This is a genomic window from Bacillus sp. YC2, from assembly GCF_019891195.1.
Taxonomy (GTDB): Bacteria; Bacillota; Bacilli; order Bacillales; family Bacillaceae; genus Bacillus.
Genome location: NZ_JAHXDO010000017.1, coordinates 1 through 55,008, shown reverse-complemented (window position 1 = coordinate 55,008; position 55,008 = coordinate 1). Strand labels below are relative to the sequence as shown.

Annotated in this window: 58 protein-coding genes, 2 tRNA genes and 1 pseudogene; 60 read left to right on the top strand and 1 reads right to left on the bottom strand. The window is 44.4% G+C overall.

Translation table 11 applies throughout. The features are described from left to right. Positions 1 to 189: 189 nt before the first annotated feature. From KY305_RS18765 to rsmI, 13 genes and pseudogenes are all read left to right on the top strand, one after another. The gene (locus tag KY305_RS18765) at positions 190 to 384 is read left to right on the top strand and encodes a sigma factor G inhibitor Gin (protein ID WP_061521534.1); all 195 of its coding nucleotides are present in this window, start codon (positions 190 to 192) and stop codon (positions 382 to 384) included. Positions 385 to 533: 149 nt separating this feature from the next. Beyond that, positions 534 to 1,148: a 5-bromo-4-chloroindolyl phosphate hydrolysis family protein gene (locus KY305_RS18760; RefSeq protein WP_223063776.1), complete on the top strand. Its 615-nt coding sequence runs from the start codon at positions 534 to 536 to the stop codon at positions 1,146 to 1,148. Positions 1,149 to 1,163: 15 nt separating this feature from the next. Then, entirely contained in the window at positions 1,164 to 2,279 is a 1,116-nt protein-coding gene (locus KY305_RS18755) for a toxic anion resistance protein (RefSeq protein ID WP_223063775.1), read from the top strand. A gap of 75 nt (positions 2,280 to 2,354) precedes the next feature. Beyond that, the gene (locus KY305_RS18750) at positions 2,355 to 3,788 is read left to right on the top strand and encodes an aminotransferase class I/II-fold pyridoxal phosphate-dependent enzyme (RefSeq protein ID WP_223063774.1); all 1,434 of its coding nucleotides are present in this window, start codon (positions 2,355 to 2,357) and stop codon (positions 3,786 to 3,788) included. Further along, positions 3,785 to 4,423, top strand: a complete 639-nt coding sequence (gene tmk / locus KY305_RS18745) for a dTMP kinase (RefSeq protein ID WP_223063773.1) — start codon at positions 3,785 to 3,787, stop codon at positions 4,421 to 4,423. Before KY305_RS18750 ends, tmk begins: the two co-directional genes overlap by 4 nt. A 72-nt stretch (positions 4,424 to 4,495) precedes the next feature. Then, complete coding sequence (gene darA / locus KY305_RS18740; RefSeq protein ID WP_061521539.1) at positions 4,496 to 4,825, top strand: cyclic di-AMP receptor DarA; 330 nt, start codon at positions 4,496 to 4,498, stop codon at positions 4,823 to 4,825. Between the two features lie 12 nt (positions 4,826 to 4,837). Next, positions 4,838 to 5,278 (top strand): YaaR family protein, encoded by a 441-nt coding sequence (locus tag KY305_RS18735; protein ID WP_223063772.1) that lies wholly within the window; start codon positions 4,838 to 4,840, stop codon positions 5,276 to 5,278. 11 nt (positions 5,279 to 5,289) lie between these two features. Further along, on the top strand, positions 5,290 to 6,279 hold the full coding sequence (holB, locus tag KY305_RS18730; RefSeq protein ID WP_223063771.1) for a DNA polymerase III subunit delta': 990 nt from the start codon (positions 5,290 to 5,292) through the stop codon (positions 6,277 to 6,279). Between the two features lie 2 nt (positions 6,280 to 6,281). Continuing rightward, the gene (gene ricT, locus KY305_RS18725) at positions 6,282 to 7,109 is read left to right on the top strand and encodes a competence/sporulation regulator complex protein RicT (protein WP_013350747.1); all 828 of its coding nucleotides are present in this window, start codon (positions 6,282 to 6,284) and stop codon (positions 7,107 to 7,109) included. 14 nt (positions 7,110 to 7,123) lie between these two features. Further along, positions 7,124 to 7,483 (top strand): DNA replication initiation control protein YabA, encoded by a 360-nt coding sequence (yabA, locus tag KY305_RS18720; protein ID WP_214804045.1) that lies wholly within the window; start codon positions 7,124 to 7,126, stop codon positions 7,481 to 7,483. Positions 7,484 to 7,542: 59 nt separating this feature from the next. Next, the gene (locus tag KY305_RS18715; RefSeq protein ID WP_061521544.1) at positions 7,543 to 8,286 is read left to right on the top strand and encodes a tRNA1(Val) (adenine(37)-N6)-methyltransferase; all 744 of its coding nucleotides are present in this window, start codon (positions 7,543 to 7,545) and stop codon (positions 8,284 to 8,286) included. Continuing rightward, positions 8,273 to 8,573, top strand: a pseudogene (locus tag KY305_RS18710) (GIY-YIG nuclease family protein). Before KY305_RS18715 ends, KY305_RS18710 begins: the two are co-directional and overlap by 14 nt. Continuing rightward, positions 8,548 to 9,426: a 16S rRNA (cytidine(1402)-2'-O)-methyltransferase gene (rsmI, locus tag KY305_RS18705; RefSeq protein WP_223063770.1), complete on the top strand. Its 879-nt coding sequence runs from the start codon at positions 8,548 to 8,550 to the stop codon at positions 9,424 to 9,426. Before KY305_RS18710 ends, rsmI begins: the two are co-directional and overlap by 26 nt. A gap of 52 nt (positions 9,427 to 9,478) precedes the next feature. On the opposite strand, the gene abrB is transcribed toward rsmI, so the two are convergent. Then, positions 9,479 to 9,769: a transition state genes transcriptional regulator AbrB gene (gene abrB / locus KY305_RS18700; RefSeq protein WP_169510469.1), complete on the bottom strand. Its 291-nt coding sequence runs from the start codon at positions 9,767 to 9,769 to the stop codon at positions 9,479 to 9,481. Between the two features lie 482 nt (positions 9,770 to 10,251). Between abrB and metG the strand changes: the two genes are divergently transcribed. The 47 genes from metG to lysS all read left to right on the top strand — a co-directional run bounded on the left by metG (position 10,252) and on the right by lysS (position 54,718). Beyond that, a complete protein-coding gene (gene metG / locus KY305_RS18695; protein WP_223063769.1) occupies positions 10,252 to 12,243 on the top strand; it encodes a methionine--tRNA ligase in 1,992 nt (663 codons plus the stop codon). Positions 12,244 to 12,318: 75 nt separating this feature from the next. Then, on the top strand, positions 12,319 to 13,086 hold the full coding sequence (locus tag KY305_RS18690) for a TatD family hydrolase (protein WP_223063768.1): 768 nt from the start codon (positions 12,319 to 12,321) through the stop codon (positions 13,084 to 13,086). Between the two features lie 134 nt (positions 13,087 to 13,220). Then, positions 13,221 to 14,546, top strand: a complete 1,326-nt coding sequence (locus KY305_RS18685; RefSeq protein ID WP_223063767.1) for a resuscitation-promoting factor — start codon at positions 13,221 to 13,223, stop codon at positions 14,544 to 14,546. 135 nt (positions 14,547 to 14,681) lie between these two features. Then, positions 14,682 to 15,245, top strand: coding sequence for a ribonuclease M5 (gene rnmV / locus KY305_RS18680; RefSeq protein ID WP_214804051.1), 564 nt, complete (start codon positions 14,682 to 14,684; stop codon positions 15,243 to 15,245). Then, positions 15,235 to 16,116, top strand: a complete 882-nt coding sequence (rsmA, locus tag KY305_RS18675) for a 16S rRNA (adenine(1518)-N(6)/adenine(1519)-N(6))-dimethyltransferase RsmA (RefSeq protein WP_223063766.1) — start codon at positions 15,235 to 15,237, stop codon at positions 16,114 to 16,116. The genes rnmV and rsmA overlap by 11 nt, the downstream gene beginning before the upstream one ends. Positions 16,117 to 16,289: 173 nt before the next feature. Next, a complete protein-coding gene (gene yabG, locus KY305_RS18670) occupies positions 16,290 to 17,162 on the top strand; it encodes a sporulation peptidase YabG (RefSeq protein WP_223063765.1) in 873 nt (290 codons plus the stop codon). 212 nt (positions 17,163 to 17,374) lie between these two features. Continuing rightward, on the top strand, positions 17,375 to 17,635 hold the full coding sequence (veg, locus tag KY305_RS18665) for a biofilm formation stimulator Veg (protein WP_024123616.1): 261 nt from the start codon (positions 17,375 to 17,377) through the stop codon (positions 17,633 to 17,635). Between the two features lie 163 nt (positions 17,636 to 17,798). Further along, positions 17,799 to 17,987: a small, acid-soluble spore protein, alpha/beta type gene (locus KY305_RS18660; RefSeq protein WP_011996172.1), complete on the top strand. Its 189-nt coding sequence runs from the start codon at positions 17,799 to 17,801 to the stop codon at positions 17,985 to 17,987. A 144-nt stretch (positions 17,988 to 18,131) separates the two neighbouring features. After that, positions 18,132 to 19,001, top strand: a complete 870-nt coding sequence (gene ispE, locus KY305_RS18655; RefSeq protein WP_223063777.1) for a 4-(cytidine 5'-diphospho)-2-C-methyl-D-erythritol kinase — start codon at positions 18,132 to 18,134, stop codon at positions 18,999 to 19,001. Positions 19,002 to 19,057: 56 nt separating this feature from the next. Continuing rightward, positions 19,058 to 19,915 (top strand): pur operon repressor, encoded by an 858-nt coding sequence (gene purR / locus KY305_RS18650; protein ID WP_223063764.1) that lies wholly within the window; start codon positions 19,058 to 19,060, stop codon positions 19,913 to 19,915. Further along, positions 19,912 to 20,289: a 2-iminobutanoate/2-iminopropanoate deaminase gene (gene ridA, locus KY305_RS18645; RefSeq protein WP_223063763.1), complete on the top strand. Its 378-nt coding sequence runs from the start codon at positions 19,912 to 19,914 to the stop codon at positions 20,287 to 20,289. The genes purR and ridA overlap by 4 nt, the downstream gene beginning before the upstream one ends. A 197-nt stretch (positions 20,290 to 20,486) precedes the next feature. After that, positions 20,487 to 20,780, top strand: a complete 294-nt coding sequence (gene spoVG, locus KY305_RS18640) for a septation regulator SpoVG (RefSeq protein WP_004264660.1) — start codon at positions 20,487 to 20,489, stop codon at positions 20,778 to 20,780. Between the two features lie 190 nt (positions 20,781 to 20,970). Further along, on the top strand, positions 20,971 to 22,341 hold the full coding sequence (gene glmU / locus KY305_RS18635) for a bifunctional UDP-N-acetylglucosamine diphosphorylase/glucosamine-1-phosphate N-acetyltransferase GlmU (RefSeq protein WP_223063762.1): 1,371 nt from the start codon (positions 20,971 to 20,973) through the stop codon (positions 22,339 to 22,341). 21 nt (positions 22,342 to 22,362) lie between these two features. Further along, complete coding sequence (locus tag KY305_RS18630; protein ID WP_061521556.1) at positions 22,363 to 23,316, top strand: ribose-phosphate diphosphokinase; 954 nt, start codon at positions 22,363 to 22,365, stop codon at positions 23,314 to 23,316. Positions 23,317 to 23,400: 84 nt separating this feature from the next. Next, complete coding sequence (locus tag KY305_RS18625; protein WP_223063761.1) at positions 23,401 to 24,009, top strand: 50S ribosomal protein L25/general stress protein Ctc; 609 nt, start codon at positions 23,401 to 23,403, stop codon at positions 24,007 to 24,009. An 86-nt stretch (positions 24,010 to 24,095) separates the two neighbouring features. Next, positions 24,096 to 24,662 carry an aminoacyl-tRNA hydrolase gene (pth, locus tag KY305_RS18620; protein ID WP_061521558.1) on the top strand — a complete coding sequence of 189 codons (567 nt, stop codon included), beginning with the start codon at positions 24,096 to 24,098 and terminating at the stop codon, positions 24,660 to 24,662. A gap of 60 nt (positions 24,663 to 24,722) precedes the next feature. Then, positions 24,723 to 24,953, top strand: a complete 231-nt coding sequence (gene fin, locus KY305_RS18615) for an anti-sigma-F factor Fin (RefSeq protein WP_214804059.1) — start codon at positions 24,723 to 24,725, stop codon at positions 24,951 to 24,953. Positions 24,954 to 25,023: 70 nt separating this feature from the next. Continuing rightward, positions 25,024 to 28,557, top strand: coding sequence for a transcription-repair coupling factor (mfd, locus tag KY305_RS18610; protein ID WP_223063760.1), 3,534 nt, complete (start codon positions 25,024 to 25,026; stop codon positions 28,555 to 28,557). Positions 28,558 to 28,693: 136 nt separating this feature from the next. After that, positions 28,694 to 29,230, top strand: coding sequence for a stage V sporulation protein T (gene spoVT, locus KY305_RS18605; RefSeq protein WP_223063759.1), 537 nt, complete (start codon positions 28,694 to 28,696; stop codon positions 29,228 to 29,230). A gap of 162 nt (positions 29,231 to 29,392) precedes the next feature. Next, positions 29,393 to 30,973, top strand: a complete 1,581-nt coding sequence (locus KY305_RS18600) for a putative polysaccharide biosynthesis protein (RefSeq protein WP_223063758.1) — start codon at positions 29,393 to 29,395, stop codon at positions 30,971 to 30,973. Next, on the top strand, positions 30,963 to 32,438 hold the full coding sequence (gene yabN, locus KY305_RS18595; RefSeq protein WP_223063757.1) for a bifunctional methyltransferase/pyrophosphohydrolase YabN: 1,476 nt from the start codon (positions 30,963 to 30,965) through the stop codon (positions 32,436 to 32,438). The genes KY305_RS18600 and yabN overlap by 11 nt, the downstream gene beginning before the upstream one ends. A 1-nt stretch (position 32,439) precedes the next feature. Further along, positions 32,440 to 32,700 (top strand): RNA-binding S4 domain-containing protein, encoded by a 261-nt coding sequence (locus tag KY305_RS18590; RefSeq protein ID WP_061521564.1) that lies wholly within the window; start codon positions 32,440 to 32,442, stop codon positions 32,698 to 32,700. Between the two features lie 78 nt (positions 32,701 to 32,778). Further along, positions 32,779 to 33,081, top strand: coding sequence for a sporulation protein YabP (gene yabP, locus KY305_RS18585; protein WP_004264638.1), 303 nt, complete (start codon positions 32,779 to 32,781; stop codon positions 33,079 to 33,081). Continuing rightward, the gene (gene yabQ, locus KY305_RS18580) at positions 33,078 to 33,713 is read left to right on the top strand and encodes a spore cortex biosynthesis protein YabQ (RefSeq protein WP_223063756.1); all 636 of its coding nucleotides are present in this window, start codon (positions 33,078 to 33,080) and stop codon (positions 33,711 to 33,713) included. The genes yabP and yabQ overlap by 4 nt, the downstream gene beginning before the upstream one ends. Before the next feature lie 17 nt (positions 33,714 to 33,730). Further along, on the top strand, positions 33,731 to 34,108 hold the full coding sequence (gene divIC / locus KY305_RS18575; RefSeq protein ID WP_223063755.1) for a cell division protein DivIC: 378 nt from the start codon (positions 33,731 to 33,733) through the stop codon (positions 34,106 to 34,108). An 80-nt stretch (positions 34,109 to 34,188) separates the two neighbouring features. Next, the gene (locus tag KY305_RS18570) at positions 34,189 to 34,575 is read left to right on the top strand and encodes a S1 domain-containing RNA-binding protein (RefSeq protein ID WP_004264630.1); all 387 of its coding nucleotides are present in this window, start codon (positions 34,189 to 34,191) and stop codon (positions 34,573 to 34,575) included. Between the two features lie 160 nt (positions 34,576 to 34,735). Continuing rightward, positions 34,736 to 34,812, top strand: a tRNA-Met gene (locus KY305_RS18565). A 9-nt stretch (positions 34,813 to 34,821) separates the two neighbouring features. Further along, positions 34,822 to 34,893: transfer RNA gene (locus tag KY305_RS18560), tRNA-Glu, on the top strand. 209 nt (positions 34,894 to 35,102) lie between these two features. After that, a complete protein-coding gene (gene spoIIE / locus KY305_RS18555; protein WP_223063754.1) occupies positions 35,103 to 37,592 on the top strand; it encodes a stage II sporulation protein E in 2,490 nt (829 codons plus the stop codon). A gap of 67 nt (positions 37,593 to 37,659) precedes the next feature. Beyond that, complete coding sequence (locus KY305_RS18550; protein WP_061521568.1) at positions 37,660 to 38,397, top strand: vWA domain-containing protein; 738 nt, start codon at positions 37,660 to 37,662, stop codon at positions 38,395 to 38,397. Next, positions 38,363 to 39,364, top strand: coding sequence for a protein kinase domain-containing protein (locus KY305_RS18545; RefSeq protein WP_223063753.1), 1,002 nt, complete (start codon positions 38,363 to 38,365; stop codon positions 39,362 to 39,364). The genes KY305_RS18550 and KY305_RS18545 overlap by 35 nt, the downstream gene beginning before the upstream one ends. 104 nt (positions 39,365 to 39,468) lie before the next feature. Further along, positions 39,469 to 40,887: a tRNA lysidine(34) synthetase TilS gene (gene tilS / locus KY305_RS18540; protein WP_223063752.1), complete on the top strand. Its 1,419-nt coding sequence runs from the start codon at positions 39,469 to 39,471 to the stop codon at positions 40,885 to 40,887. Then, a complete protein-coding gene (hpt, locus tag KY305_RS18535) occupies positions 40,884 to 41,423 on the top strand; it encodes a hypoxanthine phosphoribosyltransferase (RefSeq protein WP_223063751.1) in 540 nt (179 codons plus the stop codon). The genes tilS and hpt overlap by 4 nt, the downstream gene beginning before the upstream one ends. 97 nt (positions 41,424 to 41,520) lie before the next feature. Then, positions 41,521 to 43,440, top strand: a complete 1,920-nt coding sequence (ftsH, locus tag KY305_RS18530; protein ID WP_223063750.1) for an ATP-dependent zinc metalloprotease FtsH — start codon at positions 41,521 to 41,523, stop codon at positions 43,438 to 43,440. 148 nt (positions 43,441 to 43,588) lie between these two features. After that, complete coding sequence (locus KY305_RS18525; RefSeq protein WP_223063749.1) at positions 43,589 to 44,365, top strand: type III pantothenate kinase; 777 nt, start codon at positions 43,589 to 43,591, stop codon at positions 44,363 to 44,365. Between the two features lie 9 nt (positions 44,366 to 44,374). After that, entirely contained in the window at positions 44,375 to 45,250 is an 876-nt protein-coding gene (gene hslO, locus KY305_RS18520; protein WP_223063748.1) for an Hsp33 family molecular chaperone HslO, read from the top strand. 45 nt (positions 45,251 to 45,295) lie between these two features. Beyond that, positions 45,296 to 46,186 (top strand): peptidyl-prolyl cis-trans isomerase, encoded by an 891-nt coding sequence (locus tag KY305_RS18515; RefSeq protein ID WP_223063747.1) that lies wholly within the window; start codon positions 45,296 to 45,298, stop codon positions 46,184 to 46,186. A 75-nt stretch (positions 46,187 to 46,261) separates the two neighbouring features. Further along, complete coding sequence (gene cysK, locus KY305_RS18510; protein WP_223063746.1) at positions 46,262 to 47,188, top strand: cysteine synthase A; 927 nt, start codon at positions 46,262 to 46,264, stop codon at positions 47,186 to 47,188. Between the two features lie 168 nt (positions 47,189 to 47,356). Beyond that, positions 47,357 to 48,772, top strand: a complete 1,416-nt coding sequence (gene pabB / locus KY305_RS18505) for an aminodeoxychorismate synthase, component I (RefSeq protein ID WP_214804074.1) — start codon at positions 47,357 to 47,359, stop codon at positions 48,770 to 48,772. Positions 48,773 to 48,783: 11 nt separating this feature from the next. Beyond that, complete coding sequence (gene pabA / locus KY305_RS18500; RefSeq protein ID WP_214804075.1) at positions 48,784 to 49,371, top strand: aminodeoxychorismate/anthranilate synthase component II; 588 nt, start codon at positions 48,784 to 48,786, stop codon at positions 49,369 to 49,371. Next, positions 49,368 to 50,216: an aminodeoxychorismate lyase gene (gene pabC, locus KY305_RS18495; protein ID WP_223063745.1), complete on the top strand. Its 849-nt coding sequence runs from the start codon at positions 49,368 to 49,370 to the stop codon at positions 50,214 to 50,216. Before pabA ends, pabC begins: the two co-directional genes overlap by 4 nt. Before the next feature lie 16 nt (positions 50,217 to 50,232). Then, complete coding sequence (gene folP / locus KY305_RS18490) at positions 50,233 to 51,090, top strand: dihydropteroate synthase (RefSeq protein WP_214804077.1); 858 nt, start codon at positions 50,233 to 50,235, stop codon at positions 51,088 to 51,090. Continuing rightward, positions 51,083 to 51,445, top strand: a complete 363-nt coding sequence (gene folB / locus KY305_RS18485; protein WP_214804078.1) for a dihydroneopterin aldolase — start codon at positions 51,083 to 51,085, stop codon at positions 51,443 to 51,445. The genes folP and folB overlap by 8 nt, the downstream gene beginning before the upstream one ends. Beyond that, positions 51,442 to 51,945 (top strand): 2-amino-4-hydroxy-6-hydroxymethyldihydropteridine diphosphokinase, encoded by a 504-nt coding sequence (folK, locus tag KY305_RS18480; protein ID WP_223063744.1) that lies wholly within the window; start codon positions 51,442 to 51,444, stop codon positions 51,943 to 51,945. The genes folB and folK overlap by 4 nt, the downstream gene beginning before the upstream one ends. Next, positions 51,897 to 52,106, top strand: a complete 210-nt coding sequence (locus KY305_RS18475; RefSeq protein ID WP_223063743.1) for a helix-turn-helix domain-containing protein — start codon at positions 51,897 to 51,899, stop codon at positions 52,104 to 52,106. Before folK ends, KY305_RS18475 begins: the two co-directional genes overlap by 49 nt. Positions 52,107 to 52,127: 21 nt before the next feature. After that, positions 52,128 to 53,129, top strand: coding sequence for a tRNA dihydrouridine synthase DusB (gene dusB, locus KY305_RS18470; protein WP_223063742.1), 1,002 nt, complete (start codon positions 52,128 to 52,130; stop codon positions 53,127 to 53,129). An 89-nt stretch (positions 53,130 to 53,218) separates the two neighbouring features. Next, positions 53,219 to 54,718, top strand: a complete 1,500-nt coding sequence (gene lysS / locus KY305_RS18465) for a lysine--tRNA ligase (RefSeq protein WP_223063741.1) — start codon at positions 53,219 to 53,221, stop codon at positions 54,716 to 54,718. Positions 54,719 to 55,008 lie beyond the last annotated feature (290 nt).

Sequence of the window (55,008 nt, the reverse complement as noted above, 5' to 3'; positions counted from 1 at the left end):
AGAGTAGGACGCCGCCAAGCAATCTTTGACCCAGCTCAGAATGAGCTGGGTTTTTATTTTTCGATCAAAAAACAATACAAACACCGAAATGCCGCATACCCCATATACTAATTGCAAACTTCAAAAAGGTCTAAATTGTGTATACAACCATCAGCTTAGGGGAAGGCTATTCATACGGAGGTGGGCATGATGAATGAGACGTCCAGCCATGGAGAAACATGTATTGTGTGTGAAACCAAAAAAAGCAGAGGCATCCATATTTATACGAAATTTATATGTTTAGAGTGTGAGAAAAAAGTAGTTTCCACTTCAACCTCTGACCCGGATTATGAATTTTACGTCAGGAAACTGAAAAGCCTTCATACACCGACTTTATATTCCTAACCCTGAAAAGGGTCTTTTTTTTTGCATAAATTTAAAGGGTTTCTTTCACTTTTTATAAGAGAACTGATACGATAAGAAGAGGAACTTGTTTAGAAATGGAATGTAATAGATAATACTGATAGAAGTGAATAAATAGGAGTCGATCATGTATGAAACCGTTTATTCAATTTATAAAATGGACCCTGGGCGGCAGCGCTGCGTTTGTTATCGCTGGGACATCAAGCTTTTTCATATGGCATCAGCCTTTTCTGCATTCGTTTTTATACGGAACGGCTGGCGGGGCGATCGTTTGTGCAGGCGGTCTGTGGAATACAAAGCGCCTCTTTTTAAGAAAACATCAGCTGACTAGAAAAGAATATGCTTTCATCAAGGAAAATCTTGAAGAAGCAAAAGATAAAATCGTTCGTTTGCGTAAAGCATTATTTCGGTCTAAGAGTATTCAAATGCTGAAGCAAAATGCCGAGATACTGAGGATTGTCAGGCGGATATATATACTTACCAAACAAGAACCGAAGCGTTTTTATCAGGCAGAACGTTTCTATTATCAGACGCTCGATTCTATGGTTGAATTAACAGAAAAGTACGGCTTGCTATCAACACAGCCTAGGAAAAATAAAGATTTGTCCATGTCCTTGAGCGAAACGAGAATCACCCTTGCAGAGCTGACCAAACGGCTGGAAGAGGACCTTCATGAAATCATGAAAGAAGACATAGATGAATTACACTTTGAATTAGATATAGCAAAGCATTCGCTGAGAAAATAAGAAAGGGGGAAGAAAATGGTCAAAGACCGTTCAGATGAAGTCAACGGTGAGAATGGTCAGACGAATATTAGGCTTGCAGATACAATGCATGATGGGAACAGAGAAGCAGCACTTCAGCTGGCAGAGAAATTAGATCCCAAGAATATGCAAAGCATTGTTTTATTTGGCTCACAAGCACAATCAAATCTCCTTGATTTTTCTCACACTATGATAGAGCATGTGCAAAGAAAGGATATCGGAGAGATTGGCCGCATATTAGGCGATCTGATGAAAAAGCTTGATCAAGTAAACCCTGACGACCTGCAAGAGAAGAAAAAAGGGTTTCTCGCCCGTATGTTCGGCAGGGTATCAAGCTCTGTGCAGGAAGTGCTTTCAAAATACCAAAAGACAAGTGTGCAGATTGACCGAATCAGCAAAAAACTGGAGCACTCTAAAAACACGCTGATGAGTGATAATAAGCTGTTAGAACAGCTGTATGAGCAAAATAAAGAATACTTTTCCGCACTAAATATGTATATAGCTGCGGGAGAGTTGAAATTAGAAGAGCTAAAAACAAAGGTGATTCCTGAATTAACAAGAAAAACGGAATCAAACGAACACAATCAAATGGCTGTGCAGGAAGTAAATGATCTTATTCAATTTACTGAGCGGTTAGATAAGAGAATTCATGATCTGCTGCTGAGCAGGCAGATTACGATTCAGAGCGCGCCGCAGATCCGTTTGATTCAAAACACCAATCAAGCGCTGGCAGAGAAAATTCAATCCTCAATCGTAACGGCTATTCCGCTATGGAAAAACCAAGTCGCCATCGCATTAACGCTTTTGAAGCAGCGCAGTGCGGCAGATGCACAGAAGAAGGTTTCAGATACAACGAATGAATTGCTGCTGAAAAACGCCGAGCTTCTCAAGACCAATACGATTGAAACAGCAAGAGCCAATGAACGCGGCCTCGTGGAGGTAGACACACTCAAAAAGGTGCAGGAAAGCTTAATCAGTACACTGGAAGAAACGATATCCATTCAGGAAGAAGGAAGAATCAAACGCAGGCGGGCTGAGGAAGAGCTGGTAATCATGGAAGGCGATTTAAAGGAAAAATTGCTGAATATGAAATCCAGCCGGGACAACAGCTAGCTGGCAAAAGTCTTAGCTTTAAGTTGTATCACAGGCACGATATAATAAGTATGATAGTCAAAGGATTTGTTTGAAATGGACACACCTTTATATACAGCGCTGATTGAGCATGCGCACAGAAATACGTATTCTTTTCATGTTCCGGGACATCACAATGGAGATGTCTTTTTTGATGAAGCTAAATCTGTTTATCAATCTCTTTTATCGATAGATATGACTGAGATCACGGGGCTTGATGATCTTCACCATCCGACTGGAGTGATAAAGGAAGCACAGGATTTGGTGAGCCGGCTTTATGGCTCACAGGAAAGTTTCTTTCTCGTCAATGGGTCGACAGCAGGCAATTTAGCTATGATTTTAGCGGTTTGTGAGCCGGGGGAGCCTATCCTGATCCAGCGGAATTGTCATAAGTCCGTATTTCATGCGGTGACAATGGCTGGGGCTAAGCCGGTATATATAGCGCCGGAGGTTGATGAGGGCATGCACGTGCCGGCTCATGTGCCTCTTTCAGTAATTGAAGAAGCGTTAGCGGACTACCCGAATGCGAAAGGGCTTGTTCTTACCAATCCCACTTATTATGGGCATTCTGCTGATCTGACGGCAGCAATCAAAAAAGCCCATTCATATGGGATTCCTGTTCTTGTGGATGAGGCGCATGGCGCTCACTTTGTGTTAGGTGAACCGTTTCCGCCATCGTCATTGGCAATGGGAGCTGATGCCGTCGTTCAGTCCGCTCACAAAACTCTTCCGGCCATGACGATGGGGTCTTACTTTCATTTGAACAGCGGCCGGATTGACAGAGACAGACTGGTATATTATTTAAGCAGTTTGCAAAGCAGCAGCCCCTCATATCCGATTATGGCGACTTTAGATACGGCCCGCGCTTATGTGCAGGACATCGCTGAGAACGGGACACTGCCTGTTTATTTACAGCACATTAACCAAATTAAACAAACGTTTGCTTCAATTCCTTATATTGAAGTGATCCATCCATCAGGAAATGGGCTGCGGCCGGACCCTTTAAAACTGACGCTTCGCTCGAAGCTCGGACATTCGGGCTATTCGTTACAAAGGATATTGGAAAGCTCCGGGGTTTTTGTTGAACTGGCTGACGAATATCAGGTGTTGCTCGTATTACCGCTGGGCGGCCGGCGAAAGATAGAGCCGGAAACCGTAAGAAACATACATCAAAAGCTGGAGAATACACCGCCTGATAAACGGCAGGAAGCCGTTAAATGGACATTTCCATCCATCACTACACTCGATTATCCAAAAAGCGAGATCAGCCGATTCAAAAAAGAATTTGTTGAAATGGATAAAGCAGCCGGACGCTTACATGCAGCGGATATCATTCCATATCCGCCGGGGATTCCGCTTATCATGGACGGAGAAAGAATAACAGAAGAAAGCATACAGAAGCTATCTCGTTTAATCGGCATGAATGCGCATATTCAAGGCCGGTCAAAGGAGAAACAATTACTTGTTTATATAGAAGAGGAGAAATCATGAGCGGTTTATTTATTACATTCGAAGGACCTGAAGGAGCGGGAAAAACGACAGTGCTTCAGGCAATAAAAGAACTCCTATCAACAAAGGGGCTGCCCGTAACGGCGACAAGAGAACCGGGCGGTATCGAAATTGCCGAACAAATCCGGGAAGTCATTTTAAATAAAAACAATACGTTAATGGATTCTAAGACGGAGGCTTTGCTCTATGCGGCTGCCAGAAGACAGCACTTAGTCGAAAAAGTTCAGCCTGCTTTGGAAGAGGGCCGTATTGTTCTGTGCGATCGCTTCATAGACAGCTCGCTGGCTTATCAAGGCTATGCCAGAGGGCTTGGCATTGAAGAGGTCCTTTCCATCAATCAATTTGCAATCGGCGATACCATGCCGGACATCACCATCTATTTTTCCATTGAGCCGGAGGAAGGACTGAAACGAATTAAGGCAAATCAGTCACGGGAAAAGAACCGTCTTGACCTTGAGGCTTTACACTTTCACACTCAAGTAAGAGAAGGATACCAAAAGGTGATGGAGCGTTTTCCGGAAAGATTCCATTCAATTGATGCTTCTCAGACAAAGGATCGCGTCATCCAGGACGTACTGAATGTGATAAATGAAGCACTGAAAAAAATTCAGTTGTGACCTGATTCTCATTAGTTGATATAATAAATGTAACTACACAATGTTGTTTCCAACCTAAAGGGGGCCTTTAAGATGAAATTAATAGTGGCAGTGGTACAGGATCAGGACAGCAACAGACTTTTGAAAGTATTAACGGACCACAACTTCAGGGTGACGAAGCTTGCAACGACAGGCGGCTTTCTTAAATCAGGCAATACAACGTTTATGATCGGGGTAGAAGATATCCGTGTCAATAAAGCGCTTAGCCTCATTAAAGAGAATGGCTGTAAACGCGACCAGATGATTGCCCCGGTATCCCCGATGGGCGGGAATGCAGATTCCTACGTCCCTTATCCTGTCGAAGTGGAAGTCGGCGGAGCGACGGTATTTGTCCTTCCGGTCGATGAATTTCATCAATTTTAAGGATATGAAGCTGTGAAAATAAATTCTGACTTACGTACATTTATAGAAAAAAAGCAGCAGCCTGCCTTCAAATCTGCAGAGCTGTCCGGAACGTTCAAAAGCTCAATGGACAGCCAAAACAGCAAGCTGAAATTTGACCAGCTGAGCAGGTTCTTAACGGATATAGAAACATTCGGTAAAAGATTGACGAAGTCGAGGAACTTCAAAGACTTAGCGAAATTTAAAGGATTGGTAAAACGCTTTGTAAAAGAGGCCGTTGACAGCGGTTTATCGCACGAAACGGAAAAAAGCTTTGACCTTTACGGAAACAGCAGAACGCTGGGGCTTGTGAAAGAAATAGATGAAAAACTGCTTCAGCTGACTGAAGAGATGTTAGATCAGGGAAAACCGGCAATTGATTTGCTGGATCGAATTGGAGAAATAAAAGGTTTATTGATTAACCTTTACACATAGAGAGTGATACAATGGAAATATCATGGAAGGAAATGACCGAGCAGCAGCCAAGAGTAATGAGGCTTTTGCACAATAGCATTGAAAAGAAAAGGCTTTCTCATGCTTATCTGTTTGAAGGAAAAAAAGGAACGGGCAAACTGGATGCCGCATTGCTTCTAGCAAAAAGCTTTTTTTGCCTTGAAGGCGGGACTGAGCCTTGCGGGGAGTGCCGGAACTGTAAGCGTATTGATTCCGGAAACCATCCAGATCTGCATCTGGTTCAGCCCGACGGGTTATCCATCAAAAAGGCCCAAATCCAATCGCTGCAGGAGGAGTTCTCTAAAACAGGACTGGAATCGCACAAAAAACTGTACATTGTATCCCATGCGGATCAAATGACAACAAACGCAGCCAACAGTCTGTTGAAATTTTTAGAGGAGCCGAATCAAGACACCATCGCCATTCTTATCACCGAGCAGCTGCACAGAATGCTGGATACGATCGTTTCGAGATGCCAGGTTCTTCCGTTTCAGCCGCTGCAGCCGAAAGCGATAGAAGAAAGACTCGCTCAGCAGGAAGTAGCGCCTCATATGGCAAGACTTTTAGCGAATATGACGAATAATATAGCAGAAGCAGTCGAATTAAGTCGAAATGATGAGTTTGCAGAGTCCAGAGCGAAAGTGATAAAATTGTATGAAGTCTTACATCAGCGGAAAGGACATGCCTTTTTCTTCATTCAGGATCAGTGGGTGCCCTTTTTCAAAGAAAAAACCCATCAAGAAATGGGTCTTGATATGCTCTTATTGATTTACCGTGATGTACTATCCATCCAAATTGGAAATGAAGATAAACTGATTTATCAAGACTTATTCCAATCAATAAAACAGCATGCGCTGCAATCTACACAACAAAGCGTTACGAACCAAATTCTCGCTGTTTTAGAAGCAAAAAAACGGCTTCATTCCAATGTGAATGTGCAGGGATTAATGGAGCACTTGGTGTTAACGTTGCAGGAGGGATAAGCTTGTACAACGTAATTGGCGTCCGCTTTAAAAAAGCGGGGAAAATTTATTATTTTGATCCGAACGGATTTGATATAGAACAAGACAGCTGTGTCATTGTCGAAACCGTCCGAGGTGTCGAGTATGGACAGGTTGTCATCGCAAATAAACAAGTGGACGAGCATGATGTTGTGCTCCCGCTTCGGAAAGTCATACGCGTCGCAGATGAGCGCGATCTTCTCATTGTAGAAGAAAACAAACAAGAGGCGTTATCCGCTTTTGAAATCTGCCAGAAGAAAGTGGCCGACCACGGCTTAGATATGAAATTGGTTGATGTAGAGTTCACATTTGACCGCAATAAAGTGATTTTTTACTTTACGGCTGATGGCCGGGTCGATTTCAGGGAACTCGTAAAAGACTTGGCATCTATCTTTAAAACAAGAATAGAATTGCGCCAGATCGGGGTAAGAGATGAGGCGAAAATGCTCGGCGGCATCGGTCCGTGCGGGAGAATGCTTTGCTGCTCTACGTTCCTCGGTGATTTTGAACCGGTATCCATCAAGATGGCAAAGGATCAAAACTTATCACTGAACCCAACGAAAATTTCCGGTCTCTGCGGACGTCTGATGTGCTGTTTAAAATACGAGAATGACGAGTATGAGACAGCAAAAGAACAGCTGCCGGATTTAGGCGAAATGATTACGACGGCAAACGGCCCTGCAAAGGTTGTCGGTCTTAATATTCTGGAACGGGTGCTTCAGGTGGAACTGAAGAACCGTGAAAAAGTGATAGAATATACTTGGGAAGAGCTCTTGGAAGAGGGCGTCGTATCCGCACAAACCACAGATTAACGAGGTGTGGAACCTTGGATAAAAAAGAGTTATTTGATACAGTCATTAACCTGGAGGAACAAATCGGTTCGCTGTACCGTCAGCTGGGTGACTTAAAGCAGCATATCGGCGAAATGATTGAAGAGAATCACCATTTGCAGCTTGAGAACAAACATTTGCGCAAACGGCTTGACGACACGACAGAGCAAATAGAGAAATTCAAAGCCGATCAGAAAGAAACAAAAACACAGAAGACAGAGCAAACGGATATAGGAGAAGGGTACGATAATCTGGCCCGGCTGTATCAAGAAGGCTTTCATATTTGCAACGTCCACTATGGAAGCGTCCGCAAGGGAGATTGTCTTTTTTGTCTGTCATTCTTAAATAAAAAATAAGGAAAAGGCTTCCGCTGATGTCGGAAGCCTTTTTCAAAGAGTGCCGAAAGGATAAGATTATGGTTTCATTACGTGATGATGAAAGATTGGATTATTTATTAGCTGAGGATATGAAAATTGTGCAAAGCCCGACTGTATTTGCTTTTTCATTAGATGCCGTGCTGTTATCGAAATTTGCATACGTTCCGATACAAAAAGGAAAAATGGTTGATCTATGTACGGGGAACGGCATTGTGCCGCTTTTGCTCAGTACGAGATCAAAGGCAGATATCATCGGGGTGGAAATTCAGGAGCGTCTGTATGATATGGCACTCCGAAGTGTGGAATACAACGGGTTGGAAAATCAGATCAGCCTTATTCATGATGATCTGAAAAATATGCCGGAAAGACTCGGGCATAATAAATATGATGTAGTCACTTGCAATCCGCCCTATTTTAAAACACCGAAACAGGCTGAGCAAAACTTGAACGAACATCTTAGAATCGCAAGGCATGAAATTCATTGTACGCTCGAAGATGTGATTTCTGTCAGCAGCAAGCTCTTGAAGCAGGGCGGCAAAGCGGCTCTTGTTCATCGGCCTGGAAGGTTATTAGAAATTTTCGAACTGATGAAAGCTTATCAAATTGAACCGAAGCGGGTCCAGTTTATTTATCCGAAACAAGGAAAAGAAGCGAATACCATTTTGGTAGAAGGCATTAAAGGCGGGCGTCCCGATCTGAAAATTCTTCCTCCGCTGTTTGTGTATGATGAAAATAATGAATATACGAAAGAGATCCGCACGATTTTGTATGGAGACAAATAATCATTTCTTTTATGTGCTGCTGTGTAATGACAACAGTCTGTATGCCGGCTATACAAATGACTTGCAAAAACGCCTGAAAACGCACAACGACGGGAAGGGCGCAAAGTACACGAGAGCAAGAAGGCCGGTGACATTATTCCATTCGGAATCATTTGAAACAAAACGGGAAGCGATGCAGGCGGAGTATCGCTTTAAGAGACTGACCCGAAAGAAAAAAGAACAATATATAGAAGAAAAACAAAAGCAGCAAGGAGGCTGTATATGTTACGACGCCAGATGAGTTTTAACGGAAAGTCTGATATGGGGATTCTTTACCTTGTTCCTACACCGATAGGAAACTTGGAAGACATGACATTTCGTGCGGTGGACACTCTGAAATCGGTCGATGTCATTGCTGCCGAAGATACGAGACAGACGAAAAAACTGTGCCATGTCTATGAGATAGAGACTTCTCTCGTCAGTTATCACGAACATAATAAAGAAAGCAGCGGCCATAAAATCATGGAATGGCTGAAATCCGGTAAGAATGTCGCGCTTGTCAGCGATGCGGGAATGCCCACAATATCTGACCCGGGGGCTGAGATCGTAAGAGATTTTACCCGGATCGGCGGATATGTCGTTCCGCTTCCGGGAGCCAATGCAGCGTTAACTGCGCTCACAGCATCGGGCATCCTGCCGCAGCCTTTTTTCTTTTACGGATTCTTAAACAGACAGAAAAAAGAAAAGAAGAAAGAGCTCGAAATCCTTAAAAAGCGGCAGGAAACGATGATTTTCTATGAAGCGCCGCATAGATTGAAAGAAACATTAACTGCGATGCATGCCGTTCTGGGAAATAGAGAAATCGCCGTAACAAGGGAATTAACGAAAAAATACGAGGAATTTATAAGAGGAACGATCGCAGAGGTCATTGAATGGGCGAATGAAGACCAAATTCGCGGCGAATTCTGTCTCGTTGTCGAAGGCAATCAAGCGGCTGAACCGGATGAGGAAGAGAAGCCGTGGTGGGAGGATCTTTCTGAAAAGGAACATGTGGAACATTACATGAATGAAGGAGCTTCTTCTAAAGAGGCCATTAAACAAACCGCAGTTGATCGGAACGTGCCGAAGCGGGAGATCTATGATGCATATCACATTAAATAACGAAAAAAACCGTTCTTGTGTCGTAACAAGAACGGTTTTTGTAAGAAAGAGCTTATTTTTGGTTTTGAAGCTGGTTTTGAATTTCAGAGATGATTTGCTCAGCGCCTTCTTTGCTAAGCACCAACTTACCGCCGGCAAGTTTAAGGTTATCATCAGAAACTTCACCAGTTACTTGGCAAGTCATGTTTGGTTTATATTTTTTAAGGATGATTTTTTCATCATCAACATAAATTTCAAGAGCGTCTTTTTCTGCGATGCCAAGTGTACGGCGAAGTTCGATAGGAATAACTACGCGTCCAAGTTCATCAACTTTACGTACGATACCAGTAGATTTCATTAACAGTCTCCTCCCGAGAGATAATTATTTGTAAATTATAATTTTCTTCGTCATTATTCGACAAATTCCTTACATTCCTAGCATAACAAGGTTTCCAATAATCGTCAATCATTTTGTTTGCTATTGTTTGTAAGAATTAGTTCTTATAGTAAGTAAAGCCTTGGAAATCTTGAAATAACGGGCTTTTTAACCGCTTTAACCAACCTATTATCCTACTAAAAATCCTTTTAAATCAAGACTTTCGAACCAAGGTGTTTTATCTTAGTAGATTATATACGACAAAATTCGACATGTTAAGACTTTTTTTAATTTCAATAAAAATTTTTAATTTTATTTATTCTTTTAAGTCCCGCACGTATATATCCTTGATCTTAAAGGCTAAGATGGTATCATAGATAGAGGACAAATTTCAATATCGTATATTAAATAAAAACCGCTCTCGTCCTTTGGGCGTGAGCTTTTCGACATTCTGATTGGGAGGTTGCAACATGCCGCAAGAAAATAATACTTTTTATATTACGACTCCGATTTATTATCCGAGCGGAAAATTACATATCGGACATGCGTATACCACTGTAGCCGGTGATGCAATGGCGCGATACAAGCGTTTGAAGGGCTTCGATGTGCGCTATTTAACCGGAACGGATGAACACGGGCAAAAAATTCAGCAGAAAGCAGAGGAGGAGAACATCACTCCTCAGGCATATGTAGACCGTGCGGCTGCTGAGATACAAAAACTATGGAAGCAGCTCGACATTTCTCACGATGATTTTATCCGGACAACGGAAAGCCGGCATAAAGAGATTATTGAAAAAGTGTTTCAACAGCTTCTTGATAATGGCGATATTTACCTGGATGAATATGAGGGTTGGTACAGTATCCCGGATGAAACGTTTTATACAGAAACACAGCTTGTAGATGTGGAACGGAATGACAAGGGAGAGGTCATCGGCGGCAAAAGCCCGGACAGCGGCCACCCTGTAGAATTAATCAAAGAGGAATCATATTTCTTCCGCATGGGCAAATATGCAGATCGTCTGCTTAAGTTTTATGAGGAGAATCCTTCCTTTATCCAGCCGGAATCACGTAAAAATGAAATGATTAACAACTTCATTAAGCCGGGTCTTGAGGATTTAGCCGTTTCCAGAACAACGTTTGACTGGGGCGTAAAAGTTCCTGGAAATCCGAAGCATGTCGTATATGTATGGATTGACGCGCTGTTCAACTATATTACAGCGCTCGGATACGATACGGAAAATGATGAGCTGTACAAAAAATACTGGCCGGCTGACGTTCATCTTGTTGGTAAGGAAATTGTCCGCTTCCATACAATTTACTGGCCGATTATGCTGATGGCATTGGATCTGCCGCTGCCTAAGCAAGTTTTCGCGCACGGCTGGCTGCTGATGAAAGACGGTAAAATGTCGAAATCAAAAGGTAATGTCGTTGATCCCGTGACGTTAATTGAACGATACGGCTTAGATGAGCTGCGCTATTACCTTCTTCGCGAAGTGCCGTTCGGTTCAGACGGCGTCTTTACACCGGAAGGCTTCGTAGAGCGGATCAATTATGACTTGGCAAATGACTTAGGAAACCTCTTAAATCGTACAGTCGCAATGATTAATAAATATTTTGACGGCCAGATCGGATCTTATGATGGAAACGTCACCGATTTCGACCGCGAGCTTTCTACAGTAGCAGAAGAAACAGTGAAATCTTATGAAAGTGCAATGGAAAACATGGAGTTTTCAGTAGCATTGTCAACATTATGGCAGTTAATCAGCCGGACCAATAAATACATTGATGAAACAGCTCCGTGGGTTCTTGCAAAAGATCCTGAAAAAGAAAGAGAATTGCAATCCGTGATGTACCACTTAGCTGAGTCATTGCGTATTTCAGCAGTGCTGCTTCAGCCTTTCTTGACAAAAACGCCTGAAAAAATGTTTGCCCAGCTCGGTGTAGAAGATCAGTCTCTTAAAGCATGGGAGAGCATTACAGCATTTGGCCAATTAAAGAATACGAAAGTGCAAAAAGGTGAGCCGTTATTCCCTCGTCTTGAAGCAGAAGAAGAAGTGGCATATATCAAACAAAAAATGCAAGGGACCGCTCCTGTGAAAGAAGAAAAGGCAGAAGAGCCGCAGGAGGTTGACCGTCTTCCTGAAATAACAATTGATCAATTTATGGACACAGAGCTTCGAGTGGCAGAAGTCTTGTCCGCAGAACCGGTGAAAAAAGCAGATCGGTTGCTGAAATTGCAAATTGATCTCGGTTTTGAAAAGCGCCAGGTTGTATCTGGAATCGCAAAGCATTATACACCGGAGCAGCTTGTCGGAATGAAGATCATTTGTGTAACTAATTTAAAACCGGTAAAACTGAGAGGCGAGCTTTCTCAAGGAATGATACTTGCTGGTGAATCGGATGGTGTTCTCAAAGTCGTATCGGTTGACCAGTCATTACCGAAAGGCACTAGAATTAAATAAACAGGTACAAAAGGTGTTTCACGTGTAACATTTCGTCGAACACCTTTTGTTTTTCAACAAGAAAGGAGTTTTTTGATGCTATTTGATACTCATGCACACTTAAACGCCGAGCAATTCGACACAGATCTGGAAGAGGTAATCGAACGTGCAAAGTCTGAACAGGTTGAACGGATAGTAGTAGTCGGATTCGACAGACCGACAATCACTCGGGCAATGGAACTGATTGAGGAATACGACTTTATTTATGCCGCTGTCGGCTGGCACCCTGTAGATGCTATTGATATGACAGATGAAGATTTATCTTGGATAAAAGAACTGTCTTCTCATGAAAAAGTGGTGGCAATCGGAGAAATGGGACTCGATTATCACTGGGATAAATCACCGAAAGATATTCAAAAAGAAGTGTTCAGAAAGCAAATTGCCCTTGCGAAGGAAGTGGATCTTCCCATCATCATTCATAACCGCGATGCGACTGAGGACGTCGTAACGATTCTGAAGGAGGAAGGTGCTGAACAGGTCGGCGGAATTATGCACTGCTTTACGGGAAGTGCAGAAGTTGCACAGCAATGTATGGATATGAATTTCTATATTTCATTCGGCGGTCCGGTTACCTTTAAAAACGCGAAAAAGCCGAAAGAGGTGGCAAAAGAAATTCCGAATGATCGTTTGCTGATTGAAACGGATTGTCCTTTCTTAACGCCGCATCCTTTCCGAGGCAAACGAAATGAGCCGAGCTATGTGAAATATGTCGCTGAACAGCTCGCGGAATTAAAAGGGATGACGTATGAAGAAATTGCTTCCATTACAACGGAAAATGCAAAAAGACTTTTCCGCATGAACTGACAGGATGTGCTGTCGTAATCTGTAAAGGCTTGTCCGATTCAGAGGATATGTAAAACGGTTCTACAAGCTTCTTTCTCCTCATAGGATAGGTTGTCGATATGTCTCTCTTTCTTTTTTTGCTGCGTTTTTGCATAATGAGGAATACGCTGAAGGTTTTTGATCTTCAAGATGGGAGGGTTGACAGCATTTTCGATACTCTATATAATCTCTCCGAGGAGAAGGAGGCGTTTTTCATCACACAAAAAATGAAAAAACTGTTTTCCGTAAAGTTTGGTAAAAGTAAGGTTATTCTCATTGCTGCTTTTCTGCTGTTGACAGGAACCGGGACTGCATACGGAGCTCATGAGCTCTCAAAACAATCAGTCTCAATTTCGATTAACGGGAAGAAACAACATATACGCACACATGCGAGAACCGTCGGGGAACTACTGGAAACTTTGGATATAAAGACAAGAGATGAAGATCAGGTCACCCCGTCTAAGCAAACGAAACTGACAGACAACATGAATGTCGTGTATGAAGCTGCAAAACAGATCCGGCTTACAAGAGGCGGAGAGGAAAAGACTTTATGGTCAACGGCAAAAACAGTCGGCGCATTTTTAGACGAACAACATACACCTGTGAATCAACACGATAGAATAGATCCGGCAGCATATACAGCAGTCGAAAACGGCATGAAAGTCACGATAGATCCGGCATTTCAAGTCACTGTAAATGATGCGGGCAAGAAGAAGAAAATATGGACGACTTCGACTACGGTCGCTGACTTTTTAAAACAGCATAAGATGAACACGAAAGACGAAGATAAAGTAAAGCCGGCATTAGATCAAAAATTGACGAAAGAAAAGGCTGGCATACAGATTACTCGTATCGAAAAAGTCACCGATGTAGTTGAGGAAAAACTAGCGTATCATGTGAAAGAAAAAGAAGATGCGTCTCTCGAGAGAGGGAAAGAAAAGATCGTTCAAAAAGGAAAAGAAGGCAAGCTCAAAAAACATTTTCATGTTGTGAAAGAAAATGGAAAAGAAGTATCGAGAAAGCTCGTCAAAGAAGAAACATCTGAAAAAAGCAAAGATCAAATCATTGCTGTCGGCACAAAACAGCATAGTCCCAGGATTGAACAGCTAAGTGCTCCAAGCAGGGCGGATTCAAGCCGAAATGAATCATCCGGTAAAGTGCTTACCGTTTCTTCAACTGCTTATACAGCAAGCTGCAGCGGCTGTTCCGGCCATACGGCTACAGGCGTTAACCTGACGAGCAATCCGAATGCCAAAGTCATCGCGGTAGACCCAAGCGTTATTCCGCTCGGCACTAAAGTGCACGTAGACGGATACGGGGATGCAGTGGCCGCTGATACAGGGTCAGCTATTAAAGGAAAACGGATTGATGTCTTTTTCCCGGAAAAGTCTTCAGCTTACCGTTGGGGAAAGAAACAAGTCACCATTAAAATTTTAAATTGATTCCGATTCATTCAGAGGGTTTTGCGCCCTCTGTTTTTTTCGTTATAATAGGTAAAGTGTATTTTCAGTAAATTAGACGACAAACATAAGGAAAAGTTTCGTTTTGGATATAAAAAGTTTTCTTTGGAGGAAGTAATGAAAATTAAAGAAATAATCGTAGTCGAGGGACGTGATGACACTGCGCGCATTAAACTTGCCGTTGATGCGGACACGATCGAGACGAATGGATCAGCAATCGGAGACCAGGTCATCAAGCAGATTCGGTTAGCGCAGGAGACAAGAGGGGTCATTATTTTGACGGACCCGGATTTTCCGGGTGAAAAAATCCGCAAAACGATCTCTGAAGCGGTGCCCGGCTGTAAACACGCATTTTTGCCTAAACATCTTGCCAAGCCTAAAAACAAGCGCGGCATTGGCGTGGAGCATGCATCCATTGAGAGCATCAGAGCGTGTCTGGAAAACGTGCATGAAGAGATGGAGGCAAAGCCGAGTGAGATTTCTGCCGAAGATTTAATACAGGCCGGTCTTATCGGCGGCGCGGCGGCAAAAAAACGCCGCGAACGTTTGGGTGATATGCTGAAGATCGGCTATACAAACGGCAAACAGCTTCAAAAGCGGCTGCAAATGTTTCAAATTAAAAGAAGTGATTTTATAGATGCGCTCGATGCTATGATGCAGGAGGAACAGAATGAACAATAAAGATATAGCGACACCTATCAGAACGAAGGAAATCCTGAAAAAGTACGGTTTCTCTTTTAAAAAGAGCCTGGGACAGAATTTCTTAATCGATACAAATATATTGGACAGAATCGTGGATCATGCCGAAATTACTGATCGGACCGGAGTCATTGAAATAGGCCCGGGTATCGGCGCGCTGACAGAGCAGCTTGCCAAACGGGCGAAAAAGGTCGTCGCTTTTGAAATTGATCAGCGCCTCCTGCCCATTCTTAATGATACTTTGTCTCCGTATGATAACGTAACGATCATTCATCAGGATGTTCTGAAGGCGGACGTCAAGTCCGTCATTGAAGAGCAATTCCAAGACTGCGATGAAATCATGGTGACGGCAAATCTTCCGTATTACGTCACCACACCGATCATTATGAAGCTCTTAGAGGAACATCTCCCTCTGAAAGGGATTGTCGTGATGCTTCAAAAAGAGGTGGCAGAGCGTATGGCCGCTGATCCGTCTTCTAAGGAATACGGATCGCTTTCAATCGCGGTTCAGTTTTATACGGAGGCTAAAACCGTAATGACGGTGCCGAAAACGGTGTTTGTGCCGCAGCCTAATGTCGATTCCGCAGTCATCAGGCTGCTGCTACGTGACGGCCCGGCCGTTGATGTCGAGAATGAAGCGTTTTTCTTTCAGCTGATTAAAGCAAGCTTTGCCCAGCGCCGTAAAACGCTGCTGAACAACCTTGTGAACAATCTTCCCGGCGGAAAAGAGAAGAAATCACAAATTGAAGAAGTCCTTCAAGAAACAAATATTGACGGAAAACGCCGCGGCGAAGCTTTGTCTATTGAAGAGTTCGCAGCGCTGTCCAACGGATTGTATAAAGCCCTTTTCTAAGAGGGCTTTTTGTTTTGCGTCACCACTTGGACTGCCGCCACATAGGCTATAGAAGAACCTTATTCATTCAACTGCAAGAAAAGCTTGAAGCTTCAAGCGCCGCAGCGGAAAGAGGTGCTTTTCATAAAGCTTTCTTTCATGATGAGGCTTAGTCTATTTGTGGAGTGGGTAACGTGCAATTTCAAATAGGGGATATGGTAGCCAGAAAATCCTATCGAATGGATGTTTTATTTCGCATTATTGGCATAGAGCAAACAAGCAAAGGAAATTCAATTGCCATCCTGCATGGTGACGAAGTCAGATTGATTGCGGATGCTGATTTTTCTGATTTGGAGCCTGTGAGAAAAGACGAACAGGCGATGAGAAAACAGAAAGATGAAAGCAGGATGAATGAATCTCTCGAGCTGCTCCGCCAGGATTATAAGCTGCTTCGGGAAAAACAGGAATATTACGCGACGAATCAATATCAGCATCAGGAGCACTACTTTCATATGCCGGGCAAGGTATTGCATCTGGATGGCGATGAAGCTTATTTGAAAAAGTGCCTGAATGTTTATAAAAAGATCGGGGTGCCGGTCTACGGAATTCATTGCCACGAGAAAAAAATGTCGGCATCGATTGATGAATTGCTCGACAAATACCGACCTGATATTTTAGTCATTACGGGCCACGACGCTTATTCTAAGCATAAGGGCGGTATTAACGATTTAAATGCGTACAGACACTCAAAGCAATTTGTCGAAACCGTTCATAAAGCGAGAAAAAAGGTGCCTCATTTGGATCAGCTGGTGATTTTTGCGGGCGCCTGCCAATCTCATTTCGAGTCTTTGATCAGAGCGGGCGCGAATTTTGCAAGCTCACCGTCTCGCGTGAATATCCATGCGCTTGATCCGGTATATATTGTCGCAAAAATAAGCTTTACTCCGTTTATGGAACGGATCAATGTGTGGGACGTCCTGAGAAATACACTCACAAGGGAAAAAGGAATGGGAGGGATTGAAACGAAGGGCGTGCTGAGGGTCGGTATGCCGTACAAATCAAATTAACAAGAGAAAACCCGCATATGTTTCGCTATGCGGGTTAATTATTTTACATATTGATACATAAATTACCGGAACTTGTGAAAAATAACGTAGGAATCAATAGAATTTTGTCAAAATAATTTTGTTGACAATAGCTTATTAACGTTGATATAATTTAAATTTTATTTGACAAAATTGGGCTCTTGTTGTACAATAAATGTAGTGAGGTGGATGCAATGGCGAAGACGTTGTCCGACATAAAAAGATCGCTTGATGGGAATTTAGGTAAACGGCTTACGTTAAAAGCTAACGGCGGCCGCCGAAAAACGATTGAGCGTTCGGGCATTTTAGCTGAGACGTACCCTGCTGTTTTTGTGATACAACTAGATCAAGACGAGAATTCGTTTGAAAGAGTTTCATACAGTTATGCTGATATTCTTACTGAGACTGTTGAATTAACATTCAATGATGATGCGGCAAGCTCAGTAGCATTTTAATGGGCAGTGAACCTTTGTTTACTGCTTTTTGTTTTGCCTTCAATCAGCTCTTCTAATTATTCCCTCGAAAGTTTCTGCCGTTTAAAACGGAAGCTATAGATGTCACATGTTTTATCGTGGCGTGCACGAATGGTAACCAATTTCTATAAAGGGGTTGTTTCGTTTGGGCAGACGTCGTGGAGTTATGTCAGATGAGTTCAAATATGAGCTGGCTAAAGATCTTGGTTTTTACGATACGGTAAAAAATGAAGGATGGGGAGGCATTCGGGCACGTGATGCCGGTAATATGGTAAAGCGCGCAATCGAAATTGCCGAACAGCAGATGGCGGCTCAGAACCAAAATAACCGATAATGCAGTGGCCCGGGGGACGATCCGTTCCCCGGTTTTTATATATGGCTGTCCGGGAATTGCGTCATTTTCGGATAAGTACCTCCTGATCTCCAAATGTGATACAATGTTCATACTTATGTTTAGATGGAGAAGTAGGTGAAAGCTATGCGTATTTTAGAAAAAGCGCCGGCCAAAATCAATCTGTCCCTCGATGTTACGAACAAACGCCCGGATGGTTATCATGAAGTGGAAATGATCATGACGACAATTGATTTGGCAGATCGGATTGAACTGACAGAGCTGCCTGAAAACACAATAAGGGTTGCATCACACAACCGCTTTGTTCCCGATGATCAAAGAAATTTGGCTTATCAGGCAGCCAAACTGCTTAAAGAAAGATACAAAGTCAAAAAGGGCGTTTCCATTATGATCACGAAGGTGATTCCGGTAGCGGCAGGACTTGCCGGAGGAAGCAGCGATGCGGCGGCCACACTCAGAGGACTGAACAAGCTTTGGGATTTAAAGCTTTCTGTCGAAGAGCTTGCGGAGCTCGGAGCTGAAATCGGTTCAGACGTATCCTTTTGCGTGTATGGAGGCACAGCCCTCGCAACAGGACGCGGAGAGAAGATTAAACATATCAGCGCTCCGCCTCATTGCTGGGTCGTTCTGGCAAAGCCTACGATCGGTGTATCGACAGCTGAAGTTTACCGGCGGTTAAACTTACAACAGGTTCGTCATCCCGATGTGCAGGCCATGATCGATGCAATTGAAGAAAAAAGCTACCAAAAGGTATGCGGCCAGTTGGGAAACGTATTGGAGTCTGTTACGCTCAACCTGCATCCCGAGGTCGCCATGATTAAAAATCAAATGAAACGCTTCGGCGCTGATGCAGTGTTAATGAGCGGCAGCGGACCGACTGTATTCGGATTGGTTCAATACGAATCAAAGGTGCAGCGGATTTATAACGGGTTAAGAGGTTTCTGTGATCAGGTTTACGCAGTGAGGATGATCGGCGAACAGAATGCTCTTGATTAAATCCGTATATTAAGTTATATTATTTTTAAAATTATTCGGATTTTGGGGGTAAGTTCATGAAGTTTCGTCGCAGCGGCAGATTGGTGGACTTAACAAATCATTTGTTAACCCATCCGCATGAATTAATACCGTTGACGTTTTTCTCAGAACGGTATCAATCAGCAAAGTCATCAATCAGTGAAGATTTAACGATTATTAAACAAACCTTTGAACAGCAAGGCATTGGGACGTTGCTTACAGTGCCGGGAGCTGCCGGAGGCGTCAAATACATCCCGAAAGTTAAGCAGGCTGAAGCGGAAGAGTTTATACAGGAGCTGGGACAGTCATTAGTGAATCCTGAGCGTATCCTTCCGGGCGGTTATGTATATTTAACGGATATCTTAGGCAAACCTTCTGTCCTGTCGAATGTAGGCAAGCTGTTTGCTTCCGTCTTTGCGGATCGGGATATTGATGTGGTGATGACCGTTGCGACAAAAGGTATCCCTCTTGCTTACGCAGCGGCCAGTTATCTTAATGTACCCGTAGTGATTGTGCGAAAAGATAATAAAGTGACGGAAGGCTCTACAGTGAGCATCAATTATGTGTCAGGGTCGTCTAACCGCATTCAGACGATGTCATTGGCGAAAAGAAGTTTAAAAACGGGTTCAAATGTATTAATCATCGATGACTTTATGAAAGCCGGCGGCACGATTAACGGCATGATTAACCTGCTCGATGAATTTAATGCGAACGTGGCGGGGATAGGCGTCTTAGTTGAAGCTGAGGGAGTGGACGAACGGCTTGTCGACGAATACATGTCACTGCTCACTCTTTCAACCATTAACATGAAAGACAAATCAATTGAGATTCAAAACGGCAATTTTCTGCGATTTTTTAAAGAACAGCATTTAAAGAATGGGGAGACAGAAAAATGACAAAAGCAATCCACACGAAATACGCGCCGGCGGCAATCGGGCCATATTCACAAGGAATGATCGTAAATAACATGTTTTACAGCTCAGGCCAAATTCCTCTCACTGCGGAGGGAGAAATGGTAAACGGTGATATCAAAGAGCAAACGCATCAAGTATTCAGCAATTTAAAGGCTGTTTTGAAAGAAGCAGGCGCTTCTCTTGAGACGGTTGTTAAAGCAACGGTATTTATTGCTGATATGGAGCAGTTTGCGGAAGTGAATGAAGTGTACGGACAATATTTTGATGTACATAAGCCGGCAAGGTCTTGTGTGGAAGTTGCAAGACTGCCGAAAGACGCTCTCGTTGAAATCGAAGTCATCGCGTTAGTGAAATAATTATTGTTAGAAAGTGGTTCCGGGTTCCGGAATCACTTTTTTTATGCAGTATATGATTTCCAACCATCGTTTATCACCTAATTGTGTATGTATATCCTATATTTTCAAAAAAACTTTTCGAAACATGCAGGATTTTAAAAAGAATCGTGGAATTGTTAGACTAATGCTTTTATATAGGGAAAAGGTGGTGAACTACTGTGGAAGTTACTGACGTAAGATTACGCCGCGTGAATACCGATGGTCGCATGAGAGCGATTGCATCCATCACGCTGGATCACGAATTTGTCGTACATGATATTCGTGTGATTGATGGAAACAATGGTCTTTTCGTTGCGATGCCGAGTAAACGCACCCCTGATGGAGAATTCCGCGATATTGCTCATCCTATTAATTCCAGCACGCGGGGCAAGATCCAGGATGCTGTTTTAAATGAGTACCATCGTTTGGGTGATTCTGAAGCATTAGAATATGAAGAAGCTGGAGCTTCTTAAAAATAACAACATGCAGGACTGCTGATAAAGGCTGACAAACGGCCTTTTCCGGCAGTCCTTTTTTATATCTGATTTTTCAAATATAAAGCGATTACATAGAAAATTCTTGCACTTTATGATGTCTCCTTGAAATCAACAGCTATTTAGGATATATTTTTCTATGGATAAAAGGGATATTGGAGGCCATTAAATGGATAAGCGGTTTGCAGTCATTTTAGCTGCCGGACAAGGAACGAGAATGAAATCGAAACTTTACAAAGTCCTTCATCCGGTATGCGGAAAGCCTATGGTAGAGCACGTTGCTGACGAAGCTCTGAAATTATCTTTAGCGAAGCTTGTCACCATTGTAGGACACGGCGCCGAAGATGTGAAAAAGCAGCTCGGACACAAAAGCGATTATGCCCTCCAAGCAGAACAGCTCGGAACGGCTCACGCTGTAAAACAGGCAAAATCATTTCTTCATGGTGAAAAAGGCGTCACGATCGTCATTTGCGGCGATACTCCTCTTCTGACGGCGGAGACAATGGAAGCCATGCTGAAGGAACATACAAAAAAAGGTGCAAAAGCCACGGTCTTGACAGCCGTTGCCGATGACCCGGCCGGATACGGCAGAATCATTCGCAATGAAAACGGCGTCGTTCAAAAAATCGTGGAGCATAAAGATGCTTCGGAGCAAGAACGTCTTGTGAAAGAAATCAACACGGGAACGTACTGTTTTGATAACGAGGCTCTTTTTCGTGTCATTGAGCAGGTTTCGAATGAAAACGCCCAAGGTGAGTATTATCTGCCGGATGTCATCGAAATCCTGAAAAACGAAGGCGAAACTGTTGCCGCTTACCAGACTGGTAACTTCCAAGAGACGCTCGGAGTGAATGATAGAGTCGCTCTTTCTCAGGCTGAAATGTATATGAAAGAGCGGATCAACAAACGGCATATGCAAAACGGAGTCACTTTAATTGATCCGATGAATACTTACATCTCAGCTGAAGCCATCATCGGACAAGATACAGTTATATATCCCGGAACTGTTTTGAAGGGACAAGTTGAAATCGGTGAAGAATGTGTGATCGGCCCTCATACTGAGGTAGAGGACAGCTCAATCGGCAGCCGCACATTGATTAAACAGTCCGTTGTCAATCGAAGCAAAGTTGGGAATGATGTCAATATCGGACCTTTTGCTCACATCAGACCTGATTCGGCAATTGGTAATGAAGTGAAGATCGGAAACTTTGTGGAAATCAAGAAAACACAATTCGGCGACCGAAGCAAGGCGTCCCATTTAAGCTACGTCGGTGACGCTGAAGTAGGCGAGGATGTAAATCTCGGCTGCGGCTCCATCACGGTCAATTATGATGGGAAGAAGAAGTATTTAACGAAAATTGAAGACGGCGCTTTTATAGGCTGCAACTCCAATTTGGTTGCTCCTGTTACTGTAGGAGAAGGCGCGTACGTCGCTGCGGGCTCAACCGTAACAGAAGATGTACCGGGCGAGGCGCTTGCTATCGCCAGAGCGAGACAAGTCAACAAAGAAGATTATGTGAAAAATATTCATAAAAAATAATCCTAAAATCGGAGGTTTACCATGTCTAACCAATACGGAGATAAGAATTTAAAGATTTTTTCTTTGAATTCAAATCCAGAGCTTGCAAAAGAAATCGCGGATAATGTAGGAGTTCAATTAGGAAAGTGCTCTGTTACAAGATTCAGTGACGGAGAGGTCCAAATCAATATAGAAGAAAGTATTCGCGGCTGTGATTGCTATATCATTCAGTCTACAAGTGCACCGGTCAATGAGCACATTATGGAACTGTTAATCATGGTTGACGCTTTGAAACGCGCTTCTGCAAAAACGATTAACATTGTCATTCCATATTACGGCTATGCACGTCAGGACAGAAAAGCAAGATCACGTGAACCGATCACGGCAAAACTTTTTGCAAACCTGCTTGAAACAGCGGGTGCGACACGTGTGATCGCGCTTGATTTACACGCGCCGCAAATTCAAGGTTTCTTTGATATTCCGATTGACCACTTAATGGGTGTTCCGATTTTAGGCCATTACTTTGAAGGCAAAGACCTTAAAGATATCGTCATTGTTTCTCCTGACCACGGCGGTGTGACGCGCGCCCGTAAGCTTGCGGACCGTCTGAAAGCGCCGATTGCGATTATTGACAAACGCCGTCCTAGACCGAACGAGGTTGAAGTGATGAATATTGTCGGTAACGTAGAAGGAAAAACAGCGATTCTGATTGATGACATCATTGATACGGCCGGCACAATTACACTTGCCGCAAATGCACTGGTTGAAAACGGAGCTGCTGAGGTTTATGCTTGCTGTACGCATCCTGTATTGTCAGGCCCTGCCGTTGAACGGATCAACAACTCCAAAATCAAGGAGCTTGTCGTGACGAACAGCATTAAGCTTCCTGATGAGAAAAAAATCGAGCGCTTCAAGCAGCTTTCTGTCGGACCTCTGTTGGCAGAAGCCATCATCCGCGTTCACGAGAAGCAATCTGTAAGCTATTTATTTAGCTAAACCGGTCTTTTAAGGTTTAAATCCTGGATATTGTGGGTATTGTTCTAATAGGACGATAAAACGATAAATAGGATGGTGCTGAATATGGCAACTTTAAAAGCAAACGAAAGAACAGATTTTAAACGTTCGACGCTTCAGAAAATCCGTCATTCAGGACATGTTCCGGGGATTATATACGGTAAAGAAACAACGAATACACCTGTCTCCTTAGACAGTATTGAATTGCGTAAAACATTGCGGGACGAAGGAAAAAACGCAATTATTACAATTGATGTCAACGGAAATCAGCAATCAGTCATGGTAACTGATCTTCAGATAGACCCGCTCAAAAACGAGTTGACGCACGCCGATTTTCAAGTCGTAAATATGAGTGAGGAACTTGAGACCGAAGTGCCGATTCAGCTGACGGGAGAGGCAAAAGGAGTCAAAGACGGAGGCATCATCCAGCAGCCGCTGCATGAACTTTCGATTAAGGCTAAGCCGAAAGACATCCCTCAGACAATCAATATTGATATTTCGGGACTTGAGATGAATGATGTTTTGACGATTGCGGACCTAACTGCTGACGGCAGCTATACGTTCATGAACGAACCGGAAGAGGTCGTGGCATCCATCCTTCCTCCGAAGCAAGAAGCCTTCGAAGAGGATGCAGAACCAGCGCCTGAGGATGATTCCGAAGGAGAAAAACAATAAGTGCTTTAAGACGTAACCCGCCCGCGGTTACGTCTTTTGTGCTAGAATGAGAAGAATTACAGCCATGTTTTAAGGGAGGATTTGCGATGCTTGTGATAGCCGGTCTGGGAAATCCGGGAAAGAACTATGAAAACACAAGGCATAATGTCGGCTTTATGGCCATTGACCAGCTTGCAAAGGAATGGAATATTGAACTGAACAAAACGAAATTCAACGGGCTTTACGGAACGGGCTTTGTTTCCGGAAAAAAAGTTCTACTTGTTAAACCGCTTACATATATGAATTTATCAGGGGAATGTTTGCGGCCGTTAATGGATTATTATGAAGCGGAGAATGAAGATTTGAAGGTCATTTATGATGATCTCGATTTGCCAACGGGTAAAATCCGGCTGCGGACGAAAGGGAGCGCAGGCGGCCACAACGGCATCAAGTCCCTGATTCAGCACCTCGGAACCCCCGAATTTGACCGCATCAGAATCGGAATCGGCCGTCCCGTCAATGGAATGAAAGTGGTTGACTACGTGTTAGGAGCCTTTTCGAAAGAAGAAGCGCCGTTTATCAATGAAGCCATTTCGAAATCAGTTAAAGCCTGTGATGCTTCCTTAACGAAACCGTTTTTAGAAGTCATGAACGAATTTAATGCAAATGTATAAGATACATAATGGGAGACCATACTAGGGAAAAATGATTTTTTACATCAGGAGGTCCAATGTATGGCTTTGCATTATTTCTGCCGCCATTGCGGTTATAAAGTAGGAAGCCTGGAATATTCGATGGTGCCGACACAGTCACTTGGATTTCAGCACTTAACAAATGAGGAAAGAAACGATATGATTTCATATAAAGACAATGGAGATGTCCATGTTCTTACAATTTGTGAAGACTGCCAAGAGGCGCTGGAGCGTAATCCGCAGTATCATGAACACCATACATTTATTCAATAAAAAGCTTTGGTGTAGATTCTAGACCAAAGCGTTTTTCTGTTCTTGCAGAAAACAGAGAGGAGGGGCCCATATGGACAATATTCAAACCTTTATAAAAGAAAGCGATGATTTTAACTCCATTGTTAACGGTTTACACGAGGGGCTGAAGGAACAGCTGCTTGCAGGCCTGTCAGGTTCCGCACGTTCTGTTTTTACCTCCGCCCTGGCCCAGGAAACGAAAAAGCCGATCTTTTTTATCACCCATAATTTATATCAGGCCCAAAAAGTGACGGAAGACCTGACGGCGCTTCTCGGGGACCAGTCTGTTTTTTTATACCCCGTTAACGAACTGATTTCTTCAGAAATCGCGGTGGCGAGTCCGGAATTGCGGGCTCAGCGGCTCGATGTCATTAATAGATTAACAAATGGGGAAGCGCCGATTGTCGTGGCGCCTGTCGCTGCCGTAAGAAGAATGCTTCCGCCAAAAGAGCTTTGGAAAAACAGTCAATTGGTTATTACCCTCGGAGATGATATAGAGCCGGAACAGCTTTCTGCACGCCTTGTACAGGTGGGGTATGAGCGATCCGATATGGTTTCTGCACCCGGTGAATTCAGTATTCGCGGCGGAATTATCGACATTTATCCGCTGACGTCGGAGCACCCGGTGAGAATTGAATTGTTTGATACAGAGGTTGACTCCATCAGAAGCTTTAACTCCGATGACCAACGATCAATTGAGACGCTTAAAACCGTCACAATCGGTCCCGCCAAGGAACTGATCATCAGAGCGGAAGAAAAAGCCCGTGCGATGGAGAAATTGGATCAAGGGCTTGCCGAAAGTCTCAAAAAGCTGAAGCAGGACAAACAAAAAGAGATGCTGCATATGAATATCTCTCATGATAAAGAGCGATTATCAACAGGACAGACTGATCAAGAGCTGGTCAAGTATCTCTCTTATTTTTACGAAAAGCCTGCTAGTTTGCTAGATTATACGCCGTCAGACACGCTTATCGTGTTAGACGAGGTCAGCCGCATACATGAGATGGAGGAGCAGCTGCAAAAAGAAGAGGCCGAGTTCATGACAAATCTGCTGGAGGAAGGGAAAATTCTGCATGACATCAATTTATCCTTCAGCTTCCAGCACCTGATGTCCGAAAAACGGCGCCCGACGTTATACTTTTCGTTATTTTTGCGTCATGTACAGCATACAAGCCCGCAGAATATCGTGAATGTGACAAGCAGGCAGATGCAGAATTTCCACGGGCAGATGAACGTGCTCGCCGGGGAAATGGAACGCTTTAAGAAATCGGGCTTTACTGTCGTCTTTTTAGGAGCAAATAAAGACAGAACGGACAGATTGGCTTCCGTGCTGGCTGATTATGAAATTGAAGCGGCTAAAACGGACAGCACTAAAGCCCTTGTCCAAGGACAGGTTTATGTGATGGAGGGCGAACTGCAATCAGGCTTTGAACTGCCCCTGATGAAGCTTGCCGTCATCACAGAGGAAGAGCTGTTCAAAAACCGGATCAAAAAGAAACCGAGAAAACAGAAGCTGACAAATGCAGAGCGGATCAAAAGCTACTCTGAACTGCAGGTCGGAGACTACGTCGTCCACATCAACCATGGAATCGGTAAGTATTTAGGTATTGAAACGCTTGAAATTAAAGGCATTCATAAAGATTATCTGAACATCCATTACCAGGGCAGCGATAAGCTGTATGTGCCGGTAGAACAGATCGACCAGGTTCAGAAGTATGTCGGATCTGAAGGAAAAGAACCGAAGCTCTATAAGCTGGGCGGAAGCGAATGGAAACGGGTGAAGAAAAAAGTCGAAACGTCCGTTCAGGACATTGCCGACGATTTGATTAAGCTTTATGCGGAACGGGAAGCAAGCAAAGGCTACGCTTTCTCGCCTGATCACGAAATGCAGCGGCAGTTCGAGTCCGCTTTCCCTTATCAGGAAACGGAAGATCAGCTTCGCTCCATTCAGGAGATCAAAAAGGATATGGAAAGAGAGCGTCCGATGGATCGCTTGCTTTGCGGCGACGTCGGTTACGGGAAAACAGAGGTAGCCATCCGTGCCGCATTTAAAGCAATTGCCGACGGGAAGCAGGTAGCACTGCTCGTGCCGACAACTATACTGGCTCAGCAGCATTACGAAACCATTATGGAAAGATTTCAAGACTACCCGATCAACATCGGCCTTTTAAGCAGATTCAGAACGAGAAAAGAAGCGAATGAAACAATCAAGGGTCTGAAAAACGGAACGGTTGATATCGTCATCGGAACCCACAGGCTCTTATCGAAAGATGTTGTCTACAAGGATCTCGGTCTGCTCATTATTGATGAGGAACAGCGCTTCGGTGTCACACATAAGGAAAAAATCAAACAGATCAAAGCCAATGTTGATGTACTAACACTTACAGCAACACCTATCCCGCGCACACTCCATATGTCCATGCTGGGGGTAAGGGACTTATCTGTCATTGAGACACCGCCTGAAAACCGTTTTCCTGTACAGACGTATGTGGTTGAATACAACGGCGCGCTTGTAAGAGAAGCGATTGAGAGGGAGCTGGCGCGCGGAGGGCAAGTTTATTTCTTGTACAACCGTGTCGATGATATCGAGCGGAAAGCTGATGAGATTTCTATGCTGGTTCCTGATGCGAAGGTGGCATACGCCCATGGGAAAATGTCCGAAAATGAACTGGAGAGCGTCATGCTTAATTTTCTCGAAGGGGAATCGGATGTCTTGGTCAGCACGACCATCATTGAGACAGGCGTAGATATTCCAAATGTCAATACATTGATTGTGTTTGACGGCGATAAAATGGGACTGTCTCAGCTGTATCAGCTCAGAGGACGGGTCGGACGCTCCAATCGGGTCGCTTATGCGTATTTCACGTACCGTAGAGACAAAGTGCTTACTGAAGTGGCAGAAAAACGGCTTCAAGCGATTAAAGAATTTACGGAGCTTGGCTCAGGATTCAAAATTGCCATGCGCGACTTGACGATCAGGGGAGCGGGGAATCTTCTCGGCGCCCAGCAGCACGGCTTTATCGATTCAGTCGGATTTGACTTGTATTCCCAAATGCTGAAAGAAGCAATTGAAGAGCGAAAAGGTGATATGCCGAGAAGCGAGCAGTTCGAAACGGAAATAGACATCGAACTTGACGCTTACATTCCCGAGAACTATATCCAAGACGGCAAACAGAAGATCGATATGTATAAGCGCTTTAGATCAGTCGCGACAATTGAGGAGAAAAACGAGCTTCAAGACGAAATGATCGACCGGTTCGGCAGCTATCCAAAAGAAGTGGGACTCCTGTTTACAGTCGCTGAGATGAAGGTGTACGGAAAGTATGAACGAGTCGAACTCATTAAGCAGGATAAAGACGCAGTCAGATTTACTATTTCTGAAGAAGCCAGTGCAGAAATTGACGGACAAAAACTATTCGAGCTCGGCAATAAATACGGCAGACAAATCGGACTGGGAATGGAAGGAAAAAAACTGAAAATCTCAGTGCAGACAAAAGGCCGCAAAACGGAAGAGTGGCTGGATACCGTGCTCGGCATGCTGAAAGGCCTGCAAGACGTGAAAAAACAAACAATCGCATCTTCATAAAAATTGTTACTCTCTGGTGTATATTACATTTGATGTGACGGATACTAATTTCAAGCGAGTGGCGGAAGCTACATAAAGTAGAAAGCTTTAGTACTTTCCCTTAAATATCATCACATGAAAGAGAGGCACCAGAGAGATGAAAGCTACAGGTATCGTACGTCGTATTGATGATCTGGGACGGGTCGTCATCCCTAAAGAAATTCGGAGAACATTGCGAATCAGGGAAGGAGACCCGCTTGAGATATTTGTTGACCGCGACGGAGAAGTTATTCTGAAAAAGTATTCTCCAATCAGTGAGCTGGGTGATTTTGCGAAGGAATATGCAGACGCGCTTTATGACAGTCTCGGCCATTCCGTTTTGATTTGCGACCGCGACGCATATATTGCCGTCTCAGGCAGCTCGAAAAAAGAATTTCTGAACAAAGCAATCAGTGACTTGCTGGAAAAAACGATGGATCAGCGCAGCTCCGTATTAGAGAGCGATGTGAAATCGGCGCAGCTTGTGAATGACATTGATGAAGACATGAGCTCCTATACGATAGCTCCTATCGTTGCAAATGGCGATCCCATTGGAGCGGTAGTGATTTTTTCAAAGGAACAAGCCTTAGGCGAAGTCGAGCATAAAGCGGTTGAAACGGCAGCCAGTTTTTTGGCCAGACAGATGGAACAGTAGGCCTTATTACCATTATTGAAATAAGCAACGGGGAAAGAACAGCTCAGGAACATGTGCTGTTCTTTTTCATATGTGTTCTAAAATCGGTTCCGCCGTTAGATTGTGATATAATAAGCTCGTTTTTATAGTTCGTATTTTTTTGCGGCTGGAAGGAGCTTTTGGATGAACGATTCAGTTGGCGCCAAACGGCAATGGGCGTGGCAGGGTGCTTTTGTACTGGTCATTGCGGGCATCGTTACAAAAATATTGAGCGCCGTGTACAGAGTCCCTTTTCAAAATATTGTCGGTGACGTCGGATTTTACATTTATCAGCAGGTATATCCGTTTTTGGGTATCGCAGTCATGCTTTCAACATCCGGTTTTCCGGTGATCATATCAAAATTAATGAATGACTATAGCGATCATAAACAAAAAATACTGAAAATTTCTGCTCTGTATGTCTTGGCAGCGGGAATCATTCTTTTTGCATTGATGTATGCGGGGGCGGCGCCGTTAGCCGATTTTATGGGTGACGCCCGCCTTGTGATGCTGATACGCGTTGCATCATTTGCTTTTTTGCTGTTTCCGTTTGCTGCGCTTTTGCGGGGCTATTTCCAAGGTGTGCACGATATGCTGCCGTCAGCCTTATCACAGATTACAGAACAGCTGCTGCGTGTTGCGGTGCTTCTCGGATTGTCCTTCTGGCTGCTGAAAAAAGGCCACTCATTGTACGCGGCGGGAGCGGGGGCAGCCTCAGGATCAATTGCCGGAGGCTTCGCAGCGCTATGTGTATTGGGTATTTTCTGGGGCAAAAGAAAAAACACAAAACGGGACAGCGGCGACATCGAAACAGGCGTCATTGTAAAAAAGCTGCTGCTGTATTCCATCACCATTTGCGTCAGCAGTGTATTATTGCTTTTGATTCAGCTTGTTGACGCTCTGAACTTATATTCACTGCTGTCAGATGGCACAGAGAGCCACGACGCGAAACGGCTGAAAGGCATTTATGACCGGGGACAGCCGCTACTTCAGCTGGGAACCGTGTTTGCCGTCAGCATCGCTGCTTCTTTGGTTCCATCCATATCAAAAGCGGTAAATGAAAAGAAACCGTTTATCATAACAGAAAAAGCAACATCGGCCGTCAAGCTTTGCCTTGCAGTGGGAATTGGCGCTTCAGCGGGTCTCTTTTGTATTCTAGAACCGGTTAATATTATGCTGTTTCAGAACAGTGAGGGAACGGCGGCCTTACAAATTTTCAGCTTGTCCATCTTTTTTGCATCAATCGCGCTGACAGCCGCCGCTATTCTTCAAGGGGCGGGACATACTATTTTTCCTGCGGTATCAGTCTGTGCAGGAGGAGTGCTGAAATGGCTGCTGAATGTTTTGTTTGTCCCAAGCTGGGGTATTGCAGGAGCGGCGCTTGCGACCGTACTGGCATTTGCCGCCGTTGCGGGCCTCAATCTGCATCGGATTTGGAAAAAAGGCTGGCTGACCAAAATAGGCGGCATCATCGCCCGGCTGCTGTGGTGCGGTCTGTTGATGATAGTCTTACTGATCGTCTATTTGAAACTCTGGCAGAGTATTGTTCCCGTCAGCAGGGGCGGAGCGGTCTGTGAAAGCTTATCGGCATCAGCAATCGGGGGACTTTTGTTTATCTATTGTATGATAAGAATGAAGATTTTTACGGATGAAGAGCTGAGCAGCGTTCCTTTTGGCAATACATTAAGCAAATTGAAAACGAGGAGAGAAAAACATGGCAGGTAACATTACAGTCGTCGGTCTTGGCGCCGGAGACATGGACCAGTTAACAGTTGGCGTACATAAGCTGCTGACTCAGGCGGAGGCTCTTTATCTGAGAACGAAAGACCACCCTTTAGTAAAAGAATTAGAGCGAGAGACCGCGGCCCAGATTCATTTCTTTGATGAGATTTATGAAAAACACGATCAATTCGAAGCCGTTTACGAAGAGATCACGGACATTCTTTTTGAAAAAGCGAAACATGAAGATGTCGTCTACGCAGTCCCGGGGCATCCGTTCGTCGCGGAGAAAACAGTTCAGCTGTTATTTGAACGGCAAGAAGAAAAACAGATAACCGTACACACCGCCGGAGGACAAAGCTTTCTGGATGCGACATTTAACGCGTTGCGTATTGACCCGATTGAGGGGCTTCAATTTGCAGATGCGGCAGCGATGAGTCCAGATGAGCTTGAGCTGCGTCATCATCTGATTATTTGTCAGGTCTATGACCAAATGACCGCTTCAGATGTGAAGCTGACGCTGATGGAGAAGCTGCCGGATGACTATGAAGTGGTGATCGTGACCGCAGCGGGAAGCAAGGAAGAGGATATAAGAAAGGTTCCTTTATATGAGCTTGACCGCAGTGTCGGCATAAATAACTTAACAAGTGTGTACGTTCCGCCGATTAAAAAAGAGGAACTCCTTTACCAAGAATTCTCTGCATTCCGAAGAATTATCCGAGAGCTTCGCGGGCCGAACGGCTGCCCGTGGGATCAAAAGCAGACACATCAGTCTTTAAAACAATATATGATCGAGGAATGCTACGAGCTGCTTGAGGCCATTGACGAAGAAGACACGGATCATATCATAGAAGAACTTGGGGACGTATTGCTTCAGGTCATGCTGCACGCCCAAATCGGAGAAGACGAGGGATATTTTTCAATTGATGATGTCCTCAGAGACATCAGCGAGAAAATGGTCAGAAGACACCCGCACGTGTTTAAAGATGTTAAGGTTCGGGATGAACATGATGTCGTCGCCAATTGGGAAGAAATCAAAAAGGCAGAAAAACAAACAACTTCCGCGTCATTGCTGGATTCCGTACCGAAAACCCTGCCTGCTCTCTCAAAAGCCGCCAAGCTTCAGAAAAAGGCGGCCAAAGTCGGATTTGACTGGGACCATGTTCAAGAAATATGGGACAAAGTGAATGAAGAGATCAAGGAATTTTCTGCTGAGGCTTCCGATGAAATTTCGGACGGACTGAGCCTGAAAGCTGAATTCGGTGATGTTTTATTTGCATTGGTCAATGTCGGCCGATACTATAAAATTGAACCGGAAGAAGCGCTTGCGATGACAAACGACAAATTCCGCAGGCGGTTTGCTTATATTGAAAACACAGCCGCATCAAAGGGGCTGGAACTGACAGATATGTCACTTGAGGATATGGACAAACTGTGGAATGAGGCAAAAGAAACGGAGAGGAGATCCTAGTATGAGACTCGATAAATTTTTAAAAGTATCCAGATTAATTAAACGCCGCACATTGGCGAAAGAAGTTGCCGATCAGGGGAGAATCACCATTAATGGAAATCAGGCGAAAGCCAGCTCTGACGTAAAAGCGGGAGACGAACTGAAGGTCCGTTTCGGCCAAAAGCTTGTCACTGTAAAAGTGAACGAGCTGAAAGAAACGACGAAAAAAGAGGAAGCCGCAGGCATGTACACGATCGTCAAAGAAGAAAAACTCGGCGAATAGGCTTGTTCTAAACCAAGCCCCAGCCTCATACAATGCAGTAATAATGCTAAAAGTATCGAGGATATGGGGGCTGAATAGATGAATTCATATTATGAGCAAAAAGGTTCTTCTTCTGTTCCGGAACAGCATGACGTGACAATGAAAGGCAGAAAGCATTTAGACATTTCGGGCGTCAAGCATGTAGAAAGTTTTGACAACGAAGAGTTTTTGCTGGAAACGGTTATGGGGATGCTTTCGGTCAGAGGCGAGAATCTGCAAATGAAAAATCTTGATGTGGAAAAGGGAATTGTGTCCATAAAAGGCAGGGTGTTTGACCTTGTATATCTAGACGAGCAGCAAGGGGATAAAGCTAAAGGATTTTTTAGCAAGTTGTTTAAATGACGCTGACGACACAATTTTATACGATGCTGGCAATGGCCGGTATGGGCGCCTGGCTCGGAGCGTCACTTGATACATACAGGCTTTTTGTCATTCGCGCCAAAACAGCCAGATGGCTGTTATTCATCCACGATATTCTTTTTTGGATTGTACAAGGGCTGCTGTTTTTCTACGTGCTGCTCAATGTAAATGAGGGAGAACTCCGGATATACATTTTCTTAGCTGTATTATTGGGCGTTGCGACGTACCAAAGCCTTTGTAAACGAATGTATATAAAAATACTGAAATTCACCATTCATCTTGCGGTTTCTCTTTATCAATTTGTCAAAAAGCTCATTCAGCATGTGCTGTTTCGTCCGGTCGTTGGGCTGTTCAAGCTGGTGATCGGACTGGTTGTGTTTATATCTTTATACTCTTACCGAATGATTGCTTTTTTCGTATTATGTCTTTATAAGATCATGAAGTTCTTGCTGTATCCGCTGTATTTTCTGTTAAAACAAATATTGAAACTTCTTCCTGAAAAGTGGCGTCTTACTTTCAAACGATATTTTCAAAAAGGTGCAGGATTTTTAAAACAGAGCAAGAAACTATTCATAACAATCAGATCGACCATTATACGTATTTTGAAAAGGTGAAAGGAGGACCGTCTGGTTTGAATCTATCTAGAGAACGAACAATAACTGAAATTCAAAATGACTATAAAGAGCAGGTAGAGCGGCAATCTCAGGTCATGAAAAGAAGGCGAAAAGGGCTTTTCAGACGGTTGATTGTATTCGGCGCCCTTGTGTTGTTAACGGCTATTGTGTTAGCGGGTTCTCTGTGGTCACAAACCTCTTCCCTTAGCGCAAACGAAGAAAAGAAAGCACAGCTTGAAAAAGAAATCAAAGGTTTGAATACAAAACAAGCAGATTTAAAAGATGAAATTACCAAATTAAAGGATGAGGATTACGTCACAGAGCTTGCCAGAAGAGACTTGTTTATGTCAGGAAAAGGTGAAATTCTCTTCAATGTAGAGAAGAAGAGCAAGTAGCCTTGTTGACACTTAAATTTTTATTTAGGTATAATTAAACAAACGATCTTTTTATAAGCCTAAGGAGGAGCACTTTTTTTATGTCGATTGAAGTTGGCAGCAAGTTGCAAGGGAAAATAACAGGTATTACAAATTTCGGAGCGTTTGTTGAATTGCCTGGAGGCTCAACCGGTCTCGTTCATATCAGTGAGGTAGCCGATAATTATGTCAAAGACATTAACGAACATTTAAAAGTCGGCGATCAAGTTGAAGTGAAAGTCATCAACGTTGAAAAAGACGGGAAAATTGGTTTATCAATTAAAAAAGCTAAAGACCGTCCGCAAGCCAGACCTAGAAATGATTTCCGTCCGAAAGAATCTTTTGAACAGAAAATGAACAAGTTTCTTAAAGATAGCGAAGACCGCTTATCATCTTTAAAACGAAACACGGAATCAAAACGTGGAGGGCGCGGAGCAAGAAGAGGATAACTTGCTGCTTTCTATAAATACATGGGGCATCCGTCTATCCCAGCGGGTGCTTTTTTTTGTATGCTTCTTTTAATAGTCAGAAAATTAAAACTTTAAACTTTCTGTTGACGGAATTAAGAAACCTTTGTATTATATAACTTGTGCTTATAAGCACCTATATGGCGGTGTAGCTCAGCTGGCTAGAGCGTACGGTTCATACCCGTGAGGTCGGGGGTTCGATCCCCTCCGCCGCTACCATATTTGTTAGGCCCGTTGGTCAAGCGGTTAAGACACCGCCCTTTCACGGCGGTAACACGGGTTCGAATCCCGTACGGGTCATCAAGCGAATCGGCTTCTGTTATAGAAGCCGATTTTTTCATATTTAGACAACTTTTTGAGAAATGTCGGTGGAAATAAGAGAGGAAAGGGGAACAAGGGAGAAAGCGTCGAAGAGTTCTTTGAAATCGTTACCTTCTTTTGACAAAATCCTATCTGTGCTTTCATTTATAATGACTAGCAACGAATAAAACAGGTGGGGGATGAGAGCAATGGAAAAAGCAGAAAGAAGAGTGAACGGGCCGATGGCCGGACAAGCTTTGGAAAAACTTCAATCGTTTTTTGAAAAGGCGGCTAAGCTCACAGTCCATCAAGCGCATTCACTTTTTTTCTATAAGGGTTTCATTTATGTCGTGATCGGCTTTTTACTCGGACGGGCTTTCATATTATCTGAGGTTCTTCCTTTTGCACTGCCGTTCTTCGGGGCGATGCTTTTGATCAGAAGAGATAAAGCTTTCTATGCTTGTCTTGCTTTACTGGCGGGCGCACTGACCATTTCGCCGAAACATTCTTTAATGATCCTGACAGCTTTGATCGTCTTCTCTCTTTTTTCAAAAATCGGCACCTTCATTATGCAGGATCGGGTGAAAATGCTGCCGATCGTTGTGTTTTTCTCTATGACAGCTGCCAGAATCGGATTTGTGTATGTAGAAAACGGAGCCTTTACAACCTATGATTACGTGATGGCTGTAGTCGAAGCGGGCTTGGCCTTTATTTTGACGTTAATCTTTCTGCAAAGCCTTCCGATTTTTACGATAAAAAAAGTCAAACAATCTTTAAAAATAGAAGAAATCATTTGTTTCATGATCTTAATCGCCTCTGTACTGACGGGGCTTGCAGGTGTCTCGTTTCAAGGAATGCAGGCGGAACATATCCTGGCCCGCTATGTCGTGCTGAGTTTCTCTTTTGTCGGAGGGGCAAGTATCGGCTGTACCGTAGGGGTCGTGACGGGGCTGATCCTCGGGCTTGCCAATATCGGAAATCTTTATCAAATGAGTCTGCTTGCGTTTTCCGGTCTTCTCGGCGGGCTGCTGAAGGAAGGCAAAAAAGCCGGTGCAGCCGTCGGATTGGTGATCGGTTCGCTGCTCATTTCTTTATATGGAGAAGGATCGGCCGGATTAATGACCACCCTCTACGAATCTCTGATTGCTGTTGCACTGTTTTTAATGACGCCGCAGTCCATCACGAAAAAGGTGGCGCGATACATACCGGGCACTGCTGAGCACATTCAGGAGCAGCAGCAGTACGCGAGAAAAATCAGAGATGTCACCGCCCAGAAAGTGGATCAATTCTCCAATGTGTTCCACGCCTTGTCGGAGAGCTTCGCTACATTTCATCAGACGTCTTCTGATGAACAGGCTGAAGATGGAGAAATTGATCTCTTTTTAAGCAAAATTACGGAGCATTCCTGTCAATCTTGCTATAAAAAAAGCAAGTGCTGGGTTCAGAACTTTGATAAAACATATGATTTAATGAAACAAGTTATGCATGAAACAGAGGAAAAACAATACACATCGAACCGCAGGCTGAAAAAGGAGTTTAGTCAGCATTGTTCGAAATCGAGACAAGTTGAAGAGCTGATTGAGGACGAGCTTGCCCATCATCATGCCCATCTGACCCTGAAGAGAAAAGTTCAGGACAGCAGAAGGCTTGTTGCAGAACAGCTATTAGGCGTTTCTGAGGTAATGGCGGACTTTTCTCGGGAAATAAAGCGGGAAAGGGAACAGCATTTTATTCAGGAAGAGCAAATGATTGAGGCGCTCCAGCATTTCGGAATTGAGATACAGCATGTGGAGATATACAGCTTGGAACAGGGGAATATCGATATTGAAATGACCATTCCGTTCAGCGGGGGCCATGGCGAGAGTGAGAAGATTATCGCCCCTATGCTGTCTGATATTCTCGAGGAACAGATTCTCGTGAAAAGCGAACAGCACTCAAATCATCCGAATGGCTACAGTCATGTCGCGTTCGGTTCGACCAAGTCCTACCGGGTGTCGACAGGCGCGGCCCATGCGGCAAAAGGCGGCGGCCTTGTCTCCGGCGACAGTTACAGCATGATGGAGCTGGGGGCGAGAAAGTACGCAGCCGCGATCAGCGACGGCATGGGAAATGGAGCGAGGGCTCATTATGAGAGCAATGAGACGATTAAACTGCTCGAAAAGATCCTTGAATCAGGTATAGATGAAAAGATAGCGATTAAAACCATCAACAGTATTTTGTCTTTGCGGACGACAGACGAAATTTACTCGACTCTTGATCTCTCTATTATTGACCTTCAGGATGCAAGCTGTAAGTTTCTGAAGGTTGGCTCAATGCCAAGCTTTATTAAGCGGGGAGATCAGGTCATTAAAGTGCAGGCGAGCAATCTGCCGATAGGCATTATTAATGAGTTTGATGTGGAGGTCGTGAGTGAACAGTTAAAAGCGGGTGATCTGCTCGTGATGATGAGTGACGGAATTTTCGAAGGACCGAAGCATGTCGAGAATCATGATCTATGGATGAAACGGAAAATGAAAGGATTAAAAACAGAGGACCCGCAGGAAATCGCCGATTTAATGATGGAGGAAGTCATCAGAACGCGCGCGGGCCAAATCGAGGATGATATGACAGTCGTGGTCATTCGGATTGATCACAATACGCCGAAATGGGCATCCATTCCGGTGCCGGCTGTTTTCCAAAATAAAAAGGAGATTTCATAATCCCTTCGTATAAATCATTTCCCTTCTGGCGAAGATGTGATTAATCGTCTCACCGGGAGGAATGTATGTGAATAAGGGACATTTAAATCAAGTTCTGCTGATTACAGATGGCTGCTCCAACCACGGCGAAGACCCGATCGCTATGGCGGCTTTTGCCAAGGAGCAGGGAATTACGGTGAATGTTATTGGAATTATGGAAGAAAACGCAATTGATCAAGAGGCAATGAAGGAAGTCGAAGGCATCGCAATGGCCGGAGGCGGCGTGCATCAAGTTGTTTATGCATCTCAATTGTCTCAGACGGTCCAAATGGTTACTAAAAAAGCGATGACCCAAACGCTCCAAGGTGTTGTCAATCAAGAGCTTAAACAAATCTTAGGAAAAAACGTTGAGATGGAGGAGCTTTCTCCGGAAAAACGCGGTGAAGTAATGGAAGTGGTCGATGAACTCGGAGAAACGGTTCATTTACAAGTGCTTGTGCTGGTTGATACGAGTGCGAGCATGGCGCCGAAGCTGCCGACAGTGAAGGAAGCGCTGATCGATCTTTCCATCAGTCTCAATTCCCGGGCGGGGCATAATGAATTTGCTATGTGTATATTTCCCGGGAAAAGCCAAGAGGTTGAGCTTGTGCTGAATTGGACGCCAAAGCTTGAATCGCTTTCCGCACTCTTTGCGAAGCTGTCGACCGGCGGTATTACGCCTACCGGACCTGCTATTCGAGAAGCGACGCAGCAATTTGAGAAAATCCGCTCAAGAAGGAGCATGTTGGCAGATGATGAACGACGCTTTAACGAGTTTGGCATGTAGTCTGACACCGGGAATGGCGATTCAGGGGAAATGGAACGGCAGATCCTACAGATTACTCAAACAGCTTGGTAAAGGGGCTAACGGAATTGTATATTTGGCAGAAGCATCAGACGGACATGTCGCTTTAAAAGTAAGTGACGACAGCATGTCTGTTACCTCTGAAGTGAATGTCTTAAAATCCTTTTCAAAGGCCCGGTCGCAAACGATGGGGCCTTCTTTTTTTGATGCAGACGACGCGTTCATACCGCAATTGAAAAAAAGTGTATCTTTTTACGTGATGGAATACATAGAAGGCCCGCTTCTTCCGCAATATATCAGCAGTAGGGGCATGGAGTGGATTCCGGTGCTGATGGTGCAGCTTCTTTCAAACTTATCCGTTCTTCATCAGCAGGGATGGGTCTTTGGCGACCTCAAACCGGAAAACCTCATTGTCACCGGCCCTCCGGCTGCTATTCGCTGCATAGATGTGGGAGGGACGACAAAACAGGGAAGAGCCATTAAAGAGTATACAGAGTTTTACGACAGGGGGTATTGGGGGTATGGTACAAGAAAAGCAGAACCATCCTATGACCTGTTTGCCGTTGCGATGATCATGATTCACTGTGTGCAAAAAAAGGAATACAAAAAGACAAGTCAGCCAAAAGAACAGCTCCGTTCTATTATTGAAGGCCATCCGTTTTTGAATAAGTATAAGAAGGTTTTGTTTTCTGCTTTAAACGGTCAATATCCGTCTGCCGAAGCAATGAAGCATGACATACTGACGGCGGGACAAAACTCCGGGAGCAGAAAAAAAGCCGCCCAGCCGCCAAAGCAGCAGCGGGTTAAACCGCGCCAAGGGACAGTTACTCAAACACGATATAAGCCCAAACAGAAATCGGCAAAATCGAATGGTTTGTTTGAAACACTGCTTATTTTGATCAGCGTTCTTGCCCTTTATTTTGCTTATATCGTCTTTTTTCTGATCTAAGCCGAGTCAGGCGTGAACAGCCATGCTTCTTCTTTGCTTGAAGGGGTTGAAAGTGATAGGATATGTATATCTTTAAAAAACCTGCTCACCGTGAGGAGGATATTGTGAAAAGCGTGAAAGATTTTTTTGAAACATATCATCTTCAGGCAGAGGGAGAAACCATCATTGCAGGCGTCTCCGGAGGCCCTGATTCAATGGCGCTTCTCAGTTTGCTGAACAAGCACTTCGGGCGTTCTTCTGTTATCATTGCGGCGCATGTTGACCATCAGTTCAGAGGAGCTGAATCTGAAGAAGATATGAGGTTTGTGCAGGCATATTGCGAAGCGGAAGGCGTCATCTGCGAAACGATACAGATTGATGTCTCTGCATATGCAAAGAAGAACAAGCTGAATAAGCAGGCTGCCGCGCGTGAATGCAGATATCAGTTTTTCAAAGATCTGATGGTTAAGCATCAAGCGAAGTTTTTAGCGCTGGCTCATCATGGTGATGACCAAATCGAAACCATGCTCATGAGGCTTGCAAAAGGGACGCTTGGGGCCGGCCTTCTGGGAATGCAGCCCGTCCGCGCATTTGAATCCGGCTTTCTGATCAGGCCTTTTCTTTCTGTGGCAAAGGATGATATTCTCGAATATTGCCGTCAAGAAGGGCTGGGCTACAGAACGGATGAGAGCAACACAAAAGATGATTATACAAGAAACAGATTCAGAAAGACCGTGCTCCCTTTTTTAAAGCAAGAATCGCCTGACGTTCACAAAATGTTTCAAAAGGTAAGTGAAGCTCTGACAGAAGATGAGCAATACTTGCAGTCATTAACGAAAGAACGAATGAATAAGGTTATTACAAGCAAGTCTGACATATCAGTTGAAATCAATTCCTCTCTATTGCTTGCCCTTCCGATACCTTTACAAAGAAGAGGAGTTCAACTAATATTAAACTATCTTTATGAAAACGTTCCATCAACGTTTTCCGCCCGCCATATTCACCAGTTTCTCGAATGGGCTGAAAACGGCAGCGCGTCGGGAGTGCTTGACTTTCCGAAAGGGCTGAGGGTGGTCAAATCATATCAGACATGTTTGTTTACATTTGAACAATGGCAATGTGACAAAGTTCCCTTTGAGCTGCAGCTGCACGGAGCTGAAGGAGAGACGGCTGTTCTCCCCAACGGCTTTACGATTGAGGTCGCAGATTACGCCGATCCTCATCTCGAAAATGGGAATGCTGTTTTTATGACAAGCAGGAATAAGGTGCAATTTCCTTTAACTGTCCGGACGAGAAGAACTGGAGACCGGATGAAACTTAAAGGGATGAATGGCTCAAAAAAGGTAAAGGATATATTTATTGATAAAAAATTGCCTCTGCAAGATCGGAACGAATGGCCGATTGTAACGGATGCAAGCGGTGAAATTATCTGGCTGCCTGGCTTGAAAAAATCCATCTTTGAAGATCTTGTGATTTCAAACAGTGACCGCATTGTATTACAATATAGACAGCATGAAAAGTGTAGGGGGCAAGCATTAACATGAAACAAGATATTGAAACAGTGCTGATCTCAGAAGAAGAGATCCAGCGGAAAGTAAAAGCGCTTGGAGAGCAATTAACAAGCGAGTACGGCGACAAGTTTCCGTTAGCGATCGGTGTGTTAAAGGGAGCTCTTCCTTTTATGGCGGATCTTTTAAAACATATTGATACATATTTGGAAATGGACTTCATGGATGTATCAAGCTACGGAAATTCCACGGTTTCTTCCGGAGAAGTAAAAATCATAAAAGATTTGGATACATCTGTAGAAGGCCGGGACATCTTAATCATTGAAGATATTATCGACAGTGGGTTAACCTTGAGCTATCTCGTAGAACTCTTCCGATATCGTAAAGCGAAATCAATTAAGATTGTTACCCTTTTGGATAAACCAAGCGGAAGAAAAGCGGATATTAAAGCCGACTTTGTGGGCTTTGAAGTTCCTGACGCGTTTGTTGTGGGTTACGGGCTTGATTATGCCGAGCGCTATCGCAATCTGCCTTACATCGGAGTGTTAAAACCGGCGATTTATGAAAGCTGATTGGCTGCCTGCTTCCGAGATGGTTATCGGTTGTATTGGAATGATTTTCTATGGTACTATTGAACATAGTTGTGCTTACTGTGGGAGGAGGTAAGGAATGAATCGGGTCTTCCGTAATACCATTTTTTATTTACTTATTTTATTAGTAGTAATCGGGGTTGTGAGTTACTTCCAGACCTCAAACCCGAAAACAGAAAATATGTCGTACAGTACGTTTATCAAGAACCTCGATGAAGGTAAAGTTGAAAGCGTATCGGTTCAGCCTGTCAGAGGTGTTTATGAGGTTAAAGGGCAGCTGAAAAAATACGACAAAGATCAGTACTTTTTAACACATGTTCCTGAAGGAAAGGGAGCAGACCAGATATTTAATGCGATTAAAAAGACGGACGTAAAGGTTGATCCCGCACAAGAAACAAGCGGATGGGTGACGTTTTTAACGACCATCATTCCATTTGTCATCATCTTTATTCTGTTTTTCTTCCTGCTCAATCAAGCTCAGGGCGGCGGAAGCCGTGTCATGAACTTTGGCAAGAGCAAAGCAAAGCTGTACACGGAAGAGAAGAAACGCGTGAAGTTTAAGGATGTAGCCGGAGCGGATGAGGAGAAGCAAGAGCTTGTAGAAGTTGTTGAGTTTCTGAAAGATCCGCGAAAATTTGCCGAGCTTGGTGCTAGAATCCCTAAAGGTGTTCTCTTAGTAGGACCTCCGGGTACCGGTAAGACATTGCTTGCAAGAGCATCTGCCGGCGAAGCAGGCGTTCCTTTCTTCAGCATCAGCGGATCTGACTTCGTTGAAATGTTTGTCGGTGTCGGTGCTTCCCGTGTGCGTGATTTATTTGAGAACGCGAAAAAGAACGCGCCTTGTTTGATCTTCATCGATGAGATCGACGCAGTGGGCCGTCAGCGGGGAGCGGGTCTTGGCGGCGGACACGATGAACGTGAACAGACGCTGAACCAGCTGCTTGTAGAGATGGATGGTTTCAGTGCGAACGAAGGAATCATTATTATCGCTGCGACAAACCGTGCGGATATTCTGGACCCTGCATTGCTCCGTCCGGGACGTTTTGACCGTCAGATTACGGTAGACCGTCCGGATGTCATCGGCCGTGAAGCCGTATTGCAGGTCCATGCGAGAAACAAACCGCTTGATGAAACGGTGAACTTAAAAGCAATTGCTTCAAGAACACCTGGCTTCTCAGGCGCCGATTTAGAAAACCTGCTTAACGAAGCAGCGCTCGTTGCTGCCCGTCAAAACAAGAAAAAAATCGATATGCGCGACATTGATGAAGCGACGGACCGCGTCATTGCGGGGCCTGCGAAGAAGAGCCGCGTCATTTCGAAAAAAGAACGCAATATCGTGGCTTACCACGAAGGCGGCCATACCGTAATCGGACTTGTATTAGACGAAGCCGATATGGTCCACAAAGTAACGATCGTTCCGAGGGGTCAAGCAGGCGGATATGCGGTCATGCTTCCTAGAGAAGATCGGTACTTCCAGACAAAGCCTGAACTTCTCGATAAAATTGTCGGTCTCTTAGGCGGACGCGTTGCTGAGGAAATTATCTTCGGCGAGGTCAGCACGGGAGCTCACAATGACTTCCAGCGGGCAACGAATATCGCCAGAAGAATGGTGACAGAGTTCGGTATGTCTGAAAAACTCGGACCGCTTCAATTCGGTCAATCTCAAGGCGGCCAAGTATTCTTGGGCCGGGATTTCAATAACGAGCAAAACTACAGTGATCAAATCGCTTACGAAATCGATCAGGAAATTCAGCGCATCATTAAAGAATGTTATGAGCGCGCGAAAACGATCCTGACTGAAAACCGCGATAAGCTTGAATTGATCGCCCAAACATTGCTTGAAGTTGAAACGTTAGATGCGGAACAAATCAAGCATCTCATCGATCACGGAAAACTCCCTGAGCGCAATTTCTCAGATGACCATCTCAAAAAAGACGATGTGAAAGTTAATATTCTGTCTAAAACAGAAGATGAAAAGAAGGACGACTCGAAAGAATAGATCGCTTTCTGATATGAAAACCGCCGGCATACACCGGCGGTTTTTTTACTGGTCTCGTTTTGTTTACAAAAGAGCCGGTGATCGTGTATGGTATTGTAGAATGTTGAAAAAGTAATGATAAGAAACTATTCAAAAGTGGTGATAGAGGTTGTTACTGGTTATAGATGTGGGGAACACCAACACCGTGATTGGTGTATATCATGATGGGGAATTAGAATATCATTGGCGTATAGAGACGAGCAGGCATAAAACAGAGGACGAGTTCGGGATGCTGCTTCGCTCCTTATTCGAACATGTCGGCCTGATGTTTGAACAGATCGAAGGGATTATTATCTCATCCGTTGTTCCGCCGATTATGTTTTCTTTAGAAAGAATGTGTACAAAATACTTTCATATCGATCCGCAAATTGTCGGTCCCGGTATGAAAACAGGTTTAAATATAAAATATGACAATCCTAAAGAAGTAGGAGCAGACCGGATCGTTAACGCAGTTGCGGCGATTCAGCTGTACGGAAGTCCTCTTATTGTGGTCGATTTTGGAACTGCGACAACGTATTGCTACATTGATGAAAACAAACAATACATGGGCGGAGCCATTGCGCCGGGCATTACGATTTCGACTGAAGCGCTGTACTCGCGCGCGGCCAAGCTTCCGAGAATCGAAATAGCGCGTCCTGACAATATTATCGGGAAAAATACGGTAAGCGCGATGCAATCCGGCATTTTGTTCGGCTACGTCGGACAAGTTGAAGGCATCGTGAAACGTATGAAATGGCAGGCCAAACAAGAGCCGAAAGTCATCGCTACCGGGGGTCTTGCGCCATTAATCGCAAACGAATCAGATTGTATAGACATTGTTGACCCGTTTCTCACTCTAAAAGGATTAGAAATTATTTATGAACGCAATCGTGTGGGTCATGTATAGGAGGTAACTATGGATTATTTAATTAAAGCAATCGCATTTGACGGTAAAGTACGGGCTTATGCGGCCAGAACAACGGATATGGTAAACGAAGCGCAAAGAAGGCATGACACATGGCCGACCGCTTCAGCGGCTTTAGGGCGGACGATGACGGCGTCTCTTATGCTCGGAGCCATGTTAAAAGGAGAAGACAAACTGACAGTAAAGGTAGAAGGCGGCGGACCGATCGGAGCCATTGTCGCGGATGCAAATGCAAAGGGCGAAGTCAGAGCATACGTATCAAATCCGCACGTTCATTTTGATCTTAATGAACAAGGCAAACTGGATGTCAGACGCGCCGTCGGAACAGATGGGACGCTGAGTGTGGTAAAAGACTTAGGATTGCGGGAATTCTTTACGGGCCAAGTAGAAATTGTGTCAGGTGAACTTGGTGACGACTTTACTTACTACCTCGTGTCATCAGAGCAAGTGCCATCCTCTGTCGGTGTAGGGGTGCTAGTGAACCCTGACAACACCATTCTGGCGGCGGGCGGATTCATTCTTCAGCTTCTGCCGGGAACCGATGAGGAGACCGTTTCAACAATCGAACAGCGCTTGTTGCAGGTCGAACCGATCTCAAAATTAATTCAAAAAGGCCTGACACCGGAAGAAATTTTAGAAGAAGTATTAGGACAAAAACCGGAAGTTCTTGAATCAATGCCGGTCAAATTTCACTGTTCTTGTTCCAAAGAACGTTTCCAAACAGCCATTTTAGGACTAGGCAAAAAAGAAATTCAAGATATGATAGAAGAAGACGGAAAAGCCGAAGCGGTTTGCCATTTTTGTAATGAGAATTATTTATTTACAAAAGAAGAACTGGAAGAGCTTCGTGACGAAACAACCCGCTAGCTCTTTAGCGGGTTGTTTTAATTTAAAAAAGGGACGGGGTAGAATTTGAAATCAAGAACATTTTTGACGCTTATTGTAGGAGCGCTGTTAGTATGCAGCGTGGGGATTGCGTATAAGTTAACGAAATCCCAAGCCGCAGGATCATCTGAAGAATCCATCGCCTCTATCGGTGATAAAAATATCACCAGACAAGAGTGGATGAAAAAAATGGAGGATCAATACGGAAAATCAACGCTGGAAGACATGATTAACACTGAAGTGGTAGAAGAGCTTGCAAAAAAGAACAAGCTCACAGTATCAAACAGCGAACTTGAACGCGAATTCCTTTTAATTAAAGCCGTCAATAATTCATTTTACGAAGATGACCATGTAACGGAAAAAGAATGGAAAGACCAGATACGCTACAATATTCTGCTGGAAGAGCTGTTAACGAAGGACATCGATATCTCGGATAAAGAAATGCAATCATTCTATAATAAAAATAAAGAACTGTACCAATTTGATGACTCCTACAGAATCAGGCATATCGTTGTGAAAAGCGAGAATGAGGCGGAACGGGTGCTGGCTGATTTGAAGGGCGGTTCCAGTTTTGAAGCCGTTGCCGCCGAACGCTCAACAGACAGATATACATCCCAATACGGAGGAGACCTCGGTTTTGTAACAGAAAACCAGGACAATATCCCGTCCGCTTATATTACAGAAGCGAAAAATCTTAAGGAAAACGAATGGTCCTCTGAACCGATCAAAGTTTCTGCGGGTTATGCCGTCATTCAGCTGAAAGAAAAGCTTAAAGCGCGAACTTTCTCATACAATGAAGTAAAGAGCCAAATCAGAAGACAAATCGCTATGGATCAATTAGGTGACAAGGCGACAGTTAAAACGTTGTGGAAAGAGGCTGGAGTCTCCTGGTTTTATGAGGATAAAAGAACTAAATGATTGACAAAAAATTTTGAAATTGATAAGTTATATACATAATACCAATAAAATTAGTCGGAAATTGAGGTGTCCAAGATGGTGCGTATTGCAAATTCTATTACTGAATTAATCGGAAATACTCCAATTGTAAAATTAAATCGTCTGACGGACGAAAACAGTGCAGACGTATATCTGAAGCTTGAATATATGAATCCGGGCAGCAGCGTAAAAGACCGTATCGGAGTTGCGATGATCGAAGCCGCTGAAAAAGAAGGCAAATTAAAAGCGGGAGACACAATTATTGAGCCGACAAGCGGAAATACAGGAATCGGGCTTGCGATGGTTGCAGCGGCAAAAGGCTTAAAAGCGATCCTCGTAATGCCTGACACTATGAGTATAGAGCGCCGCAATCTTCTCCGTGCATACGGAGCGGAGCTTGTGCTCACCCCTGGTGCAGAAGGAATGAAGGGTGCCATTAAGAAAGCAGAAGAGCTTGCGGAGGAGCACGGTTATTTCGTGCCTCAGCAGTTTAACAATGCGGCAAATCCTGAAATCCACCGTCAAACGACAGGGAAAGAAATTGTAGAACAGTTTGGAGAAGACCAGCTTGATGCGTTCGTTGCCGGGATCGGTACAGGCGGAACCATCACTGGGGCAGGCGAAGTGCTGAAAAAAGCGTATCCTTCCATCAAGATCTATGCTGTAGAGCCGGCTGATTCACCGGTGCTTTCCGGCGGAAAACCGGGCCCTCACAAAATTCAGGGGATCGGAGCAGGCTTTGTGCCGGAAACATTAAATACAGAAATCTATGATCAAATCATTCCCGTACAAAATGAGGATGCATTTGAATATGCCCGCAGAACGGCAAAAGAAGAAGGAATCCTTGGCGGTATTTCTTCAGGGGCAGCGATTTACGCCGCTCTGGAAATTGCGAAAAAACTGGGGAAAGGCAAAAAAGTGCTTGCCATCATCCCGAGTAACGGAGAACGTTACTTAAGCACGCCGCTTTATCAGTTTGAATAGAAAAAACACACGCGGCTCCCGGTTATTCCGGGAGTTTTTTTGTGCCCGAAGTATCTTAAATCCAAAAATCGCTTCGAATCTTATGGTTGGAAGAGAAATTCACTTTTTTCACTCACGTGATTGCTTTAAAATAAAACTAAGAGAAAAACGAAGCAGAGGATTGATACGATGGCACAACGCAGACCGGCAGGAAGAAAAGTACCTTTTAAAAAACAAGACTTCTTACAACAATATGAAAACCTTGCGAAATTGAGAAAGCGGCATGTTTTGCTTGAGAGTGCGAGAGGGGGAAGATTCAGCATAGCCGGTCTAGATCCGATTGCGTCCGTAAAAGGGAAAGACGGGATTACAACGATTAAGCATAAAGGGGAAACGCTGTTTAAAGAAGGTGACCCGCTGCGTGCCTTTCACAGCTGGTTTCAGACGCTGGGAACTGAAACAAAAGAAGAACTCCCGGACTTTCAAGGCGGAGCGATCGGTTTTATAAGTTACGACTACGCCCGGTATATTGAGCATTTTAAAATGCTTTCCTTAGATGATCTGGAAACGCCCGATATTTATTTTCTCGTATTTGATGATGTGGCTGTTTACGACCACATGGAGGAAGCGTTATGGCTCATTACCCATACCGATGATGGAGATGAGGAGCTGGCCGAAGCAAAGCTTACCGAGTTAGAGCAAATGTGGCAGTCCCGCCAGACGAAAAATGTGCCCAGCCAGACGCTGAAGCAAGACGGAGACGGATCTTATGCTTCTCCGTTTACTGAAGAAGGCTTCTCACAAGCGGTAGAAAAAATAAAGCAATACATCGCGAGCGGGGATGTATTTCAGGTTAATTTGTCCACTCGGCAATCTCAGCCCCTTTCAGCCCATCCCTATGAGGTGTATAAGCACTTAAGAGACGTCAATCCGTCACCTTATATGGCGTACCTAGAAACACCAGGCTTTCAAGTGATATGCGGCTCGCCTGAGCTATTGGTAACGAAAAAAGGGAAGAAGCTTGAAACGAGGCCGATCGCAGGAACGCGTTCCAGAGGAAAAGATGACGCTGAAGACAAGGCGCTGGCTGACGAGTTAATTCATAATGAAAAAGAACGTGCGGAACACGTAATGCTTGTGGATCTGGAACGAAATGATCTCGGGCGTGTATCCCGCTACGGCTCCGTTCGTGTGAACGAATTTATGGCGATAGAAAAGTACTCCCACGTTATGCATATCGTGTCAAATGTACAGGGGGAACTGCAAGACGGATATGACGCGGTAGACATCATTCACGCGGTCTTCCCCGGCGGCACGATCACCGGAGCGCCTAAGGTGAGAACGATGGAAATTATAGAAGAGCTTGAGCCGACAAGACGAGGGCTTTATACTGGTTCTATAGGTTGGTTCGGATTTAATGGTGATTTGCAGTTTAACATCGTGATTCGGACGATCTATGCAGCAGGAGGACATGCTTTTATGCAGTCCGGCGCAGGAGTGGTCATTGATTCGGTTCCTAAGCATGAATATAAGGAATCGTTTAAAAAAGCTTTTGCAATGAAAAAAGCGTTAGAGCTGAGTGCAGAAGAGACAAAAATCAGATGAGGTGAGCAGAGATGATATTAATGATTGACAACTATGATTCATTTACGTATAACTTGGTTCAATATTTAGGAGAGCTTGGGGAAGAGCTGATCGTCAAACGGAATGATGAGATTACGATCGAGCAAATCGAAGAGCTGTCGCCGGATTTCTTAATGATTTCACCGGGGCCGTGCAGTCCTGACGAGGCGGGGATCAGCCTTGAAGCCATCAAACATTTCGCAGGCAGCATTCCGATTTTCGGTGTCTGCCTCGGGCATCAGTCAATTGCCCAGGTTTTTGGCGGCGACGTCATCAGAGCGGAACGGCTTATGCACGGTAAAACATCAGAAATCATGCATGACGGGAAGACGCTATTTAAAGGCCTGCAAAATCCGCTGGTCGCGACCCGTTACCATTCACTTATCGTCAAAGCGGAGACATTACCGAGCTGTTTTACGGTATCCGCACAGACAAAAGAAGGAGAAATTATGGCAATCCGCCATAATGAACTGCCTATCGAAGGCGTCCAATTTCACCCTGAATCGATCATGACCTCCTTCGGAAAGGAAATGCTCAGAAACTTTATTGAGACGCACCGCGAGAAGGAAGTGACGGTGTGATTATATATTTGAATGGTCAATATATAGAGGAGAAAGAAGCAGTACTTTCTCCTTTTGACCATGGCTATCTGTACGGAATCGGCGTGTTCGAGACGTTCAGGCTTTATCGGGGCCGGCCTTTTCTGTTGGACGGTCATATCGACAGGCTGAAACGGGCGCTTCGTGACGTGCAGATTGCATATGACGTCAGCAGGCAGGAGCTGCTTGATATGCTGGATAAGCTTTTGCTTTTGAATGACATAAAAGACGGCAGCGCGCGGGTCAGGCTTAACATTTCAGCTGGAATCAGTGAAAAAGGCTTTGCCGCTCAGACCTATGAAAAACCGACAGTCCTTTGTTTTGTCCACCCGCTGAACCCTGAAACACTGCCTGATCAAAAAGAAGGAAGGCTCCTCTCAATTCGGAGGAACACACCTGAAGGGCCATTTCGGTTAAAATCCCATCACTACTTAAACAACATGTACGCCAAACAGGAAATTGGCAATGACCCTAAATATGAAGGGATTTTCTTGACTGAAGAAGGGGATGTCGCAGAAGGCATTGTTTCCAATGTCTTTTGGCGCAAAGGAAACACCGTGTATACACCCTCTCTGGATACAGGCATACTTGACGGTGTGACAAGGCAGTTTGTGATCGGCGAAATGAGACGTCAGGGAACGGAAGTTATCGAAGGCCGATTCCCTTTTCAATCAATGCTGGAGGCGGATGAGGCGTGGATGACAAACTCTGTTCTCGAGATCATTCCGTTTTCTAAAATAGAGGAAGTGCGGTTTTCGGGAGCATGCGGAGAGACAGTACAATGGCTCCAAAGGCTGTATCAGCAAGAAATATACAAAATGAACTAACAGAAGGAGGAACAAAATGGCGCAGCAAACGATTGAACAGCCCAAACTGATTCATACAAAAAAAGGCGTTCTATCTTATAAAGAGAAGACGCTCGTTATGGGGATATTAAATGTAACGCCTGACTCCTTCTCTGACGGCGGTAAATTCGACAGTACGGAAACAGCTCTCATGCATGCAGTGAAAATGGCCGAGGAAGGCGCTCATATTATTGATATCGGCGGTGAATCGACCAGACCGGGCGCATCATTTGTATCTGTCGATGAAGAATTGTCACGGGTGATTCCGGTGATTGAGCGGATAACAAATGAATTGGACGTTCCGATTTCTATCGATACGTACAAAGCTTCTGTGGCAGATGAAGCGGTAAAGGCGGGAGCCTCCATCATTAATGATATCTGGGGAGCAAAGGGCGACCCTGACATGGCCTCAGTAGCGGCAGCCCATGGCGTTCCGATTATCTTAATGCACAACCGGCAGGAGAGAAACTATAACGACCTAATTCCCGATATGCTCGCCGACTTGATGGAAAGCGTAAAGATCGCGGCGGAAGCCGGTGTTGAAGATAAAAATATCATCCTTGATCCGGGGATTGGTTTTGCGAAAACATATGAGGACAACCTGGCCGTCATGAACCAGCTTGAACTGTTCAGCAACTTGGGATACCCGCTGCTTCTCGCTGCTTCAAGAAAAAGATTCATCGGCCGTGTGCTTGACCTTCCTCCTGAGGAGCGAGCCGAGGGGACGGGAGCGACAGTATGTCTTGGCATCCAGAAGGGCTCTGACATTGTCCGAGTGCACGATGTGAAACAAATCGCAAGGATGGCGAAGATGATGGATGCTATGTTGAATAAAGGAGGCGTACATCATGGATAAAGTCTATGTAGAAGGTATGGAGTTTTACGGATACCACGGTGTTTTTGAAGAAGAAAACAAACTGGGGCAGCGCTTTAAGGTAGATCTCACAGCTGAGCTTGATTTGAGCAAAGCGGGACAAACTGACGATCTGGCTTATACCATTAATTATGCGGAGCTTTACAGCGTCTGCCGGGAAATCGCAGAGGGCGAACCTGTCAATCTGGTGGAGACGCTGGCGGAACGGATTGCGGACACCGTCCTCAAGAAATTTGACCCGGTACGCCAATGCACGGTAAAAGTCATTAAACCCGATCCGCCGATCCCGGGTCATTATAAATCGGTAGCAATTGAAATGACGAGAAAGAAATCATGAACAATACGGCATATATCGGCCTCGGATCAAATATAGGCGACCGTGAACGCTATTTGCGGCAAGCCGTGGCAATGCTCGGGCAGCACCAGCATGTAACGGTGACGAAGGTGTCCTCAATATATGAAACAGACCCCGTCGGGTACGAGGATCAAGATCAGTTTCTCAATATGGCGGTTGAAATCAAGACCTCTCTTTCTCCTTTTGCACTTCTGGATCTGACACAGAGCATCGAAGCCGAATTAGGCAGAACGAGAGAAGTCCGGTGGGGACCGCGAACGGCAGACCTTGACATTTTGCTGTATAATCGTGAAAATATTGAAACAGAGCAGCTGATTGTTCCGCATCCGAGAATGTATGAGCGCTTATTTGTCCTTGCGCCTTTAAAAGAAATCTGTCCGCAAGCTGATAATATAACAATAAGCGCTGAAACAAACCAAGAAGGTGTAAGAGTATGGAAGCAGAAATCTGGGGTAGACGAATTCGTGCATTCAGAAAGCTGAAAGGTTATACTCAAGAAGGATTTGCAAAAGCATTAGGTATATCAGTTTCTATTGTCGGCGAAATTGAACGCGGAAACCGATTGCCGTCAGCTGCCATCATTCAAGATGCAGCAGATGTTTTAAATATAAGTGCGGACGAATTGACCCCGCCAGAAAAATAGACAAATGAAAGGAGGGGAAAAATGTTTAAAATTGGTGATATTCAATTGAAAAACCGGGTTGTGCTTGCCCCTATGGCCGGTGTCTGCAACTCAGCGTTCAGATTGACTGTAAAGGAATTCGGAGCCGGATTGGTATGCGCTGAAATGGTCAGTGACAAAGCGATCCTTTACAACAATGCAAAAACAATGGGGATGCTTTATATTGATGAACGTGAAAAACCGCTCAGCCTTCAGATTTTTGGAGGAAAAAAGGAAACCCTTGTGGAAGCGGCGAAGTTTGTAGACCAAAACACAACTGCTGATATTATTGATATTAACATGGGATGTCCCGTACCAAAGATTACAAAATGTGACGCGGGCGCCAAATGGCTTCTCGATCCTGATAAGATTTATGAAATGGTATCCGCAGTAGTAGATGCTGTTGATAAGCCGGTCACAGTGAAGATGAGAATGGGTTGGGATGAAGATCACATTTATGCGGTGAAAAACGCCCAAGCCGTTGAACGTGCCGGCGGAAAAGCCGTTGCCCTGCACGGCCGCACAAGAGTGCAAATGTATGAAGGCACTGCGAACTGGGATATCATTAAAGAAGTGAAGCAATCCGTCTCTATTCCCGTCATCGGAAACGGTGATGTCAAAACGCCTCAGGACGCGAAACGCATGCTTGAGGAAACAGGAGTTGACGGCGTCATGATCGGCCGTGCCGCACTCGGCAACCCGTGGATGATTTACCGTACGGTCCAATACCTTGAAACCGGTGAGTTAAAAGACGAACCGAAAGTCCGTGAAAAAATGTCAGTATGCAAACTGCACTTAGACCGCCTGATTAAGTTAAAAGGCGAAAATGTGGCAGTCAGAGAAATGAGAAAACACGCTGCCTGGTATCTGAAAGGTGTCAGAGGCAATGCGAATGTCCGCAACGAAATCAACCAATGTGAGAAGCGTGAAGAAGTTGTGCAGCTTTTAGATGCATTTACCGCTGAAGCAGAGGCAAAAGAGCTTCAAGATGCAAAAGTAGGTTAATATACACCCTCTATTGCTGCTCACTGCCAGCTTACCGCTGGCAGTTTTTCTGCTTTTTCGTGAAATCAAAATGTAACGGAGTGATACCAATGAGTCAAGAAGAGCAAAATCATGAGGAATTGAACGACCAGCTGCAAGTCAGACGCGATAAAATGAACCAATTGAGAGAAAACGGCATTGATCCTTTCGGCGAACGTTTCGAAAGAACACATCAATCTCAACAAATCATTGAAGCTTATCAAGAGCTTTCTAAAGAAGAGCTTGAAGAAAAAGCAATTGAAGTCACCATTGCAGGCCGCATGATGACAAAGCGCGGAAAAGGAAAAGCCGGCTTTGCGCATCTGCAGGATCTAGAAGGGCAGATCCAGATTTACGTAAGAAAAGACAGTGTCGGCGACGAACAATACGAAATCTTCAAGTCTTCAGATCTCGGTGACGTAGTCGGAATCACAGGGAAGGTCTTCAAAACAAATGTAGGCGAGCTGTCCGTCAAAGCAACATCTTTTGTCCTGCTGACAAAAGCGCTGCGACCGCTTCCTGATAAATACCATGGATTAAAAGACGTTGAACAGCGCTACCGCCAGCGCTATCTTGATCTCATCGTGAACCCTGACAGCAAACAAACCTTTATCACACGCAGTAAAATCATCCAAGCGATGAGAAGATACTTAGATGACCACGGATACTTAGAAGTTGAAACACCAACGATGCACAGCATACCGGGAGGAGCATCAGCGCGCCCGTTTATCACTCACCATAATGCGCTGGACATGCCTCTTTATATGCGTATTGCGATTGAACTTCATCTGAAACGCCTGATCGTCGGCGGTTTAGAAAAAGTGTACGAAATCGGACGCGTATTCCGTAACGAGGGTGTCTCTACCCGTCATAACCCTGAATTTACTATGATCGAGCTGTATGAAGCATACGCTGATTATAAAGATATCATGAGCCTGACAGAAAACCTCGTCGCTCATATCGCGCAAGAAGTGCTTGGAAGCACCACTATCCAATACGGCGAGGAGCAAATTGATCTGAAACCGGAATGGAAAAGACTCCATATGGTTGACGCCGTGAAAGAAGCCACAGGTGTGGATTTCTGGAATGAAATGACGGTGGAAGAAGCACGCGGTCACGCAAAAGAACACGGTGTGGAAATTACGAATTCAATGACAGTCGGCCATATCATCAATGAATTCTTCGAACAAAAGATTGAAGAAACTCTTATCCAGCCGACATTTATTTACGGCCATCCGGTAGAAATCTCTCCTCTGGCTAAGAAAAATCCAGAGGACCCTCGTTTCACAGACCGTTTTGAGCTGTTTATCGTCGGCCGTGAGCACGCCAACGCATTTACAGAGCTGAATGATCCTATCGATCAGAGAGAACGGTTTGAAGCGCAATTAAAAGAAAGAGAAGAAGGAAATGACGAAGCGCATATGATGGACGAAGACTTCGTTGAAGCTCTTGAGTACGGCATGCCGCCGACCGGAGGATTGGGCATCGGCATAGACCGTCTTGTCATGCTCTTAACAAATGCTCCGTCTATCAGAGACGTTTTATTATTCCCTCAAATGAGACACCGTTAATATAAAAGAAGCGCCGTCTCTGTCGTACTCCAGTGCGGCGCTTTTTTGAAAATATTACATCCTAAAAACTTTTTTGGTTTTCTTTCAAAAAAACTATTGCACTATTATTTATGGGATGGTATATTATTATTCGTTGCCGCTGAACAAGGCGCTGACGAAAAAAAGAAATTTAAAAAGTTGTTGACTTCAAGAGATTGATAAGATATAATAATAAAGTCGCTTGAACGAAAGACGAAATGATCTTTGAAAACTAAACAAGACAAAACGTACCTGTTAATTCAAAGTTTTAA

Excerpts from the sequence above, each read along its gene's own strand:
- KY305_RS18765 (WP_061521534.1), top strand. The coding sequence starts at position 190 with ATGAATGAGACGTCCAGCCATGGAGAAACATGTATTGTGTGTGAAACC.
- KY305_RS18760 (WP_223063776.1), top strand. The coding sequence starts at position 534 with ATGAAACCGTTTATTCAATTTATAAAATGGACCCTGGGCGGCAGCGCT.
- KY305_RS18755 (WP_223063775.1), top strand. The coding sequence starts at position 1,164 with ATGGTCAAAGACCGTTCAGATGAAGTCAACGGTGAGAATGGTCAGACG.
- KY305_RS18750 (WP_223063774.1), top strand. The coding sequence starts at position 2,355 with ATGGACACACCTTTATATACAGCGCTGATTGAGCATGCGCACAGAAAT.
- tmk (WP_223063773.1), top strand. The coding sequence starts at position 3,785 with ATGAGCGGTTTATTTATTACATTCGAAGGACCTGAAGGAGCGGGAAAA.
- darA (WP_061521539.1), top strand. The coding sequence starts at position 4,496 with ATGAAATTAATAGTGGCAGTGGTACAGGATCAGGACAGCAACAGACTT.
- holB (WP_223063771.1), top strand. The coding sequence starts at position 5,290 with ATGGAAATATCATGGAAGGAAATGACCGAGCAGCAGCCAAGAGTAATG.
- KY305_RS18715 (WP_061521544.1), top strand. The coding sequence starts at position 7,543 with ATGGTTTCATTACGTGATGATGAAAGATTGGATTATTTATTAGCTGAG.
- rsmI (WP_223063770.1), top strand. The coding sequence starts at position 8,548 with ATGTTACGACGCCAGATGAGTTTTAACGGAAAGTCTGATATGGGGATT.
- metG (WP_223063769.1), top strand. The coding sequence starts at position 10,252 with ATGCCGCAAGAAAATAATACTTTTTATATTACGACTCCGATTTATTAT.
- KY305_RS18690 (WP_223063768.1), top strand. The coding sequence starts at position 12,319 with ATGCTATTTGATACTCATGCACACTTAAACGCCGAGCAATTCGACACA.
- KY305_RS18685 (WP_223063767.1), top strand. The coding sequence starts at position 13,221 with ATGAGGAATACGCTGAAGGTTTTTGATCTTCAAGATGGGAGGGTTGAC.
- rnmV (WP_214804051.1), top strand. The coding sequence starts at position 14,682 with ATGAAAATTAAAGAAATAATCGTAGTCGAGGGACGTGATGACACTGCG.
- rsmA (WP_223063766.1), top strand. The coding sequence starts at position 15,235 with ATGAACAATAAAGATATAGCGACACCTATCAGAACGAAGGAAATCCTG.
- veg (WP_024123616.1), top strand. The coding sequence starts at position 17,375 with ATGGCGAAGACGTTGTCCGACATAAAAAGATCGCTTGATGGGAATTTA.
- ispE (WP_223063777.1), top strand. The coding sequence starts at position 18,132 with ATGCGTATTTTAGAAAAAGCGCCGGCCAAAATCAATCTGTCCCTCGAT.
- purR (WP_223063764.1), top strand. The coding sequence starts at position 19,058 with ATGAAGTTTCGTCGCAGCGGCAGATTGGTGGACTTAACAAATCATTTG.
- ridA (WP_223063763.1), top strand. The coding sequence starts at position 19,912 with ATGACAAAAGCAATCCACACGAAATACGCGCCGGCGGCAATCGGGCCA.
- glmU (WP_223063762.1), top strand. The coding sequence starts at position 20,971 with ATGGATAAGCGGTTTGCAGTCATTTTAGCTGCCGGACAAGGAACGAGA.
- KY305_RS18630 (WP_061521556.1), top strand. The coding sequence starts at position 22,363 with ATGTCTAACCAATACGGAGATAAGAATTTAAAGATTTTTTCTTTGAAT.
- KY305_RS18625 (WP_223063761.1), top strand. The coding sequence starts at position 23,401 with ATGGCAACTTTAAAAGCAAACGAAAGAACAGATTTTAAACGTTCGACG.
- pth (WP_061521558.1), top strand. The coding sequence starts at position 24,096 with ATGCTTGTGATAGCCGGTCTGGGAAATCCGGGAAAGAACTATGAAAAC.
- fin (WP_214804059.1), top strand. The coding sequence starts at position 24,723 with ATGGCTTTGCATTATTTCTGCCGCCATTGCGGTTATAAAGTAGGAAGC.
- mfd (WP_223063760.1), top strand. The coding sequence starts at position 25,024 with ATGGACAATATTCAAACCTTTATAAAAGAAAGCGATGATTTTAACTCC.
- spoVT (WP_223063759.1), top strand. The coding sequence starts at position 28,694 with ATGAAAGCTACAGGTATCGTACGTCGTATTGATGATCTGGGACGGGTC.
- KY305_RS18600 (WP_223063758.1), top strand. The coding sequence starts at position 29,393 with ATGAACGATTCAGTTGGCGCCAAACGGCAATGGGCGTGGCAGGGTGCT.
- yabN (WP_223063757.1), top strand. The coding sequence starts at position 30,963 with ATGGCAGGTAACATTACAGTCGTCGGTCTTGGCGCCGGAGACATGGAC.
- KY305_RS18590 (WP_061521564.1), top strand. The coding sequence starts at position 32,440 with ATGAGACTCGATAAATTTTTAAAAGTATCCAGATTAATTAAACGCCGC.
- yabP (WP_004264638.1), top strand. The coding sequence starts at position 32,779 with ATGAATTCATATTATGAGCAAAAAGGTTCTTCTTCTGTTCCGGAACAG.
- yabQ (WP_223063756.1), top strand. The coding sequence starts at position 33,078 with ATGACGCTGACGACACAATTTTATACGATGCTGGCAATGGCCGGTATG.
- KY305_RS18570 (WP_004264630.1), top strand. The coding sequence starts at position 34,189 with ATGTCGATTGAAGTTGGCAGCAAGTTGCAAGGGAAAATAACAGGTATT.
- spoIIE (WP_223063754.1), top strand. The coding sequence starts at position 35,103 with ATGGAAAAAGCAGAAAGAAGAGTGAACGGGCCGATGGCCGGACAAGCT.
- KY305_RS18545 (WP_223063753.1), top strand. The coding sequence starts at position 38,363 with ATGATGAACGACGCTTTAACGAGTTTGGCATGTAGTCTGACACCGGGA.
- hpt (WP_223063751.1), top strand. The coding sequence starts at position 40,884 with ATGAAACAAGATATTGAAACAGTGCTGATCTCAGAAGAAGAGATCCAG.
- ftsH (WP_223063750.1), top strand. The coding sequence starts at position 41,521 with ATGAATCGGGTCTTCCGTAATACCATTTTTTATTTACTTATTTTATTA.
- hslO (WP_223063748.1), top strand. The coding sequence starts at position 44,375 with ATGGATTATTTAATTAAAGCAATCGCATTTGACGGTAAAGTACGGGCT.
- cysK (WP_223063746.1), top strand. The coding sequence starts at position 46,262 with ATGGTGCGTATTGCAAATTCTATTACTGAATTAATCGGAAATACTCCA.
- pabB (WP_214804074.1), top strand. The coding sequence starts at position 47,357 with ATGGCACAACGCAGACCGGCAGGAAGAAAAGTACCTTTTAAAAAACAA.
- pabA (WP_214804075.1), top strand. The coding sequence starts at position 48,784 with ATGATATTAATGATTGACAACTATGATTCATTTACGTATAACTTGGTT.
- folP (WP_214804077.1), top strand. The coding sequence starts at position 50,233 with ATGGCGCAGCAAACGATTGAACAGCCCAAACTGATTCATACAAAAAAA.
- folB (WP_214804078.1), top strand. The coding sequence starts at position 51,083 with ATGGATAAAGTCTATGTAGAAGGTATGGAGTTTTACGGATACCACGGT.
- folK (WP_223063744.1), top strand. The coding sequence starts at position 51,442 with ATGAACAATACGGCATATATCGGCCTCGGATCAAATATAGGCGACCGT.
- KY305_RS18475 (WP_223063743.1), top strand. The coding sequence starts at position 51,897 with ATGGAAGCAGAAATCTGGGGTAGACGAATTCGTGCATTCAGAAAGCTG.
- dusB (WP_223063742.1), top strand. The coding sequence starts at position 52,128 with ATGTTTAAAATTGGTGATATTCAATTGAAAAACCGGGTTGTGCTTGCC.
- lysS (WP_223063741.1), top strand. The coding sequence starts at position 53,219 with ATGAGTCAAGAAGAGCAAAATCATGAGGAATTGAACGACCAGCTGCAA.